Consider the following 56,652-nt stretch of genomic DNA (forward strand, 5'->3'; position numbering starts at 1 on the left):
GCGAAGAACTTCGCGGTCTGCTCCGAGGTGAACAGCGGATCCTGGCTCGGCCGGACCTACCACGGCCAAGGCATCGGAACGGAGATGCGGGCCGCAGTTCTGGAATTGGCCTTCGCTCATCTCGGGGCCGACTCGGCGGTATCGGGCGCGTTCGAGGACAACATGGGCTCGCACGGGGTCTCACACAAACTTGGGTACGAGCAGGACGGGCTCGAGGTGCACGCGGTCCGGGGAAAACCAGCCGTGATACGACGGCTGCGGCTGACCCGCGCTCGATGGGAAGCCCATCGGAGCGTGCCGGTGGAAGTGACCGGGCTGGCGGAGTGCCTGCCACTGTTCGGAGTCTCGACAGAACCGTGACGATACCGTGTAGGGCGTCGACCTGGCGATTTGGTGTCAGAACGCACATTCGCGCGGAATCCGGCGCTAACGATTTACCGCAGATAATGGGGCTTGTCGCGCTGCAACCGAGCACCTGACGCCTACGCTCGACGCGCCGCCTGGACCGTGCGGGTGAACAACAGCACGCCGAGCACGGCCAACCCCGCGCCGACCGTGGCCGGAGCGGTATAGCCGAGATCCGCCGCAACGGCGATGCCGATCGACATCGCCGCGATGGCCCAACGCCTCACAAATCGGGGTTTCTCGCCGCGGATTCCATGGACTATTTCCGCGACGGCCGGAACCTGTTGGTGGCTCACCTCCGGCGGGAGCCCATTCCGCACCGCGAGACCCTGACGCAGCGCATCGAGGACTACGCGGCCAAGGCCCCGGCCCTACCTATCCCTAGCTTCGCGCGAGTTCCCCGCATCCGAGACGTTCACGGCGTGGATCAACCCCCGGCGCATTCTGCTGAAGAACCCGGCAAACGGTCGTTCATCCATGACAACAGCAACGCCACCCGACGGATGAAGACCAACCCAGGACAGCCCGATAGCGGCCATGTCGAGCCGCTGGACGGACTTCCGGACTTCGCCGAACGAAATCGCCCAGGAACGAGGAGATCCCGCAGGGCTTGGGGAGCCGGACACCCGTGGTAAGACCAGAACTTCGCTGCGGTATCCCACGAAAAATGGGGCGTTGGAAATCATGGCGTTTCGATCCGGCCGATCGAGGCTACCGTCTACCAGGTCTCGATTCCGCGCTTGGCGCTGGACCGGACAGAGCCGCCTGTGCGACATGCAGCGCGGCCATGGACACCTGTTTGCGGAGAGGATCTGTGGGGTAGTGCGAATCATTGCGAACGTTGCTGTGCTGACTGCGATTTCAGCGGGGATGCTGGCGGGCGTCGGCGCTCCGGCGACGGCCATGGTCGTCGACCGGCCCGGCGAGGCCGCACTGGTGGCGGGGACGACGGGGTCCAGCTCGGGCTCTGCCGGACCCGCGCTGAATGCGCTGCTGTGTGCGCTGCTAGGTGGTGTCACCGGCTCGACCGAGACGACCCCACCTCAGTGTCACCTACCCACCGCCTAGGCCACAGGAAGGACAGTGCTGCCTGTCCCCTGCTCCATCATCATCGTCTGATGCGCTGTTGTTGTGCTGGTGATTTCATGTCGGCGTGACTGATGTGGGTGGGCCCGACTACGGGCGTTTCGGTGCGTTGTCCCGCATGGAACTCGAACGGTTCTGCTACCTCGATGACGAGGACCGAAGGTTGATCGCGGCGAGGCGCCGTGACTACATCGGAAGCCGAAGCTCAACGCGCGCTACTGATCCAGATGATCGAAACCTTCCAGGAAGTCGGCTGACCGTCCTGTGCTTCCGAGGCGAGGAACGGCGGCGCGCGTGATGAGTGACTCGGCGGCTACCGCGAGGCTGGGGGCAGGAGCCGGCCGCTGAGGACGGGACGTTCGTTGAGGTCATCCAGAGGCACCCCGACGCCGAGGTTCTCGGCAAGCCTGTAGAACATTCCGAGGGACCCCCAGGGACCGTATTCGTCTTCTTCGGGTCGGGCACCGAGGGCCTGCATCTCGGTGTCGAAGCGGTGCGGGTCACTGCCGGTCCGGTCGGCTGGGGCGAGGCTGGTAATGGTGTTGATTCCGGTGATGAGGCGGCCGTCCTCGGCGTACCGGAACACCACACCCGGTTTCTCGTTGGCGTTCAGCACCAATGCCGCGGTTCCGATCGAGGCGCGCAGCACCAGGCCGCGGTCTTCGACGCATTTCCAACTACCGTGCTCCCACGCCCAGGCCCAGCTTCCGTAATGCCCTGCGCTGACCACATATCCGCCGTCTGCGTAGAGAAGCCCGCCCAGCTCGGAGTGGAAGTCATCCGACTCGCGCACCGCCACCGTGTGTTGGTCGACGCCCATCCGCTCCAATAGCTCCCGGGCGTTGATCTGACGCGCGAAGGTGAGGCTGAGTAGCGGCAGATCCCTGTCGTACATCCACCCAAGTCCACCGGTCATGGTGTTCACGACGCCCCCGGTTCGTTGATCGCGATCAAGGTCAGGAAACACAGTCCATGATCATGAACCCAAGCGTCGTCATCAGCTGAAGCAGTCACAGCGGCTGACACTGCCACGAGCCACCGACATCCATGGCCGGGCCCGGATTCTGTTGGAGGCGACCGCCACCCCGATCACCACGGGCCCCGAACGCGGTCGGCTCTACGCCGCGATGGTGGCGGCCATGCCAGGACCAGTCGGGTGATTCCGCTCGTCGTGCTGCAACCGAGCACCTGACGCCTACGTTCGACGCGCCGCCCAGACCGTGAGAGTGAACAACAGCACGCCGAGGACAGCCAGCCCCGCGCCGACCGTGGCCGGAGCGGTATAGCCGAGATCCGCCGCGATCACGAGCCCACCCAGCCACGCGCCCGCGGCATTGGCGATATTGAGGGCGGCGTGATTGAGCGCCGCGGCAAGTGTCTGCGCGTCGGCGGCGACATCCATCAGCCGGGTCTGCAGAGCTGGCGCGAGCGCGGCGCCCGACGCGCCGATGAGGAAGGCGCCGACACCCGCGGTATACGGATTGTGCGCGGCGGCAACGAATCCCGCGAGAATGACCACCATGGCGATCATCGAGAGGTAGATCGCCCGGTCGACGCCGCGATCGGCGAGAATGCCGCCGACGATATTGCCTGCGACCATGCCCAGACCGAAGAGCATGAGCACAAACGGAACCAGACCCAGCCGCATGCCCGCCACATCGGTCAGCGTGGTGGCGATGTAGGTGTAGACGGCGAACATGCCGCCGAAGCCGATCGCACCGACCAGCAGGGTCAGCAGTACTTGCGGGCGACGGAGTGCGCCGAGTTCGGTCATCGGATTGGTGATCCGGATGCCGTGCAGTTCGGGAACGAACCGAATGAGGGCGGCGACCGTGACGATGCCGATCACCGCGACCACCACGAAGGCGTCGCGCCAGCCCAGATGCTGGCCCAGCCAGGTGGCGCTGGGAACGCCGACGACATTGGCGGCGCTCAATCCCAGCATAACCGCAGCAACCGCCTTTGCGCGCTGCCCGACCGGAGCCAATGTGGCGGCGGCCAGTGAGGCGACGCCGAAGTACGCGCCGTGCGGCAGGCCGGAAACGAATCGGGCGATGACGAGGGTTTCGAAGGAGGGCGCGCCAACGGTCGCCGCATTTCCGATGGTGAACGCCACCATCAGGGCAATGAGCAGACGTTTGCGCGGCACCCGCGCGGCCAGCGCGGCGATCACCGGAGCTCCGATGACCACGCCGAGCGCATAGGCCGATACCGCATGCCCCGCGGTCGGCTCGGATACCCTCATGGCGCTGGCGATATCGGGCAGCAAACCCATTGTGACGAATTCGGTTGTGCCGATTCCGAATCCGCCGAGGGCCAGTGCCAGCATCGCGGGAATATGCCAGTCCGTCCGTTCGGCCTCGGCGCGTGCTGGGGTCTGGGTGGCAACGGAACCGGTCACGTATTCATGTAACCGCCCGGCGACTCCTGTCGCTTCCCGGGTGGACGTGAGTTCCCCCACGTCAGCATTGAGAATTCGGACGAGCCACGGCCGCACCGTGCATATCGGGCAGCCCGACGGCAACATGTCGCCTGCGGGCACCCAGCAGGAAGATACGGATCACGTGAAGGGCCGCCGCACGCGCGGGTCGCGGAAACAGTGCGGGCACCCATACCACCGTCGTGGTGCAGGTGCCCGGCTCAACGCCGATGCTCCGCACAGTAGGTGGAGCCCGGCTTTCACATCAGCCTGTTCGAGCGACAACTAATTTCGCTCGAACACGGGTAACTCGTCGGGGACGCCCCGACCTCAGCCGCGCACTTACCGGCAGCCCGGTGCGAAGATCTGCACCGACGACCGGCAAGAGGCGCGGAGAGGCGGGGAAGCTCAGCGCAGGGCGCGGGCCAGGTTGGCGTCGAGCGCACCGAGGAATTCCTCGGTGGTCAGGTAGCCCTGGTCGCCGCCGACGAGCAGCGCGAGGTCCTTGGTCATCTGGCCGCCCTCGACGGTCTTGATGACGACGTCCTCGAGGGTCTGCGCGAAGCCGATCACCTCGGGGGTGTTGTCCAGCTTGCCGCGGTGCTCGAGGCCGCGGGTCCAGGCGAAGATCGACGCGATCGGGTTGGTCGAGGTCGGCTTGCCCTGCTGGTGCTGGCGGTAGTGCCGGGTGACGGTGCCGTGCGCGGCCTCGGCCTCACAGGTCCTGCCGTCCGGGGTGAGCAGCACCGAGGTCATCAGGCCGAGCGAACCGAAGCCCTGGGCCACGGTGTCGGACTGCACGTCGCCGTCGTAGTTCTTGCAGGCCCAGACGTAGCCGCCCTCCCACTTCATGGAGGAGGCGACCATATCGTCGATCAGGCGGTGCTCGTAGGTGAGGCCCGCGGCGTCGTACTGGGTCTTGAACTCGGTGTCGAAGACTTCCTGGAAGGTGTCCTTGAACATGCCGTCGTAGGCCTTGAGGATGGTGTTCTTCGTCGACATGTACACCGGGTAGTTCTGCTGCAGCCCGTAGTTGAGCGATGCGCGCGCGAAATCCTCGATGGACTTCTTGAAGTTGTACATGCCCATGACGACGCCGCCGTCCTCGGGCATCTTCACGACCTCGTGCACGATCGGCTCGCTGCCGTCTTCCGGGGTGAAGGTGAGGGTGACCGTGCCGCCCTGGAACACCTTGAAGTCGGTGGCGCGGTACTGGTCACCGAACGCGTGACGGCCGATGATGATCGGCTTGGTCCAACCGGGGACCAGACGCGGCACATTCGAGATGATGATCGGCGCGCGGAAAATGGTGCCGCCGAGAATATTGCGGATGGTGCCGTTGGGCGAGCGCCACATCTTCTTCAGGCCGAATTCCTCGACCCGGGCCTCATCGGGGGTGATGGTGGCACATTTGACACCGACGCCGTGCTCTTTGATGGCGTTCGCGGCGTCGATGGTGACCTGGTCGTCGGTCTTGTCCCGATACTCGATACCGAGGTCGTAGTACTCCAGGTTCACATCGAGATAGGGGTGGATCAGCTTGTCCTTGATGAACTGCCAGATGATCCGGGTCATCTCGTCGCCGTCGAGTTCGACGACTGTGCCTTCAACCTTGATCTTGGACATGGATCTTCGTGTCCTCCTAGGATGGTGCCCTCATTGCACGGCCAGGCGAACACGCTTGTGAGCGGACCCCAGCTGTTCCAACAGACAACGTATATGTCCCGCGTTGTCCGCGGGACATGTGGTGCAAACAAGACAAGCGTACTGCTGCCATTGACCGCACCGCGCGGGCAGCCCCCCATGTGAAGACGCTCGAAATTGTTACCGACAAGTAGGTCGGCAGTGACGTGCACCACCGCGAAATAGCAATGTCCGGGTATCCCGAAGGACACCCGGACCAGCTATTTCATGATCAGACCGCGAGCGGAATCCGCGCGCCCTCCTCGGATCCCTCGATCAGGTTTTCCGGCTTGTCCCGAATCATCAACGCGATCACCGGAATTGCGGCGAGGAAGAATCCGGCGCCGACATAGAACGCGACGTCGTAGCTGTGGATCGAGGCACGGGCCATCAGGTTGTCGACCGTCGGGTTGTTCTGCGCGAAGGTCTTGGCCGTCTGCACCGAGATCGTGGTGAGCAGCGCGGTACCGACCGCACCGCCGACCTGCTGGGCCGCGTTCAGCAGCGCACTGGCCACACCCGAATCCTCCTCCTCGACCTGATGCAGCGCGACGGTCTGCATGCCGACGAACAGCGGGCCCATGCCGAGGGCGATCAGTACCTCCGCGGGCAGCACAGTGGCCGCGTAGCTGTCGCCGAAGCTCAGCTGCGCCAGCCACACCAGCCCCAGCACACCGAGCGCGGCACCCGCCACCATCAGCGGACGCGGGCCGAGCTTCGGCAGCAGCGCACTGGTGACACCGGCGGAGATCGCGATGCCCGCCGGGAACGGCAGGAAGGCGAAGCCGGCCTTCAGCGACGAGTAGCCGAGGGTGATCTGGAAGTAGTAGCTCAGGAACAGGAACATCGCGAACATGGCGATCGGGATCAGCAATGCGGCGATGAAGGCGCCGCCGCGGTTGATCTCACCCGGAATATGCAGCGGCAGCAGCGGATTCGTCGAGCGACGCTCGATGACGACGAAGGCGATCAGCAGTGCGACACCGACGATGAGCAGCCCGAGGGTGCTCCCGGCCAGCCAGCCGTCCTCGGCGGCCCGGCTGAATCCGTACACGATGGCGATCAGACCGAGCGTCACGGTGACCGCACCCGGCACGTCATAGCCGCCGGTACGCGGGGTCGGCACATCCTTGACCACGAACGCCAGCGTGCCGAGCAGCGCGAGCAATGCGACGGGGGTGTTCACCAGCAGGCACCACCGCCAGGAGGCGTACTCGGTCAGTGCGCCACCGATGATCAGGCCGAGCGCCGCGCCACCCGCGGAGATTCCGGCGAAGACGCCGAAGGCGGTCGCACGCTCCTTCGCCTCGGTGAAGGTCACCGAGAGCAATGACAGCGCCGCCGGTGCGAGCAATGCCGCGAACGCACCCTGCAGCGCACGCCCGGCAAACAACTCGGCGCCGTTCTGCGCCAGACCGGCCACCGCGGATGCCCCGGCGAAGCCGACCATGCCGACGATGAAGACTCGCCGCCGCCCCATGTAGTCGGCCAGCCGTCCGCCGAGCAGCAGCAGACCGCCGAAGATCAGCGTGTATGCGGTGAGCATCCACTGCCTGTTGCCGTCGCTGATATCGAGATCCTGCTGCGCGAAGGGCAGCGAGATGGTCACGATGGTGGCGTCGAGAACCACCATGAGCTGGGCGAATGCAATCACCCCCAGCGCCAGCCAGCGCGTCGAGCTGGCCTGTCTTTCCGGAACTTCCACCACTGTCGCGGTCTCGCTCACTGTCTTCTCCTAGCCGTCCGATGTCGTGTCGCCATCCTGTCATCGACAGACATTTGTCGTCAAGAGAAAAATGTCGCACTCGGACATTTGACCGTAAAGGACACGAAATGTCCCGATTGCGATAGCATGGGGACATGCTCGAGTCATCAACGCCGATCGTCGCGAGCGCCGCGGCCAACGATGCTGTGCGCGCCACAGCAAACCAAAACCCAGGTTCATCTCCCGGCGGCGCGAGCGTGGGATTGCGCGAACGCAAGAAGCAGCAGACCCGGCTGCGCATCATCGAGGTCGCATTGGACCTGTGCGACGCACAGGGATTCGACGCGACGACGGTCGAGCAGATCGCGAACGGCGCGGACGTATCACCGCGCACCATCAACCGATACTTCGACAGCAAAGAGGACATCGTCCTCGGGCCGGTCAAGGATTTCGGCCTGGCCATCGCCGAATGCCTGCGCGGACTTCCGGTCACCGGCAATGAACTGCAATCGCTGCGCGAGGCATTCCTGCAGGTCGTCGATCACGCCGCGGAAAGCGTCGACGGCCCCATCTCGTTCCGGCGCTTCCAGCAGATGCAGCGGATCCTGCGCAGCAGCCCGACGGTCAGCGCGCAGAGTATGGAACTCGCCGACGATAAGCACGCCGCGATCGCCGATGTGATCGCCGAGCGACTCGACACCCAGCCCGACGCGCTGCCGGTGCGACTGGTGGTCGGCGCGTGGCAGCTGATCGGTCATCTCAGTATGGAATGCACGAACTCGATCTTCGACGATGCCGACGCCTCGGCCGCCGCTGCCGACGCCCGCAATGCGTTCACCACATCATTCGACGAGTTCATGCGGGTATGCACCGGGCGCACCGACGCCGCCGCGGCGGAAAACCGGTAACGGATTTCGGCCGACGACCGCACTCCGGTTACCATGTCGGTCAGGTCATGAGTGCCAGCGCGAAGCCCCGGCTTGCTGGACGGCAACCCTCCAGCTGCGGTGGGGTGCTCCGGGTGATGACCGGGCTCTCGAAAGCCGAGAGCAAGCGCGCACTTCAGGAGGTTCCCGCCATGTGTTGTTGTTGTACGTCACCCGCATCCCATTGAAACCTGCTGGCGAACAACCTCTTTGGAGCAAGTCATGAGTGACCCCAACGCGTCCGCGACCGATATCGATGCCGCCGGAACCGATCCGGCGCAGTGGTCCTTCGAGACCAAGCAGATCCACGCGGGCCAGACCCCCGACGAGATCACCGGCGCACGCGCACTCCCGATCTACCAGACCACTTCGTACGCCTTCCGTGACACCGATCACGCGGCCGCACTGTTCGGGCTGGCCGAGCCGGGCAATATCTACACCCGGATCATGAACCCGACCCAGGACGTGGTCGAGCAGCGCATCGCCGCCCTGGAGGGCGGTGTGGCCGCGCTGCTGCTGGCCTCCGGTCAGGCCGCGGAGACCTACGCGATCCTCAATCTCGCGGCCGCTGGCGATCACATCGTCTCCAGCCCGCACCTCTACGGCGGCACCTACAACCTGTTCCACTACTCGCTGCCCAAGCTCGGCATCGAGGTGTCCTTCGTCGAGGATCCGGACGACCTCGAGCAGTGGCGCGCGGCAATCCGGCCGAATACCATGGCCTTCTACGGCGAGACCATCGCCAACCCGAGCAGCGCGATCTTCGATATCCGCGGCATCTCCGCGATCGCACACGCGGCGGGCCTGCCGCTGATCGTCGACAATACGGTCGCGACCCCGTATCTGATCCGGCCGCTGGCCCACGGCGCGGACATCGTCGTGCATTCCGCAACCAAGTACCTGGGCGGGCACGGTTCGGCGGTCGCCGGCGTGATCGTCGACGGCGGCACCTTCGACTGGACCGTGCGCGACGCGCAGGGTGAATCCCGCTTCCCCGGTTTCACCACCCCGGACCCGAGCTACCACGGCGCGGTCTTCGCCGATCTCGGCGCTCCGGCCTTCGCACTCAAGGCACGGGTGCAACTGCTGCGTGACCTCGGTGCGGCGGTATCGCCGTTCAACGCGTTCCTGATCAGTCAGGGCATCGAAACACTGAGCCTGCGGCTGGAGCGTCACGTCGCCAACGCACAGGCGGTGGCCGAATTCCTGAGCACACATCCGGCCGTGGAATCGGTGTTCTACGCGGGCTTGCCATCCTCGCCGTGGCATCGACGCGCCGCCGAACTGGCGCCGAAGGGCGCGGGCGCGATCGTCGCGTTCGAGCTGCGCGGCGGCGTCGATGCGGGCAAGAAGTTCGTGGACGCGTTAGCCCTGCACAGCCATGTAGCTAACATCGGGGATGTGCGTTCTCTGGTAATCCACCCGGCGTCGACGACACACTCGCAGTTGACGCCCGCTGAGCAACTGGCCTCCGGCGTCACCCCTGGGCTGGTCCGGCTCGCCGTGGGTATCGAGGGGATCGATGACATCTTGGCCGATCTGCGAGCCGGTTTCGCGGCGGCCACGACGTGACTGTGAGTGCCGACCCGAGTACCGCCCGTTCGTCCGCGGTGGCCCTGCCACCGCCGGACGGGCGGCTCGGCATCATCGCCATCGGGGATGTGCGGCTGGAGAACGGCGCGGTCATCCCGGACGTCCATCTGGCCGTGCAGCGCTGGGGCGAGCTCTCCCCCACGCTGGACAATGTGGTGCTGGTCGAGCACGCGCTGACCGGTGACTCGCACGTAGTCGGGGTGCCCGACGATATCCACCCGCTGCCCGGCTGGTGGGACGGCATGGTCGGCCCCGGTGCGCCGGTGGATACCGACGAATGGTGCGTCATCGCGACGAATGTGCTCGGCGGCTGCAAGGGCAGCACCGGGCCGTCATCGCTGGCGCCGGACGGAAAGCCCTGGGGCGCAAGGTTTCCGGAGATCTCCATCCGCGATCAGGTGACCGCGGAAGCGGCGCTGCTCGATCTGCTCGGCATCGAGCGCCTTGCCGCCGTCGTCGGCGGTTCGATGGGCGGCATGCGCGTGCTGGAGTGGATGGTCGGCGCTCCGGAGCGGGTCGGATCCGCACTGGTGCTGGCCGTCGGCGCACGCGCCACCGCCGACCAGATCGGCACGCAGACAACGCAGATCGCCGCCATCAAGGCCGATCCGGACTGGCAGGGTGGCGATTACCACGACACCGACCGCGCCCCCATGACCGGCATGGGCATCGCTCGACGCATCGCGCACCTGACCTACCGGACCGAGGGCGAACTCGATCACCGCTTCGAGAACCACGCGCAGGGCGATGAGGATCCGTGGCACGGCGGCCGCTACGCGGTGCAGAGCTACCTGGACCACCAGGCCCAAAAGCTCTGTAGCCGTTTCGATCCCGCCACCTACGTGCTGCTCTCCGAGGCGATGAACCGGCACGATATCGGCCGCGACCGCGGCGGCGTATCGGCCGCGCTGGCCGCCACCCCGGTCCCGTGCGTGGTCGGCGGTGTCGATTCCGATCGCCTGTACCCATTGCGAACCCAGCAGGAATTGGCCGACGGCCTCCCCGGCTGCGAAGGTTTGGAGATCGTGCACTCCCGCGACGGACACGACGGCTTCCTGACCGAAGCGGCAGCGGTCTCGAAGCTGCTGACCGAAACCATGCGCCTGGCCCGAATCGGCCGCACCCACTGAACTCTCGCCGCGATAGTCGGCGGTTCGACATCGGTGCCGCCACGCGACTCCGGTCTGTCCGCGATCGGTTGGTCGGACAACAGCGCCCCGGGCCGGACTGCTGGGCCCGGGGGCTATTCGGCGTTCGGGTGGGTCAGCCGAAGCTGCCGGTGCTCGGCTTGCCGGTGACGTCGATGGTGATGATGTCGGTGGTGGAGGCGTAGTCGTGGTTGCCGGTTGGGCGCTCGAAGGCGCAGGCGCCGCGGACGTGTACCTGGCCGGTCGGGAGGTTGCCGTTGCCCAGGGAGGTCTGGACCATCTTGCCGTCGGCGATGGCGAAGGAGGTGGGGTTGTTGCCGCCGAAGATTTCGCCGGTGTCGGCGTTGTAGACCCAGCACACGCCACGGTCGTTCGGGTTGTGGAACTTCGCCGAGACGGTTCCCGTCAGCGCGAAGACCTCTTCCATCACCGGGGGCTCCAGCCCGCTGGCAGTGGCGGTGGCGCCCGAGCCGAAGGCGATTGCGAAGGCCGGAAGCGCGGTCAGCGCGAGTGCGGGAAGTCGTCGATTGGTCATGATCGAGATCATGCCATTTCCATCGGCGTGCCCATGTCTTCCGGGCTGGGAAACCTAATCGAGTTGGACCGCAACATTATTCAGCTCGCGGTGTGGCTGCGTCGGGCGCGCCGACGAGCAACTGCACGATGGAGCGGACGAAGCCTTCGAGTCGCTCGCGGGGGTATTCCTCGGGTGCGCTGACCGCGAGCCTGCCGAGCATTTCCGCAACGCTCAATAGCGAGTTCGTGAGCAGTCCGGAATCCATTCCCGCCCAGCGCGAATCGACCGCCATACCCATGCGCACCAGCGACTCGGCCTGATCGAAGACGCCGGTGCGCGAATCGACAAGTGCCGCACGGTATTCGTCGGGGGCAGTGCCCGGTCCGGCGAGGATAAGCCGCCAGCGCGTCGGATTCTCCAGTGCGACACCGACAAACGCCGCAACAGTCGCGGAGGCGACCACGACGGGATCCGCGCCGAGCAGATCGGTCGGCAGCGTCGCGGCCACCTGCTCCAGGCCGCGCTCGCGTTCGCGTTCCAGTAGTGCCGCAACGAGTTCGGCGCGCGTCTTGAACACGGTGTACAGCACCGGTTTTCCGACACCGGCCTCGTGCGCGACCGCCTCCATGCTCAGTTCGTGCAGTTCCATTCGGCTCAGCACCGCGTAGGCGGCGTCGAGCAGTTGGGCGCGACGCTCGTCGGGCGGCAGGCGGGGCGCGTATCGCCGTCGCGGGCGGTCCGATGCGGCCTGCTTCGGCACGGAACGCGATTCGGTCACTGTCGGTTCACCTCCATTCCGCGTCCATCCTGTCAGCACCGGCCAGGGATTCGGAATTCGTCCACAGATAAATGCTACGGGTCCGTTGTATTGTCCGATCACAATTGCTACGGTTGCGTTGCATTCGCCGCTCAGGGAAGGCGAGCAGGCAAAGGAGCAGCAGATGGCCTTCGATCCGACCACACTTCGCCGGGACGACTACGGTTTCTTCGGCCCGGATTCGCCCAGTTGGAAGATCTGGACCGCACCGACCGCCGTAATCGGCTTCCAGCGCGCGGTCGTCCTCGAGCATTTCGATCCATTTCTGACCGCGGCCGTCGCCGACTCGCAGGGCATCTACACCGATCCGCGCAGCCGCCTCGACCACACCTTTGCCTACTTCCTGCTCGTCGCGATCGCCGACGGCCGCACCGCCATCCAGGCCGCGGAACACCTGATGCAGGTGCACGCCGCGATGACCGGCATCGAACCGATCAGCGGTCAGCGCTACAGCGCGAACAGCCCGGAAACCCAGCTGTGGATCCACATCACCGGCTGGCATTCGGTACTCAAGGCTTACGAGGTCTTCGGACCAGGGCCGCTCGGCCCCGAGGAGGAGGCGCGCTACTGGCAGGAGTGCGCGATCGCCGCCGAGCTGCAGAGCTGCAAGCCGGAGGACGTGCCGCGCTCGCGCGAGGAGGTGCGCGCCTACTTCGCGAAGGTCCGCCCGCGCCTGTGCACCTCCGAGCGTGCCGAGGAGGGCATGCATCACCTGCTGTGGACCTCCCCGCACAATGGCGCCGGGATCAGCTATGCCCTCGGCAGTCGGTTGCTATCGCTGGCTTCGGTTGCCACGCTGCCGAAGTGGATGCGTAAGCTCGGTCGCTTCGATCGGCCGGAACTCGTGGATCTAGCGGTTCGCCCGGCCGCCAAGATCATCGTGTGGGGCACGAAGGCGTTCAACTCGTTCGGACTGATCGTCGCCGCGCCGTACATCGCGCCGATGGCGGGTCAAATTCTGGAACAGCATCTGAAGGGCGAATCGCCGACGCGACCGGAGACGGTTACGCCGAGCGAGGCGCGGCGGTTGTACGGCGGGCGTGGGCGACGTGCGGTCGGCGACGCGAGCTAGTGCTGCCCCCGAATTCCGTTCAGGGATAGTCGAACCGGCTGCCGAGATGGCCTGTGTGCGCGACGAATTCGCTGCGGAATTCGCCTGATGCAGCGCATCCATCCTCCGATGGTCCGACCGCATCGTCCGGTCCGGCCGCCAGGGCGCAACACGGTGGCGTCGACCGCCGCAGGGGCCACCTGGTAGCCGGGGTGGATGTCGTACAGCTACGAGATATGTTGCGCAGCTGGCGAATCCGCATTCCACCGGTCAGCCCGCAACGCGGCGGCGAGCTTCCTCGATGCGATTGATGTTGACCTCGATCCAATCACGCAGCGCGGCAATCGGAGTGCGCAGGCTGTGGCCGAGGTCGGTGAGGTCGTAGTCGACGCGCGGCGGAACCGTGGGATGCACTGTGCGCGTGACGAATCCGTCGGTCTCGAGTTGCCGCAGCGTTTGGGTGAGCATCTTCTGCGAGATGCCCTCGATGCGGCGGTGTAGATCGGTGTAGCGCATGGTGCCGTCGGCGAGGGCGTCCACGATCAGCACGGTCCATTTGCCCGCGACATGGTCGAGCACCTGTCGGGTGGGGCATTTCGCCGAGTAGACATCGGCAGGCAGCCCACTGGCCTCGATCACCGTACGCACCTTTCGGAGTGTAGCGCACTATCAAGTGCTGTCTTCCCAATAGTGCGCCACTCTCCAATAGTAAGAATCATGAACGCACAGACACTTTCGGTTCCCGCCGCGATCCGCACTCGCCGCACCACCCGCCACTACCGCCCGGAGCCGGTGCCACCCGAACTGCTCGAAGAACTGCTGGACCTGGCGGTGGAGGCGCCCACCGCCTGGAATATGCAGGACCGTTCGATCGTCGTGGTGACCAGCGCATCCGGTCGCCGCGAACTGTCGAACGCCGCCTTCGGCCAGCCGCAACCGCTGGAGGCGCCGGTGGTGCTGGTCTTCGTTGCCGAGACAGCAGCCTGGGCGGCGGAGAACGCCGATATCGCCGAACTGGCCGGTCGCAATGGCGCGTGGAATGCGGAGTTCACCGCGATGTTCGCCGCGCGCGCCGAATTCCACTCGCTGCGCGAGCGCGGACTGCTCCGGGAGAACGCCGTGAAGAATGCGATGATCGCCGCGACCTACGTCATGCTCGCCGCCACCAGTCTGGGCCTATCGTCCGCACCGATGAACGGCTGGGACCCGGATCTGGTCAAGCAGGCCATCGGCATCGATGACCGGCCCGACCTCGCCATCGCGGTCATGGTCGCGATCGGCTACAGCAACACCACCCCGCCGCACCCGGGCCGTCGCCCGCGCGAGCGCACGGTATTCACCGAGCGCTATCCGTCGAACTGACTCCGCATTCGGCCCCGACGCGTCGGGGCCGAATCCTTTCGGCGGCGGCCGGGGTCTACATGGTGGAAGGAGCGGCCCGCTGGACGGGCCGGTCTCGATCATGCACCGAGAAAAGGAAGCCGATCACGATGAGCATCCCCGCCACCATGCGCGCCCTGCAGCAAACCTCCTTCAACGGTCCGCAGGACATGCGTCTGATCACCGATGCGCCGGTGCCGGTCCCCGGCCGGGGCGAGGTCCTGATCCGGGTCGCCGCTGCGGGCGTCAACTTCGCCGACATCGCGAAGGCCTACGGCACGTTCCTGGGCGGCCCGCAGCCGCCGTACCTGACGGGTTTCGAGGCCGTCGGCGAGGTCGTCGCAGTGGGCGAGGCGGTCACCGCCCCGCAACCGGGGGCCCGTGTCGTCGGCGTCGGAGACGGCGCTTTCGCCGAGTACATGGTGCTGCCCGTGGCCGCGGCGGTGCCGGTGCCCGCGGGCTGGACGGCACCGCAGGCGCTGGGTCTGGTCGTGAACTGGCCCACCGCATTGGCCGCACTCAGGCCGCTGGGCGGCATTGCCGCAGGGCAGACCGTGCTGATTCAGGCCGCTGCGGGCGCGACCGGCCAGGCCGCGGTCCGGATGGCCGAGCACTACGGCGCGACGGTCATCGGCACCGCCTCGCCGGGCAAGCACGAGACAGTGCTGGCACTGGGCGCCGACCACGTGCTGAACTCCCGCAGCAGCGACCTCGCCGCCGAGGTGCTGCGGCTTACCGGCGGCGCCGGTGCCGATCTGGTGCTGGAGTCGGCGGGCGGCGCCACCTTCGCCGCCAGCCTGGCCGCCGCCAAGCGGGTCACCGGCCGGGTGGTCGTCTACGGCGTGGCGGGCGGCCAAGCCGGGATCACCAACTGGGAGTTGGTGTACAAGCACCAGGTCCACATCATCGGTCTCAATATCGGCGTGCTGATCCAGGCAGCACCGCAGATCTTCGGTGAACTCATGGGTGAGCTCTCCGCACTCATCGCCACCGGCGTGCTCACCCCCGGCCGACCCACCGCGTACGACCTGGCCGACGGCCCGAAGGCGCTCGCAGAACTGGGCGCCAGGGCCACCGTCGGCAAACTGGCTCTGCTGCCCTGAAACCCGGCCATCCCTCGAGCTGAGGAGTACAACAAGTGAGCACAGAGCTGGAGAACCAGCGGATCACCGGGCAGCTGGCGCGATTCGTGGTGATGTACGACAAGCCGTCCGATATCGAGGCGTTCGAACGTCACTATCGCGAGGTCCATATTCCGCTGGCCAAGCAGCTTCCCGGCCTGCGGCGATACACGGTCAGCCACGATGCGACGCCGGTGATCGGCGAGCCCTACTACTTGGTGGCAATGCTCGACTGGGACGACATGGAATCGCTTGGCGCGGCGCTGGGCTCCGATGCGGGCAACAGGACGGCCGACGACGCCATCACGAATCTGTCCCGATACAGCACGATTCGCGGCATGATCGTCCAACTCGACGACATGTGATCGCCCCGTGCCGATCGTCGGGGCACCCCGTAACGTCACGGGCGGTTGCCTCCGCCTGAATGCCGGCTGACCTGGGGTTCGATTCCTTCGCCGCGGCGTGGCGGTCGTAATGGGGGACGGTCCCGACCAGCGGGGCCGGTCGTGAGAAGGAGCAGCCCATGGTGTGCAAGCAGTCGATGGTGGTGCAGTTGTACCGGCGGTTGCCGGTTCCGGCGGCGGACCTGTGCTGGACGGCCCGACGCCGACCCGCAGACCGGCTCAGGCTCGCCGCATGACGTCGCACGCGCGGACGGCACCGAACCGAGATCACTTCGCCGCCGAGACCGAGCAGTTCCGCCGGGAGCTGTTGGCGCACTGCTACCGCCTGGTCGGCTCGGCGCACGATGCCGAGGATTTGGTGCAGGAGACCTATCTGCGGGCGTGGCGGTTCTACGGCGGCTTCGACGGCCGCGCGTCGATTCGGTCCTGGCTCTACAAGATCGCCACCAATGTCTGCCTGACGGCGTTGCAGCGGCAGCGGATCCGGGTGCTGCCCTCGGGGCTGTCCGGTCCCTGCGACGGACCCGACCGTCCGCCGAGTTCCGTTGCGCCGGACGAGGTCTCGTGGCTGGAACCGCTGCCGGACAGCTGGATCGCCCCGGCCGACGACGATCCGGCCGCAGTGGTGGTCGCACGCGAATCGCTGCGGCTGGCACTCATCGCAAGCCTGCAGCACCTGCCCGCCCGCCAGCGCGCGATCCTCATCCTGCGCGAGGTGCTGGCGTTCTCCGCGGCCGAGACCGCGGAGATCCTCGACACCACCACGGCCGCGGTCAAGAGCGGTCTACAGCGCGCCCGCGCTCGGCTCAATGAGCTGGAGCCGGAGCCCGAGGAACTGCTCGAGCCAACCGACCAGCGGGCACGCGCGCTACTCGACGGCTATATCGCGGCCTTCGAGCGCTCCGACGCCAACCTGTTGGAACAGGTGCTACGGACGGACGCCACGCTGGAAGCGACGCCATTCCGCGAATGGCAGGCGGGCCGGGCGATGTGCATCCAGATGCTCGACGCGTACGTGCTCGGCACGCCGGGCGACTGGCGGATGATCCCCACCACCGCCAACGGCCAACCGGCAGCCGTTGTGTACCGCCGGGACGGGGATGGCGAACTCCGGGCGAGCGGCACCGTGGTGCTGGCCCCGACCGCCGCCGGTGTGTCCCGGGTGATCGCGTTCGAGGATCCCGCACTGGTCGCGACGTTCGGATTCCCTGATGTGCTCGCGGACTGATCCTGGCTCGGCGTACCGACGGCACACCGGGGCGACCGCCAGCACGATCCAGCGCAGCGGTGGGATCTACTCGGTGGCGGCGTCTCGGGCGTGGCGGCGGCGCGGCTCCGCCCGCGGTGGACGCATCGCCGCGGCGCGACCGGCGTCGGTATTCGGCGGCGGGGTGTCCTCGGCCTGACCGGAGGCCGGACCCGCGACGCGGTGCATGCTCGGCGGCATGCCGCAAGAACGAGCCCGCGGGGCTGGTCGCCGGCGCAGCACCCGACGCAGGGCGTTCCGCCAGTGGGTTACGTCGGAGGGGTGGTGTCGCGAGGTGAAAGTCGTTGCGCCTCAGCCGACATCGCGGATTGGCGGTGACATATAGGCTGCACCTCGGCCTATGGATGCCGCCTTGACGGAGCGAGTCGCCGATGGGCAGACTGGGCCGATATCGCGCCCGGTCGAGTCGACGGGCATTCCGGTTCATGGACGAAATTGGGGGTAGACCATGGGTATTCACCGTGCCGTCATGATGTTCGCGCTGCTGGGCGCGGTATTCACCGGTGCGACGGCGTGCTCGGACGAGCCCGCCGCAACCAGCCCGGTAGCGGTGTCGACCACGGTGGCCCCGGCGCCGACCGCCCTCGGCCCGCTCGGCTTCGGCAAGCTGCGACTCGGGATGAGCCGCGCCGAGGCCGAGGCCACCGGGGAAATCGCCGCCTTCGCCGACACCAACGATCCGCCCGGCTGCGGCCGATACACCGCGCGCGCGGGCTGGCAGGGATTTACCAACAACGGCGAAATAGTCGCGATCATGCCCGGCAGACTTGCGGCCCACACCCCCGAGGGCATCGGCGTCGGCTCCACCGTCGACGAAGTCCGCGCCGCCTATCCGACGCTCGAGATCGGCTACAACTGGAGCTCCGCCGCGGTCCCTGACCACTCCGCACACTACGGCTTCCTCGGCATCTACCGGAATATGCCGGCCGATGCCAAGGTCACCCAGCTGATGCTCTACAACGACAGGGACACCTGCCACAACTAGTGTGTCGGCACCGCCGGATACGGCGAAAGTCGTTGCGTCTCAGCTGACGCCGAGGGTGTTGATGGTGGCGGCGATGAAGACGATGGCGGCGCCGAGAATGCTCAGCGCAGCAACATCGAAGGGCTTGCTACGCACCGCGAGCAGTCCGACCCGCGCGGTCGGCAGGCACAACCGGAATGTGGCCGCGAGCAGTGTCGCACCGCCGAAGAACAGCGCGCCACGACGCCACCGGTCCCAGGCCACGAAGACGACCGCGAGCAGAATGACCGCCGTCACAACCAGCATCGGCAGGTGGCAGCGCAGGAACTGCTCACCAGGGCTGTTCCTGTCGGACTGCCGCTCGCTGGCAGTCGAGTCCACGTCGGTCACGCCCCGATTCTTGCAGACGGCCCGCCGCCGCTCGCAGCAGTACGATGCGTCGGCGCATCCACGCACCGAGTGGCTGTTCATAGCTACTGTCCCGCAATAGGTTTCGTGGCGAGTCACACAGACATTGCCCTCACCTACTACGCGGCGTAGTTTCAACATGAAGAATCCATCCGGCACAAGGGGGTACGGACAATGCGAGCACTGACCCGGATTCGGCACTATGTACGGGCGCTTCGGCAGGCGAAACGGAACCGATCCGACCTGTTCGGCTGGCTCATCCGCCGTCCACAGATCCTGTTCGGCACGGTCGGTTACGAGACGGCAATGCTGTTCAGCAACCAATTGGATCCGAAGCTCAAGGAACTGGCCGAACTGAAGACCGCCGGGCTGGTGAACTGCGAGTTCTGCCTGGATATCGGCTCGGCACTGGCGCAATCGAGCGGTCTCACCGAACAAAAGCTCGTCGACCTGCCGCGCTACCGCACCAGCGATGCCTACACCGACCTGGAAAAGCTGGTCATCTCCTTCGCCGAGGCCATGACCGCCACCCCCGCCGTCGGCATCGACGACCTGCGCACCCAATTGCTGACCCACCTGTCCAAGGCACAGTTTGCCGAGTTGGCGGCCACCATCGCCTGGGAGAACCAGCGCGCCCGCCACAACCAGGGGCTCGGCGTCCGCCCAACCGGTATGGCCGAAGCCGGGGCATGCGCCCTGCCAGAGCGCCCGGCGAAGTAGACCACGCCGTTCCCGGCCAGCCCGGCCGACCTGGTTGACTGCACTGGTGTTCCGTCTGATGTTTCACGAGCCAGTCATCCCGGGTAATACCGGCAATGCGATTCGCCTGGTCGCCGGCACGGGGTGTGAGCTGCATCTGATCGAGCCATTGGGGTTCGATCTTTCGGAGGCGAAGTTGCGGCGGGCGGGATTGGATTACCACGATCTGGCTTCGGTGACGGTGCACAAGAATCTCGCGGCGGCATGGGATGCGGTGCGGCCCGAGCGGGTGTTCGCGTTCACGACGCAGGCCAGCAGGCGGTATACGGATGTGGCGTATCGCGAGGGTGATGTGCTGCTGTTCGGCACCGAACCGACGGGGTTGCCCGCGGAGGTGCTCGACGATCCGCACGTCACCGACCGACTGCGCATTCCGATGCTGCCTGGTCGCCGCTCGATGAACCTGTCCAATGCTGCCGCCGTCACCGTGTACGAGGCTTGGCGCCAGTCCGGTTTTCCGGGCGCGGTATAACGCCTGTGCCGGAATGAGTTTCAGCGGTCGACCTCGAAGCGTTTGAAGCGCGAGGTCGCGCCCGCGGCGAGGCGGACGGCCGATTTGGGAACGCCGTAGTGTTCGGCCAGGAGTTCGATGGCGGCCTTGTTCGCCTTGCCTTCCACGGCGGGAGCGCGGACGTACAGCTGCAGGGTGCCGTCGTCGAGGATTTCGACGAGTGGGCCCTTACGGCTGTTCGGTTTGATCGTCGCCCTGACCACCGTCGGCACCTGTATCTCCTATCGTCCCAGCGCTTTTCGCCGTCCCAGCACCCTTCGCTGTCCCAACGCCTTTCGCCGTCCCAACGCCTTTCGCCTTGTCAGTGCCCTTTCGCCGTGTCAGTGCCCTTCGCCTTGTCAGTGCCCTTCGCCGTGTCAGCGCCCGCACCCGTCCCGGCACTCATACCTGCGTCGGCACCCTCCGCTGCCGTTGCGCCAGCACGGACCAGCGCTGCGGAGGCATCGGACCCGCCGGTGGATTCCGGACTCGCGGCCCCACCCTTGCGCGCACGCCGTACGCCCCGCACCACACCCCACACCACCGCGCCGATCGCCACGACGAACCCGAGCCACGGAATCGCCTTCCCGGTGAATACGACCGCGTCCTTCAGCCAATCCACCAGCGAATGCCAGCCGGAGACGATGCCGTCCCAGAAATTGGACGGACCCGCATCGGACTTCTTGTCCTCGGTGGTGATTTCGATGGTGAGTGTGGACAGCGCGACCTGATCGTCGAGATGGCGCTTCTGCGCGGTGAGGCTGTCGAGTTCGCCTTGACGATTCGACAGCGCCTGTTCGGCGGCAATGAGATCCGCGGTATTGGTCGCCCCGGCGATGAGCGCGCGCAGCCGGTCGACCGAGGCCTGCAGCGCCTTGATCCTGGCGTCGAGGTCTTCCCACTGCATGGTGACGTCATCGCGGTTGGTACTGATCCGGGTGACCCGGCCGACGCCACTGAGGCCGTCGATGAATTTATCCGTCTTATCCGCGGGCACCCGAACGGTGAGCGTGGCCTCCGGATCGGTGTCATCGGTCCCCGGCTGCTCGGTGCGGCTGTCGACCCGCCCGCCGACCTCGCGCACCCGATCGGTCACCTGACCGGCCGCCTTGATCGGATCCCCCGCGGTGATATCGACGCTGCCGGTAATGACCTCCTTGCGCGACTCGACGGTGTTCCCGCCGGTATCGCCCTTCGCCGGGGATCCCTCGCGCAGGCTCGGCGGCGGCGCCATCGGCGCGATGGTCGCCATGTTCGACCGCCCCGAACCGGTACTGTCGCCGCCCTTCTCATCACCACAGCCGACCAGCAACGTCACACCCAGCAGGCCGATCACCAGCACAGCAAGCTTCCGCATGGACGCAGGGTAGCCGCTGTAGTGCATTCGGTCACGAAGCTCGTCGCGGGCCGTCCGCCGAGGTCGGGGCGATACCGACCAGTTCGACGAGGAATCGTTCGATCCGATCGGCGAGCGGCGGCCAGATCGGATATCTTCCGCCTCGACGAGGGCAAGTTGGTCGAACACTGGGATGTCATCCAGCCGGTCCCGGAGCAGGCCGTCGATGCAAACGGAATGTTCTGAGCATCAACGGAAGTCGCGCGACTTCGAGTCGATGCGGAGGTCCATGCGCTGTAGATGTTCGGCGACGACGCTGACCGCGCCCTCGGCGTTCTGGACCCGGCCGCGAATGAGCAGGGCGGTGGCGCTCTGGGCCAAGCGGCGGTAGCGGGTCCAGAGGCCGACGGAGCAGACGACGTTCACCATGCCGGTTTCGTCCTCCAGGTTGAGGAAGGTGACACCGGCGGCGGTGGCGGGGCGCTGGCGGTGCGTGACGGCGCCGCCGACCAGGACACGCGAGCCATCGGGCACATCGAGCAGTCCGGCGGCCGGGATGACGCCGAGCGCATCCAGTTGGGGGCGTAGGAATTCGGTGGGATAGCTGCCCGGAGAGACGCCGGTGGCCCAGACGTCGGCGGCGGCCAATTCGAGTTCGCTCATACCGGGCAGGGCCGGTGCGGTGGTGGCGGCGCCGGTGCCGGGGAGGCGGTCGGGGCGCTCGCCCGCCGCGGCGCCCGCCGTCCACAGCGCCTCGCGGCGGGTGCTGCCGAGACTGCCCAAAGCGCCTGCGGTGGCGATGGATTCGGCTTGGGCAACGGTGAGTTCCACCCGTCCGGTCAGGTCGAGAAATGAGGTGTACGGACCCGTCGAGCGGGCGGCGACAATGCGTTCGGCAAGGTCGGTGCCGATGTGCCGGATCGCCGCGAGACCGAGACGCACCTCCGTACCGCGGTTTTCGAGGGTGGGTTCGGCACGGCTGGCGTTGATATCGGGGCCGTGTACCAGAACGCCGTGCCTGCGGGCGTCGGCAACCAGCGACTGCGGGGAGTAGAAACCCATCGGCTGGGCGCGCAGCAGTCCGGCACAGAAGGCCGCCGGATGGTGCAGTTTGAACCATGCCGAGTAGAACACGATCGAGGCGAAGCTCTGCGAATGGCTTTCCGGGAAGCCGAAATTCGCGAAGGCGTAGAGCTTCTCGTAGATGCGGTCGGCGACATCGCCGGTAATGCCGTGCAGATCGCGCATGCCTTCATACAGCCTGCCCTTGAGGCGCTCCATGCGTTCCGGGGAGCGTTTGGAACCCATGGCACGGCGCAGCTGATCGGCCTCGGCGGCGGTGAAACCGGCGACATCGATGGCCATCTGCATGAGCTGTTCCTGGAACAGCGGCACGCCGAGCGTGCGTTCCAGCGAATTCTCCAGCGCCGGATGGTCATAGCGCACCTTCTCGAGGCCATTGCGGCGCCGGATGTAGGGGTGCACCGAGCCACCCTGGATCGGGCCGGGGCGGATCAGCGCCACCTCGACCACCAAGTCGTAGAACTTCCGCGGCCGCAGTCGGGGCAGGGTGGCCATCTGCGCCCGCGACTCCACCTGGAACACCCCGACCGAATCGGCGCGCGAAAGCATGTCGTAGACGGCGGCTTCCGTCAGGTCCAGCTTGTGCAGCTCAACCGTTTCCCCCTTGTGCTCGTGCACCATATCGATCATGTAGTGCAGCGCGGAGAGCATGCCGAGGCCGAGCAGGTCGAACTTCACCAGATCTATTGCGGCACAATCGTCTTTATCCCACTGCAGCACGCTGCGACCGGGCATGCGCGCCCACTCGACCGGGCAGACATCGGCGATGGGCCGGTCACAGATCACCATGCCACCGGAGTGGATGCCCAGATGCCTCGGCAGACCCTCGATTTCGGCGGCTAGCTCCAGCACTTCGGCGGGAATATCGGTGCCGTTCTCGGTGCCGACTCCCGACCAGCGGCTGACCTGTTTACTCCAGGCATCCTGCTGTCCAGGCGAAAAGCCCAGTGCGCGTGCGGCATCGCGGACCGCGGACTTACCGCGATAGGTGATCACATTCGCCACCTGAGCGGCATACTCCCGGCCATACCTGGTGTAGACGTGCTGGATCGCTTCTTCGCGGCGATCGGATTCGATATCGACGTCGATATCGGGTGGGCCGTCGCGCTCGGGCGCGAGGAATCGTTCGAACAGCAGGTCGGCGGCGACCGGATCGACATTGGTGATGCCGATCGCATAGCAGACGGCCGAATTGGCCGCCGAACCCCGGCCCTGGCACAGGATGTCATTGTTCTTGCAGAAGCTGACGATATCGTGCACCACCAGGAAGTAGCCCGGAAACTTCATCCGGTTGATGATCGCGAGTTCGTGCTCGATCTGCCGATACGCCTTGGGATTTCCCTCCGGCGGGCCGTAGCGCCGAGCGGCGCCCGCCAGCGTGAGTTCACGCAGCCACGACGCCTCGTCATGGCCATCGGGCACATCGAACGGCGGCAGCTTCGGCGCGATCAACTTCAGATCGAAGGCACATTCGCGGGCCAACGTCACCGCATTCGCCACCGCCTGCGGACAGGCGGCGAACAACTGCGTCATCTCCGCACCGGAGCGCAGATGCGCACCGCCGGTCGGCGCCAGCCAGCCAGCGATCTCGTCGAGGCTCCGGCGCGCCCGGATGGCCGCGAGCGCCATGGCGCGGCGACGCTGCGCGGGTGCGGCGAAATGGGCTCCGGTGGTGGCCAATACGGGCAGGCCGAGGCGGTCGGCGAGGGCGATCAGGAGGGCGTTGCGTTCGTCGTCCTCGGGGATGCCGTGGTGGGTGAGTTCCACGCTCACCCGGTTGCTGCCGAAACGCTCGGTCAGATCGCGCAGCGCGGCCTCCGCCCGCACGAGCCGGGTATCCCCCGCCCGCAGATCGTGGTCGAGGGCTTGGCGCACATGACCTTTGCGGCAGCCGGTCAGGATGTGCCAGTGCCCGTCCGCCGCCGCGGTGAGCGCGTCCAGGTCGTAGCGCAGGATGCCCTTCTCACCCGCGGCCATATGCGCTGCCGCGATCTCGCGGGACAGGCGACGGTAGCCCTCTTGGCCGCGGGCCAGGACCAATAGATGCGGACCTGCCGGATCCGGCGCACCGGTACGCGGCATCGAATCCGGGGCGCCCGCATGGCCCTCGGCCACCGGACCACGCACGGACCGACCGCGCCGCACGGACTCCGGGCCACCCTGCGATCCGAGCGACAACTCCGATCCGAAGACCGTCGGCATACCCAATTCCCTGGCCGCCTCGGCGAAGCGCACGGTTCCGTAGAAGCCGTCGTGGTCGGTGAGCGCAATCGCCTCCAGCCCCAGCCGCACCGCCTCCTCCACCAGTTCCTCCGGCTGACTCGCACCATCGAGAAAGCTGTAGGCCGAATGCGCGTGCAACTCGGCGTAGGGCACCACCGGTGCACCGGTTGGTTCGACCGGCTCGGCCCGATATTCCCCGCGCTTGCGCGACCACGCCGGACTGTCGCCACCGTCGCCCGGATACATCGCATCCGGATTCGTCCGGCCGGGACGCCCGGAGAGCACTCGCTCCATCTCCGCCCAGGTCGGCGGGCCGTTGCTCCAACCCATGACACATCACCTCCTCACATAGTCGAACATACATTCGAATTGCGAGGGAGGTGCGGACACCCGCCGAATCAGGCGACCGGGAGCGGCTCCGTCGACTTCCCGGCCAGCGCGGCCTCGACCTTGTCCAGGCTCGAGCGGATCACGGCGCCATAGGCGTCGTTGGCAAGGACATCGAGATGGCCCCGCGCGATGGTCAACTGCATATAGGCCACATCGAAGTCACCCACGCGACGATGACTGTCGGCGAGGTTCAGGTAGAGCGAGGGCAGGAATCCGCGTAGCCCCTCATCGAGCGGAACGCCGGGGCCGAATACCGCGGCCAGCGCGCGCTGATCCCAGCGCAGCGCATCTTCGGCCGCATTCTGCAGATCGGCAAGGTGATGCGCAATCACACAGCGCTGCAACGGATCTCCACCGTCGCCGAGCTCGTCCCACAATCCCTCCAGCATTCGCCGCGCCGCCTCCGGATCACTGCCGGAGAGCCGCACCGCGGCAAAGATTTCCGCCATCCGATCGTCCGCCATGCGCAGAGTATCGCACATATGTTCGATAGATTCGAGGCCGGCTCGAACACCTCGGCGCGCCCCCGGTTCGAACGCTCGACGTGACGAACCGCACTTGGCAGGTAAACTTACTTCAGAGTAAGTTCATGCCAACTCGACCTGCAAAGGAGCAGCGATGACCCGAGCTTCCGCTGACGACACCCACCTGCGCGGGCAGATCCGGCGCAACCGCGACCTCACGGGGCGGCATGTGCTCATCACCGGCGCATCCTCCGGCATCGGCCGGGCCGCCGCGCTGGCCGTCGCGGATAAGGGCGCCATCGTCTTCCTGCTCGCCCGGCGCGCCGACCAACTCGCGGCCGTGGTCGAGGAGATCCGGGCCGAGGGCGGCACCGCCTACGGATACCACTGTGACGTAACCGATTCCGATTCCGTCGACCGCACCGTCCAGACCATCCTGGACGAACACGGCCACGTCGACATGCTGGTGAACAATGCGGGCCGCTCCATCCGCCGCGCCATCCACCGCTCCACCGACCGGCTGCACGATTTCGAACGCACCATGGCGGTCAATTACTTCGGCGCACTGCGATTGACACTGGCGCTGCTGCCGCAGATGCGCGAGCGCAAGTTCGGCCACATCGTCAATATCAGCAGTGCCGGCGTGCAGGTGGCAACCCCGCGCTATTCCGCCTATCTCGCGAGCAAGGCGGCGCTGGACAAGTTCACCGAGGTCGCCGCGGTCGAAACCATGGCCGACGGCGTCACCTTCACCACCATCCACATGCCGCTGGTGCGCACCCCGATGATCGCACCGAGCGGTGATCAGGGACCATCGGAATCGCCCGAATGGGCGGCGGCCACCATCGTGCGCGCGCTGACCGAACGGCCCAAGCGCATCGACGTACCGCTGGGCACCTTCGCCGAATACGGCGCGCTGCTCACCCCGAAGATTCGCGACCGCATCCTGCACCGCTACTACCGCGCCCTCCCCGATTCACCCGCCGCCAAGGGCGAGCAGGTGGATGCCGCGGACGACGAACCCGCGCAGTCCCCTACTCCGCAGCGTGCACCGCGCCCGCTGTCGACCGCCCGCCGGGTTACCGGCACCGCCGTGCGCCGCGCCGCCCGCTGGGTCCCCGGCACCCACTGGTGATCCCGCGACCTTCATCCCGCAGGGGGCGATAAAGGTCGCCGCGAACGGGATATGGCCGCGGTGGCTTTCGAAGACCGCCGCGGCCATGTCCCGTTCGTCGTTCTCAACCGGAGACGCAGTCAGCCTGTGGTCAAAGGCTGGATCCGGTCGGCGACGAGCGCGGTGACCGGTTTCGGGGCGGCACCGCAACTGGCCTGGCGCGGCGGCAATCCGACGGTACGAACCGTCACGCGCCAACGGCGGCCGTCGCGATGGGTTACCACCGCGACCCCGGCGAGGGTGGGATCGGTTGCGGTGGAGTCGGTTTCGAGTCCCACGGTGAGATCACCGACGCCCGCCGAAACCTGTTCGCGTACTGCGATTTCGGCGACCTGCTCGACCGGCCCATGCCCGCTGCGACCGCGCAGACCGGCCAGCGAGACGGTGCCGCGGCGCGCGGCCTCGACCGCCGCGATGGCGGCCGCGGTATCGACACGGCCATAGGTCAGACCAGAGGGCAGCAGCACCATGGCCGGAGCGAAACGATGGCCGCCGGTATGCGAGCACTCCCAGACCTGGTCCGGATAGTCCGCGGCCAGATTCGCGGCGATCGGGCGGCCGAACAGCGCACAGCATTGATCGCGTTTCCCGTGCGCGCAGACCAGTATCAACGGATCACGCACGGGCGCGCCGATTCCCGGCGGCGGTCCGTTCAACAGTCGCAGGTCCAGCTCGAGCAGCTGCTTCAGATCGGTGATCTCGAAGCGCTCACACCAGGAGGCCTGTGCACCCGAACTGGCGAGCAAAACCGTTCGGGTGCCGGTGAATTCGCTGCGGCCGGGTCGCCGGATCAGCGTCGGGCGCACCTTCGCCGCGGACGTGCGGGCGGCGAGTTCGGCGGTGATCTCCCGGCCGAGCACCTCGTCACCGATCACATCCCGCCCCCACGCACCCGGCTGCTCGACGCACAGCCACCCCGTCACCCGAGTTGCCGTGCCGGGCAGGGGCACATCGACTGCGGCCGCCGCCGAGCACAACATTCCTTCGAATCCGGCCATCAGTCCAACGTCTGTCCGTCGGCGAACCGCAACTTCGCGATGCGCCGCGCCCTGGTCTCGGGTTTCCCGACGTCGGCGAGCAAATAGCCGACGTCGGCCCGCTGTTGGTTGCGTTCGGTGCCCTTTTTGGCGAAGCACAGCCAGACCCCGTCCACCGAGGCGTGGTTGTCGACGAGAAGGTCACGGAACGACTGCTCGTCGGCGAGAAACAGAACCGGACGGTCTAGCACGGACATCGCTTCACTCTAGAATCCGCCACCCCGGAACCGCGCCACGCACGGCGAAATCCACGTCGATTGTGAGTCGGAACGCCGGGACCAGGGTGCGGCTCAGTACGCGGCGAGGAATGGCAGAACGGTGGCCTCGAATTCGCGGTAGCGGTCGCGGTGAATGCTGTGACCGCAACTGAAGGCCGCCACCGCGCAGTTCTGGATGGCGGTGCGCATGGTCGCCAACTTTTCCGGATCGACCATGCCGCCGGGCCCGCCGCGCAGCACCAGGGTGGGCGCGGTGATATCGGAGAGCCGATCCCACCACTCCGGATTCGGTTTGCGGAACTGCTCGAGCGCGGTCCGCGTCATCGAGCGATCGAAGGCCAGCACCGCGCGCGGATGCCGGATCAGGCTGGTGGTGGCGTGCCAGAGTTCCGGAATCGTCGGAAAGCGACGGGTCAGCCTCACCTCTTCATCGCCCGAGCGCAGCGGCATCGGACACTCCTCGATGACCAGCCGCCGCACCAACTCGGGCCGCTCCTGCGCGACACAGGAGACCGCATAACCACCCAGCGAATGCCCGACCAGATCCACCGAATCCAATCCGAGCCGGTCACACAGGTTCAGCACGTCGGCGCCGAATTCGGCGAACAGATACGACTCGGTATGCGCACTACGCCCGTGTCCGCGCAGATCGGGAATGATGACCCGCCGCCCGGACCGCACCAATGTGTGCGCGAACCGATCCCAGGTATGCCCGTCCCCGCCCATGCCGTGCACCAACACGACCGGCGTGCCAGCGCCGACCGCGGAATCCCGATAGGCGATCTGCACGCCGTCGAACGCAGCCCTGGTCACCGTGAGATCCACGATTTCCGAGGTTACCGGCGTCGTCATGCGACCACCCCGGACTTGTCACACGCATCACTCCCCATCCGCCCCACCAGTCCCACCTGTTTCGCAATCACCGAGCACCCCACCGAAATCGCCTGGCGGATGCGGATGGATCACGGCAATACTGCGGACATGCCCTCCTTCGCGGACTTCGATCGCCGCAACTATCGCACCGTTGATGTCGCCGCGGGATATGACGGGTGGGCCCCGACGTATGAGCAGACCGTCATGGACGAGATGGATCTCGCACTGCTGGATCGGCTGCACCACCCGGACTGGAGCGGAGTGCGGCGCGCCGCCGATCTGGGCTGCGGGACCGGTCGCACCGGAGCTTGGTTGCGGGAGCGGGGAATTCAGCGGATCGATGGCGTCGACGTGAGTGCGGGGATGCTCGCGCGGGCCCGCGCGCGCGGGGTGCACACCACGCTCACCGAGGCGGATGTGCGCGATACCGGATTGGCCGGTGGCGCATACGATTTGGTGATCTCCTCGCTGATCGATGAGCACCTGGACGACCTCGCGCCCTATTACGCCGAGGCCTGGCGGCTGACCGCGCCGGGCGGCATGTGCGTGACAGTCAGCTATCACCCGCAATTCATGATGGTGACCGGTATGCCGACGCACTACACGCCCGAGGCGGGGGAACCGGTGGCGATCAGCACACATCTGCACTTGATCAGCGAGCAGATATCGGCGGCATCGGCGGCCGGGTGGGTGCTCACCGAAATGGCCGAGGCGCTGGTGGATGACGCGTGGATCGCGGCCAAGCCGAAATGGGCCGAGCTGCGCGGACATCCGTTCACGCTGGCGCTGGTGTGGTCGCGCCCGTAACTGCTGCGGGCAGCGCCGTCAGTCGTAGAGCCCCTCCGCACGCCAGGTCTGGTCGTTGTAGATGAGCAGTAGCACGCGGACATCGGCCGGTTCACCGGCGAGCTGAACCTGGATGCGGGCGGCGATTCCGGCGGAAAGGGTGTCGGATTCCGGCATCCACCAGTGTTCGTCCACCGGCCACGGACCCGCCCAGCCCGCGAGTCGCCATTGTTTGCTGCCCCAGCGCAGCAGGGCCGGGTCGGCGGTGAACAGGCCGCGTTCGGTGACCTGCACCGGGGCTCCATCGGCGGCCTCCAGATACACCACCGGGCGGTTCACCAGGATCACCGTGGGCGCGGGGCGGGGCAGGCGGCCGGGCCAGGGCAGGGCCGGATCGGCGGCCGGAACCGGCTCGTCGCCGAGTGCGACCATGGTGATGCGTTCAACGGGTCCGCGCCCGCCGCTGAGCACGCCGACCCGGACCGCCTCGCCGCCGAGCAGGCCCTGCACCCGGATCAGGGCGCGGCGGGCCCGCTCGTCCTCCTCGCCGACACCGCCCCACAGACCGAGCTGAAGTGCGCCCGCCGCAACGACTTCGACGGGTTCCAGCCGCAGCAGGGTGATCGGTGCGGTGGGGCGGTCGCGGCGGGTCAGCCAGCCGTCCAGCTGCCAGCGCACCCGATCCGCGGTGCCCTCCGGGGTCAGCGGTTCCGCGCACCGCCAGATGCGCGAAAGTTGTTCACCCGCCTCGGTTTCCGCGGATACCGATAACCGAGTGCAGGCCATCGAGGCACGCGACAGCGCCTCGTGCAATTGGGTGGCGAGCAGGCGGCCCGCGAAGGCGGCGGCATCGACCCGATCGATCGGCGGATCACAGCGGTACTGCACCGCCAGCTCCGGCGGCGGACGGCGCGCGGACGGCGGGCGCTCCGGCACGGCCCTGGCGCAGCGGTGCGCCAGCACGGCGTCCGCGCCGAAGCGCGAGGTGACCTCGGTCGAGGTCAGCGCCGCGAAATCACCGATGCGCCGCAATCCCAAGCGGTGCAGCAGATCCACCAGATCACTGCGCTCCGGTGCGGCCAGGCTGGGTTCGAGCGCGAGTTCCCGCACCGACAGCGGCGCCAGGAACCGCGCACCCGCACCGGTCGGCACAATCACGGCGAACCGCGCCGCGATCACCGCCGTCGACAACTCATCGGCAATGCCGATCTGCGCCTCCACCCCCACCGCGGCCGCCGCGTCGACGAGCCGCTCGGCCGCCGCCTCCTCGGACCCGAAATATCGGGCCGCACCCCGCGCCCCGAGCACGAGCAGCCCCGGACGCAGCACCTCCACCCCCGGCACCGTCGCATCGATGGCTGCGACCACCGGCTCGAACAGCCGCGCATCCCGATCCGGGTCCGCCTGCGCGACATATACATTCGGACACCGCGACTGCGCCTCCCGCCTGGTCAGCCCGCACCGCACCCCCTCGGCCCTGGCAATGGCCGAACACTCCACGACCTTATTGCCGAACAGCACCGCCACCGGCCGCGTCGCGGGCACCCGCGCCACCGCCGCCGCCGTAACCGCCCCCCAGTCCTGGCACCACAGCGCCAGCACCCGCGCACCACCGCGCACCCGACTCGGCTGAATCACCGCCCTACTCCCGCGAGCACCGCGCCGATACCGATCGGCATCGCGCAGCCATCCGAATCACGGTGCCGCACCGCATGCAGCGGATGCCACCTCGTTCATGAGGCCGCACCGCGCGCCTCTACCGCTTCTTCGCGCACCGATGCGACCGTTTCCAGCGACACCCACTCCACGCGACTCGCATTGGGCCGCAGTTCGATTCGGCCATGGCATGGCGGTCCCGCCTTGCCGCGGACCGCGACCTCCAGGCGCACCGAGCGGAGCCGACCGCGACCGGCGCCGAGGCCGCCGTATCCGGCGACGCGGGTGTCCAGGCGCAGGGACGGGTTGGGCCAGCGCCCGTCGGTGACCACCAGGGTGGCGCCCTTGCTGCGGGCGCGGGCGGCGATGACACGGGTGCGCGACGGGGCCACGGCGGCACCGCCGAGACCGAGCACCACCAGATCGAGACCGTCGAGCAGTACCGCGGCCACCTCCACCGGATCCGGGCCGGGATCGGCGACGACGGCGAGGCGTTGCAGCTGCGCGCCCATCTCGACCGCGGCGAGCAGCCCGAGCCGGGGTACCCCGACCACCGCGGCATGTCCACCGCCCTCGGTCACCGCGGCCAGCAGCCCCACCAGCAGTGAATTCGCACCCGAGTAGGCCACGACCGAACCCTTGGCCAGACCGCCTTCGGGCAACAGCTCGGCAAGGGCGGCCGGCACGGCCAGCGCTTCCCGGCGCAATTCGACGGCACGAGGCATCCGCTCGGCCGCCGCTTCCCCGCGCCCGGGTATCGCCGCCATCCGTCGGCGCAGCTCATCCAATGTCGGTCTATCCCTCGGCGGCATAACTTCCCGCCGTCTCCCCGCCCCTGAATCCTCATCCGAACCCATCACAACCACCTACTTCCACGATGGACCCGAGGCGAAGCACACGGAGCGAACCTTCACGATCAAGGAGTCAGCACCGATCCAGCTATCGATCGATATCGAATATACGTTCGATACCCGCTCAGTAGAAACCCACCCCCGAATTCCGTCAAGTCCGCGCACCGACCCCGACCGGTTCGCAACGATGCCGTTGTTTTTGAGTTGAACTCAACTTACTATCGGAGATATGAGCGAGCGACCATCAATACAGCCGACATGTCGGTCATGACGGAGCCGAGCGCCAGCGAGGCGGAGTCATGACCGACCAAGAATTGTCGCGACGGGGGGCGACCGCACGCAGACGACTGCTGGAGGCGGCGCATGCGGAGCTGAGCGAAACCGGGGAACTCGAGGTGGCGGCCGTCGCCCGCCGCGCCGGGGTCAGCGTCGGGCTGCCCTACCGATACTTCGGCTCACGCAGCGGCCTGCTCACCGCCGTTATCACCGACTTCTACGACCGCCTCGGCGAGCACGTCACCTATGCGGAGTTCGCCGGAAAGGATTGGCGCGAACGCGAACACGCGCGCGTCGTGGCCTGGGTGAACTTCCTCTATGACGATCCGCTCGCCCCCGTAGCACTCGGCCGCTTCGGCGATGCCGAAGCGGCGGGTGTGGAACGCCAGCGATTGCAGCAGGCGATCGAGGTCGGCATCCGGAATATGGCTCAGGGCCAGCGCCAGGGCGCGGTGCCCGCGGATCGCGACCCGGAGTTGCTCGTCGCGGCCGTTCTCGGCGGCGTGCACATGGCCGTGGCGGTGGCGCTCACCCGCAGCCCGCGACCGGACCGTGCCGTCGTCGCCGATCAAGTCTGGGAATTCGTGGCCGGAGCAACCGGCGCGGGAAGGGAAGAACAGCGATGAGCAATATCCAGCCCGAGGTCGAACGACTCGAGGATCTGACCGGCGACCTGTCCCGAACCCATCGCGCGGTGCACGCACTGCGCGATATCCCCGCCGCACAGGTGGACGCCGATCTCGCCGCCCTCGACCGTGACGGCTACGTCATCCTCGAGGGGCTGCTCGACCCGACGCAATGTGCCGCCCTGCGGACCGAACTGCTGCCCCTCCTGGGCCCGAACGGGCGAAATGCGTTCGAGGGACACCACACTCAGCGGCTCTACAGTGTGCTCGGCAAGACGCGCATGATCGATCGGCTGGTCGACCATCCCCGCGTACTGGCTCTCCTGGATCGACTCCTACTGCCCAATTACCTGCTGTCACAGTTACAGATCATCAATATCGCCCCCGGCGAGAATGCCCAACTCCTGCATCCCGACGACGGCTTCTATCCGGTGCCGCGACCGCGAAAGGCATTGTCGGCAGCCACCATCTGGGCGATCGATGAATTCACCGCCGAGAACGGCGCGACCATGCTGATCCCGGGCAGCCACCGCTGGCCGGACGGTCGGACACCGCAGCAGGACGACCTGCGCGTGCCCGGCGTCATGCCCGCCGGATCGTGTGTCTTCTTCCTCGGCACCCTCTGGCACGGCGGTGGCGCGAACCGCTCGGCGCGCTCGCGCCTGGCCGCCACCGCGCAGTACTGCGAGCCGTGGTTGCGCACGCAGGAGGCGTTCACCCTCTCGACGAGTCGCGATACGGTGCGCGCGGTATCCCCGGAAATCCGGCGCATGCTCGGCTACAGCATCCACCCACCCTTCATCGGCATGGTGGACGGCATGCACCCGGATCGGCTACTTGCGCAATAGGGTGTCGGTCTCGAATCAGGCCAGTTAACCCCATTTTCCGATACCCTGCACCCGTGACCGAACGCGCTCGTCCCATAGTCGGCCCCGAATATCTTGTCGCTGGCCGCTACCGTCTGCAGTCGAAGCTGGGTGGCGGCGGCATGGGTGCGGTCTGGCTCGCACACGATCGCCTGCTCAACCGGGACGTCGCGATCAAACAGGTGCTCTCCACCGCCGAACTCCCCGAGGCCGAGGCCACCGAGATCCGCAATCGGATCATGCACGAGGGCCGGGTCGCGGCCAAGCTCTCACATGAGCACGCCATCGCGGTGTACGACGTGGTGCTGGAGGCGGGCGAGCCGTGGCTGGTGATGGAACATCTGCCATCACGAAGTGTCGCAAGGGCATTGGCGCTGGCGGGCACCCTGCCGCCGGTCGAGGTCGCACAGATCGGGGCGCAGGTCGCCGACGCGTTGGCGGCCGCGCACGCCGCGGGCATCGTGCACCGCGATATCAAACCGGGCAATATTCTCGTCGCCGACCGCGGCCCCGGCGTCGGCTTGGCCAAGCTCAGCGACTTCGGCATCTCCCGCGGTGCGACCGACAACTCCGATGAACCGGACGGCATGATCACCGGCACACCCGCCTACCTGCCTCCCGAGGTGGCGCGCGGCGCACAGCCGACCACGGCGAGCGATGTGTTCTCCCTCGGCGCAACGCTGTACACCGCGATCGAGGGGCAACCGCCGTTCGGTATGGACGATGACACCGATGCCGTGGTCTACCGCGCGGCCATGGCCCAGATCATCCCGCCCAGCCGCAGCGGCATGCTCACCAATGCGCTGCTGCACATGATGGAACCTGCACCGCAGCGCAGGCCGACAATGGCCGAGGCGCGCGACGAAATCCTCACCGCCGCATTCGGTCCCGGCACCGGCCCCTATATTCTCGGCGCCCCCGTACGCACCGAGGACGGCACCATCCCGGCCTGGGCCGCCCGCAATTCGGCCTCGGGCCTCCGCAGCCCCCACTCGACCCCCCTCCCCCGCCCACACCGCAACACCCCCGCCCCCACCGCGCCCACCCCCCAGCGCCCCAAACCAAAAGAGCCGAGCAACGCCCCCCTGGCCATCGCCATCGGCCTCCTGATCGGCTTGGTCCTCATCATCGCCGTCATCATCGCCCTGATGTAACCGCCCCGCCCCGTGCGGGACGCGGCTGAGAATGCGCTGGTGCAGATGTTCACCGGGGTGAGCGCATGGTGCTTGTCCGAGAGGCAGGGCTGGTCAGTCGATGCGGCGGCGGTGGGCCCAGCGGGTCAGGGCGTTGCGGTTGGACTGCTGGGTTTTGCGCAGGACGTTCGAGGCGTGGGTTTCCACGGTTTTCACCGAGATGTAGAGGTTTTCGGCGATTTCCCGGTAGGTGTAGCCGCGGGCCAGCAGGCGCAGCACCTCCAGTTCGCGCGGGGTGAGCGAATCCAGTTCGGGATCCAGCGGCGGCTCCGGCACCGGTGACTTTCCGGTGAACGAGTCCAGCACGAATCCGGCCAGCCGCGGGCTGAATACCGCATCGCCACCCGCAACCCGCCGAATGCCATCGGCCAGTTCGGATCCCGAGATGGTCTTGGTGACATAGCCGCGCGCGCCCGCCCGGATCACCGCGATCACATCCTCGGCGGCGTCGGAGACGCTCAGTGCCAAGCACACCGGACCGTCATCGATACCGGACAGCACCGCGACCCCACCACCGTCGGGCATGTGCACATCGAGCAGCACCACATCCGGCCGCGCCGCATTGATCCCGGCGACCGCCTCGGCCACCCCACCGGCCTCCCCGACCACCTCCATATCGGTTTCCCGGCTCAGCTCCGCCCGCACACCCGAGCGGAATACGGCGTGATCATCGACGAGAAAGACCCGCACGGCCACCTACTTCTCCTCATCCTCGGTGGATCGACCACCCTGACGCACGAACCGCCCGCAGGCCGTCCGCACTTCATCGGTACCACAACTGCGATCGCATCTGTCGCCATCCGGGCCACTACCACCCCAGCGCCCGAATGCAGTGCCTCGAATGCGCTGCCCGCCAACCGGACCGGACGCGCTGTGCCGGCACCCGAATATCCGAATCGCCGCCGGTCCCGAGTTCCGCCGATGCGACATCATCGGCTCACAACAGATCTGAAACCCGCGCAGCAACCGAACGTCATCAGTACGCAGCGCCGTTCGACAGCCACGATCATCGACCGTTGTGAACCGTCTGTCGTGCCCCGTCACGCTGTTCGTCGCCGACCGGCGCCTGCGCATCGTCGATCCGATCCTGATCACCGGAATCGGTGCGCGGCATGATGATCCGCACCTCGGTGCCTCGGCCCGGCGTGGAAAGAATTTCCACCGAACCGCCGCGCCGCTCGATCCTCGCGCGGATGGATTTCGCGACGCCCTGCCGATCCTGCGGCACCGCCGCGATATCGAATCCGGCCCCGCGATCGCGCACGAAGACGCTCACCTGATGTGGTTCCGCCTCGGCGAACAGATCGATCTCCGGAACGCCCGCGTGTTTGGCGGCATTCACCAGCGCCTCGCGGCTCGCGCCGAGCAGTGCGGTGAAATGCTCCTTCGGCAGACCGGATCCACTGTCGTCACCGGCCATCGTGACATCACCGACGGTCACCGGGGTCACCTTCACGCCGTGCTGGTCCTCCACCTCGCCCGCGATCGTACGCAGCGCGGCGGCCAGACTCGACTGTGCCGGACCGGAATCCTCGAAGAGCCAGCGGCGCAGTTCCCGCTCCTGACTGCGCGCCAGCCGGGCCACCTCTTGCGGGTCGTCGGCCTGACGCTGGATCAGCGCCAGCGTCTGCAACACCGAATCATGCAGGTGGGACGCGATTTCCTCGCGTTCCTCATTGCGGATGCGGGCGGAGCGCTCGGCGTTCAGCGCCCGCATCATGCGCAGCCACAGCGGCACCGTCAACAGACCGGCACCGATCAAGGTGACCGCCACCGCGAGCAGCGCAGAACCGAGTGAGCTCAGATCGATCCTGGCCAGCACGACCACACCGAGGCCGAGCACGATCATCGTGATACCGGCGACGATGCGCGACCAGGTCACCACCGAGGGACGCGCGGGCAGCCCGAGCAGCGACCGCGGGCCGTCGGTGTCGTACTCGCGCCACACCAGCGCCGCACCGACCGCCACCACGACGATCGGCACGATCACCTTCGCCGCGGTTCCGCTCAGCAACCACGACACCCCGACCGCGAGCCCGATGCCGAGCAGGGCCAGCCCGATCGCCTGCCGGCGCTCCCGACCGGTCGGCTTCGCCGCATCGTGGCCGCCCGGGGTGAAGATCCACAGCATCCCGTAGCCGACGATCCCGGCCCCCGCCAGCGCGGACAGCAGGACGAACGCTATCCGCACCTTGAAGACGTCGAGCCCGAGGTGATCGGCGATACCACCGGCCACACCGCCCACGATCCGGCCACCCGAGCGCCGCACCATCCTGGGATACGGCGGCTCGGTGTACAGCAGCACCGGCGCGGGGCCGAAGCCGCGCCCGGACCCCGGGGCAAACCCGGGCGCGACGCCCGAACCCGGCCCACCGCCCCACGCGGCACTGCGGGGGTCATCCCCTCGGGCAGCATCGAACGCGGGCATGGACGGGTACATGTCTTCGATACTGGCACGGCCACCGACACCCGACCATCAGGAATCACCCTGATCTATCGGTGGACCGTAGCGGTCGATCAGGCCGAGTAGTCGATAGCGGGGCCGAAGGTGCCGTCGCCGTTGCCGTAGCGCAGGGTGATATTGCCCGTGCCGGTGTTGCCGATGACCGTGTCGATCTTTCCGTCGCCGTTGAAGTCGGCGAGGATCGGGGTGGACAGGGGCACCAGCCCGCCGGAGGGGTACGTGTGCGGCGGACCGAAGGTGCCGTTGCCGGTGCCGAGCAGCACGCTGATGCTGGAGGTGCCGCCGTTGGCAACCACCATGTCGAGCAAGCCGTCGCCGTTGAGGTCGGCGAGGTCGAAGCACTGTGGGAGCAGACCGCCGGTTTGATATGCCGTGGGCGCGCCGAAGGTGCCGTCACCATTGTTGAACAGTGTGGATACGGTGCCTGCGACCAGGTTGGAGAAGAGGATGTCGGGCTTGCCGTCGGCGTTGATGTCGCGCGTCATGCCGTACCAGGCGGTCAGGGCACCCTCGCTGAACGTGGTCGGGGCGGCGAAGGTGCCGTCACCGCGGCCGCGGTAGATCTGGATGGTGCTGTTGACGTAGTTGCCGCGCAGCAGGTCGAGGTTGCCATCCCCATCGAAGTCCGCGACGTCGGCGGACCCGGAGCCGACGCCCAGGTTGCTGGAGAGGGTGTATGCCGCACGGAAAGTGCCATCGCCATTGCCCATGAGCACCGACCATGACGGGGCCTGGTTGGAGGTGGCCAAGTCCGGGTTGCCGTCGTGGTCGAAGTCGCCGACGACGACCGCCCCGGGAGCCAGATCCGTCGCATAGTTGACGGCCTTGGCGAAAGTGCCGTCGCCATTGCCCATCAGTACGGAGACGTCGCTGGTGGTGAAGTTGGTGACGGCCATATCGAGCTTGCCGTCGTGGTCGAAGTCCGCGATGGCGACGTAGTCCGCCTGACCGCCGGTGGCGTAGCGGACGGCGGGCTCGAAGCCTCCGCCGGGCCTTCCCAGGAAAACAGACACTCCGAACCCGAGCACGAAATCGCTGAATACGACATCGGTGTAGCCGTCGCCGTTGAGGTCGGCAATCGCTGGAACCGCGGGGCCGGTCAGGTTGGGGAGCACATCAGCGGATGCCGAAGTGCTGGTGAAGGCGCTACTCGCCAATGCCGTGGCGACGCAAGCGCTGAGGACGAACCTGGTGCGTGTCACTTGTTTCTCCCGAGTTGTTCGATGTCAGCAGAACGCTACGGCGTTCTCAGACGTGGTGAGGCCGCCCGATTCCTGTCCGGTCCGGACAGGAAAGCCACGCTGAACTGCCGTTCTTATGTCGAGCTCAGGCATCTTGCGACGCACTGGGCCGGCAACCGACGGATCCGCCGCCGACCCGTGCACCGCCGGACCGGAGAATTGCCACCAGGCATGTCTACCAGCGCTTTTGGGCTCGCCCACCGATCAATGGCCGCGGCAGCGCACAGCCCAGCGCCATACGTTTCTTCCGGGCCGGAAAACGTCCCACTCAACACCGCGGCGCTACCTCCCCCAACTCCCCTATCGCCCACCCGCAACTGAACAACAGACCGCTTGGTACAAAGAGATCAGAGTTTTTCTCAGGGTTCCCCCCGATGCGCCGAAGTGCTGGTCAGCCCCACCATGGGAAATATGACGAAAACGACCTTCGGCGATCAGCTTCACCAGATGTGGCAGACGCGGCCCGTCCGGTTGCCGCGGCAAGGTCCGATCGCAGGCGTCGCGGCCGGATTCGGGCAGCGGTACGGCATCGATCCAGTGCTCATCCGGGTCGCGCTGGTGGTGTCGACGATCTTCGGCGGTGCGGGCATCGTGTTGTACCTGCTCGCCTGGCTGCTGCTGAGCGAGGCGGGTGATCAGTCGTCCGCGGCCGAATCGCTGTTCGGCAAGGGGCACAGCTCCCAGTCGCAGACCAAGACCATCGTCTTGCTTGTGGCGCTCGCCATTGCGGTCAGCACCATGGGACCGGTCGGCGTCGGACTCGCGGGCTCGGGCCTGATCAGCATGGCGCTGATGCTGGCCGGTTGGTGGATGCTGCATATGCGCAATCCGCAGCCGCCGCCCGGCACCAGTTCGCTCGGCGCCTTCGATGGCGGTCTCACCGCGACCGGTTATCCCGGGGCCGTATTCCCGCAGCGCACGGGGCCCGGCGACTTCTACTCGCCCGATGTCCCGCCGACCAGCATGTACACGCCGTACACGAAGTTGCCGGACGCCTATGTTCCGGACCATCCGGTCCAGGAGGCACCGCCGCAGCAGGCAGATCCGGACACGCTCCTATTGCACGACGCCGATGAAGATGATGCCGTAACCGAACTGATCGAAAAGGGCAGTACGCCGACCGATGCTGGCGCTGCGCCCTCTGATGCCGAGACCGTCTTGCTGAGCAAAGACGCGGTGTTACTCGATAGCGGCGACACGGAAACCACGTCCCGAAGCGACATCGAGACCACTCGGCCCGACAACGGCACAACACCGATCGGAACCGCCGCCTCCGCAGCGCCGGGCACGACGTCCAACGCGCCAGGAGACAGCCTGCCTCTCGATAAGGCTGTCGCCACGCCGAACGCAAGCAATACCGACACCCCCACCATGAGTACCGGCGGCGGCTCGTCGCAATCCGAATCCGCTTCCGGCACAAGCACATCCCGGCCCCCGGTCGCGGCTGTCGCGAAGCCGACAACGACCGCCGTAACCCCACCTTCCTGGGATCCGCTCGGCGTCGCCCCACTCGCTTGGGACCTCCCCGAACCCACCCCGACCACCACTGTCGTCGCACTCCCGCCCAAGCGCCCCCGCTCCCGACTGACCGCGGTGGTGCTCGGCCTGGCCATCCTGGCCGCGGCAGGTGCGGGCGCACTGGCCGCCTCGGGTGCGGACTGGATGACACCGGGGCGCATCGGCGCGGTGGCGCTGGCGGTGATCGGCCTCGGTCTGGTGGTCGGCGCCTTCCTGCGCCGCGGTTACGGCCTGCTGGTACTGACCGCGCCGCTCGCCGGATTCGTGGTGTTGGCCTCGATGATCGGCCCGATCGAATTCGACAGCGCCACCATCGGCGATCGCACCTGGACGCCGACCTCGATGACCGACCTGGCCCCGAGGTACGAGTTGACCGTGGGGACAGGCGTTTTGGATCTGCGATCGCTGAAGCTGACCGAGAACCGCGCCGTCGAGGTCGCGGTCCAGCTCGGCGATGCCAAGATCCTGCTGCCCGAGGGTATGGCGGTGCACACCGACTGCACCGTCAATCTGGGAGATGTCCACTGCCCGACCGGGATCACCGGCCCGCACGCCGACGGCACACCGGTGCTCGACCTGAAGGTCCATGTCCGGACCGGCAATGCGGAGGTGCACCGTGGCTGACCCGACCGATAACAACACGACCAAGCGTGGGCCGTCGGTCTCGCTGCTGATCGTCGGCCTGCTCGCCCTCGGCGTCAGCATCTGGGCCTTCACCGGCCCGACCACGACCGCCAGCGGCGTCGTCTCGCTCGGCTGGGTCGTCGTGATCTCCGCCATCGTGGTCGGCATCCTGCTGGTCATCTCCCCACGCAAACCGCGCTGATCGACAACCGAATGAACCGACACAAATGGCCCGTCTCCCGACGGGCCATTTTCTTTCCGGCGCAGGAGCACGCCAATGCCCATGGAACAGTTCGACATCGACGATCAACCGACCGATCATCTCGGAATTCCGCTGGGCCGGTTCATGCCACTGACACCGAGCCGCAGTTACCTCGGCGGCGGTTTGCTACTCGGGCAGTTCATCCTCGGCGGCACCGCCAGCCGACCGGGACCGAACAGCGCTGCGCGGCACGACGCCAGCGATGCGCCTACTCCAAATAGGCCGAGCAGCTCAGATGTTCGCTGATCCGGTCCAGCAACCGCTGCATACTCAGCCGCTGCTTCCCCTCGACACCGCGCGCGATCATCGGCACCATCCACCGCCCGGTGGTGGCGACATTGAACACCTGCTGGATCATCCGAGATCCCTTCGGATGCGGCAACACTCGGCATTCGGCGCGAAACCACCACTGCCCCTCGACCGCGAGCATGGCCTGTGCCCGATCCACCTCGACCCGAATCCCATTGGGATCACCCGCGATCGCGGCCCGGAATTCGTTCGGGCCGCCGCGCAGCCGCATCTCGGAATCCGGACCATCAGCGAGGAAGAAGGCGTTGTCCAGACCGACCGGACCCGCGCTGACCGAGGTGAGCAGCGCGGCCACCACCCCACACGGGGCCTCGACGACCGCGTTGAGTGTGCAGAGCGGCTTCTTCGCTGCCATCCGGACCCCCTGAAAACTGGTCTACCCGGCTGACGGTACTCCCGAAATCCCCTCGATCAGCCCAGATCGCGGGTCACTCCCATTCGATGGTGCCCGGCGGCTTGCTCGTCACGTCCAGGACCACCCGGTTGACCTCCGCCACCTCATTGGTGATGCGGGTGGAGATCCGCTCGAGCACGTCGTAGGGCAGACGGGTCCAGTCCGCGGTCATGGCGTCCTCGCTGGAGACCGGGCGCAGCACGATCGGATGACCGTAGGTGCGGCCGTCACCCTGCACGCCGACGCTGCGCACATCCGCGAGCAACACCACCGGGCACTGCCAGATCTGGCCGTCCAGACCGGCGGCGGTCAGTTCCTCGCGCGCGATGGCATCGGCCTGCCGCAGCGTGTCCAGCCGGTCCGCGGTGACCTCGCCGACGATGCGGATGGCCAGGCCAGGGCCCGGGAACGGCTGGCGGGCAATGATTTCCTCGGGCAGCCCGAGTTCGCGACCGACCGCGCGCACCTCGTCCTTGAACAGCAGCCGCAGCGGCTCGACGAGTTCGAACTCCAGGTCGTCGGGCAGACCGCCGACATTGTGGTGGCTCTTGATATTCGCGGTACCCGAGCCGCCGCCGGACTCGACGACATCCGGGTACAGCGTGCCCTGCACGAGAAACTCGACGGCCGGACCGGAATCCGATGCCGCGCCGTCGGCGACGACTACCTCGGAGACCGCATCCTCGAACGACCGGATGAACTCCCGCCCGATGATCTTGCGCTTCTCCTCCGGATCGGTGATGCCCTTCAGCTCACCGAGGAATTTGTCGACCGCGTCGACGGTCACCAGTTTGGCGCCGGTCGCGGCGACGAAGTCCTGCTGCACCTGCTCGCGCTCCCCGGCGCGCAACAGGCCGTGATCGACGAACACACAGGTCAACCGGTCACCGATGGCACGCTGCACCAGCGCGGCGGCGACCGCGCTGTCCACACCGCCCGACAGCGCACAGATGGCATGACCGTCGCCGATCTGCTCGCGCACCGTGGCGATCAGCGAATCGGCGATATTGGCCGGGGTCCAGGTGGCCGGGATTCCGGCGAGGTCGTGCAGGAAGCGGCTGAGCACCTGCTGGCCGTGCGGCGAGTGCAGCACCTCGGGGTGGTACTGCACGCCGGCCAGCTTGCGGGCCCGATCCTCGAACGCGGCGACCGGTGCACCCGCGCTGGTACCGGTGACCTCGAAGCCCTCGGGCGCATCGGTGACCGCGTCGCCGTGGCTCATCCACACCGGCTGTTTGGTCGGCAGGCCACCGTGCAGCACACCGCCGTCGATACTGAGCTCGGTGCGGCCGTATTCGCGGGTGCCGGTGTGCGCGACGGTGCCGCCGAGCGCCTGCGCCATGGCCTGGAAGCCGTAGCAGATGCCGAATACCGGAATGCCCAGATCGAACAGCCGCGCATCCAATTGCGGCGCGCCCTCGGCATACACACTGGACGGTCCGCCGGACAGAATCACCGCGAGCGGCTGCTTCTCGGCGATCTCGTCCACCGTGGTGCTATGCGGGATCACCTCCGAGAACACACTCGATTCACGGACCCGCCGGGCGATCAGCTGGGCGTACTGGGCGCCGAAGTCGACGACGAGGACCGGTCTCTGGGTTTCTGCCACCCATTCAGTTTAGTAAGGGTGCGTAGCGAGCGAACCATCGGCACAGCAGCATCGCAGCCGAGTGCCAGCGAGGCGTAGATGTCAGCGGCTGAATCATCGCGCGCACCCCCGCACCGCTCGTTATCCTCATGCCGTGCCCTTCGCCCGCGCGATAGATGCCAACATCCACTACGAGGACAGCGGCGGCGACGGTCCGGTGGTCTTGCTCGCACACGAATTCTTTATGGACCGAACGATGTTCGCATCCCAGATGGCCGCGCTCGCACCGGAATTCCGCATCGTGTCCTGGGATGCGCGTGGACATGGCCGCACCAGGGACGAGGGGCTGCCGTTCACCTATTGGACCGCTGCGCGCGACGCCCTCACCGTGCTGGACCATCTCGGCGCCGAACGCGCGGTATTCGGCGGTACCGCGCAAGGGGGGTTCACCGCGCTGCGCACCGCGCTCATCGCACCCGAGCGGGTTTCCGCGCTGATCTTGATCAGCACCGAGGCACACGGCCCGACACCCGAACAGTCCACCGCGACCCAGAAATTCCTGGATGAGTGGTACGACGACTGCTCCCGGCAGGAGGCCGTCGAACAACTCGCGTACTGGCTGATCGGCGATGACGAGTGGTACCGCTCGATCTGGACCAAACGCTGGCTGGCCCGCGACCGCCGCGGTATCGAGGTCGCCGCGGGCTGTCTGCTCGGCCGCGACTCGGTGCTGGACCGCTTATCCGAAATCACCTGCCCCGCCTTGGTGATTCACGCCACCGACAGCGGCATCACCCGCGACCGCGCCAAACAACTGGCCAGGAGGCTGGCCGTATCCACCTACGTCGAGATCGCGGGCGCGCGCTTGGCCGTCACGATGACGCACCCCGAACCCGTCAACGCCGTCATCCGGCAGTTCCTGCGCGAACACACCGTGCCGACCCGCGTTCGCTGAACGCCGCCCCGGCATCGGCTCGGCTCATCGAATACCGTGCTGCGCGAAAACGGTGTGGTCAGGCACGCACGCTCAGCCCGACCCGCTGGAATTCCTTGAGGTCGGAGTAGCCCGCCTTGGCCATCGAACGGCGTAGGCCGCCAACGAGATTCAGCGAGCCGAACGGATCGTCGGAGGGCCCGAACAGCACTCGTTCCAGACTCGGGCGCACGGTTTCACCGGTATCGCCGGACAGTTCGCCGCCCAGATCCCATGGATCCTCCACGTGCAGCAGCGAACCGCGCGGCACCGACGGGTGCGCGGCCGAGGACGGCCAGAACCAGCCGCGACCGGGCGCCTCGGCGGCCAGGGCCAGCGGCACGCCGAGCATGGCCGCATCGGCACCGCAGGCAATGGCCTTGGCCAGCTGACCCGAGGTTGCGATATCACCGTCGGCGATCACGTGCACATAGCGTCCACCGGTCTCATCCAGGTAGTCACGGCGCGCGGCGGCGGCGTCGGCGATCGCGGTCGCCATCGGAACCCCGATGCCGAGCACCTCGCCGGTGGTGGTGGCGCCCGGGTAGGAGCCGTAGCCCACGATCACGCCCGCGGCGCCGGTGCGCATCAGATGCAGCGCGGTCTTGTGGTCGCTGACACCACCGGCGACCACCGGCACATCGAGTTCGGCGATGAAGGTCTTGAGGTTCAACGGCTCACCGTCGCCGACATGTTCGGCGGAGATGATGGTGCCGTGCACCACGAGCAGGTCGATACCGGCCTGCACCAGCGCGGGGGTCAGCGCGCGCGCATTCTGCGGGCTGACCCGCACCGCGACCGTCACACCGGCGGCGCGCACCTGCGCGACCGCGGCGGCCAGCAGATCCGGCTGCATCGGTGCGGCGTGCAGCTCCTGCAACAGCCCGACCGCACGCTCGTACCCGCCCTTGGCGACGAGCTCGAGCAGCTGATCGATCTTCGCGGCGACATCGGCGTGCCGGGCCCACAGCCCCTCACCATTGATGACACCGAGTCCGCCGAGCCTGCCCAGTTCGATAGCGAACTCCGGCGAGACCAGCGCGTCGGTCGGGTGCGCCAGGAACGGGATCTCGAACCGGTAGGCGTCCAGCTGCCACGCCAGCGATACCTGCTTCGACGAACGGGTCCGCCGCGACGGGACGATATCGACATCGTCCAGTTCATAGGTACGCCGGGCGGTCCGGCCCATGCCGATCTCGACCATGTCGCGCACGCGTCTTCTCCTTCATTTCGGCCGCGCAGGCGCGGCGTGTTCACGGCCCCTGATGTCTCGCGTCCGAGCCATCGAGACTCGCACCGGTGGCGCACACGTTTCGACGACTCCATGCGAGGCGGGCCGCGAACGGGTCGCTCGTAAGACTCGCTCCGTTGTGGTCGACAGAGCGGAAACCTGGCCATCGGGACTCGTAATCCCCGACCACTCGCTTCGCTCGATCGTCGCGGCTCGGGACCGCAACGACCTGCGAACAACCTCAATCATGCACGGACCGGACGGTCCCGTACACCACCGCCGAGCAGGCTAGCCGCGACCAGTGTAGTTGGGCGCCTCGACGGTCATCGTGATGTCGTGCGGGTGGCTCTCCTTGAGCCCCGCCGCCGTGATCTGCACGAACTGCGCCTCTTGCAGATCGGCGATGGACTGCGATCCGGTGTAGCCCATGGCCGCCCGCAGCCCGCCGACGAGCTGGTGGATCACCTGGTTGACCGGTCCGCGGAACGGCACCCGGCCCTCGATGCCCTCGGGCACCAGCTTGTCCTCGGCGAGCACATCGTCCTGGAAGTAGCGGTCCTTGGAGTAGGACTTGGCCTGGCCGCGGCCCTGCATCGCGCCCAGCGAGCCCATACCGCGGTAGCTCTTGAACTGCTTGCCGCCCACCAGGATCAGCTCACCCGGCGATTCGGCGGTACCGGCCAGCAGCGAGCCGAGCATTACCGTGGACGCGCCCGCCGCGATGGCCTTGGCGATATCACCGGAGAACTGGATGCCGCCGTCGGCGATTACCGGAACGCCGTGCGGCTTGCATGCGGCGACGGCCTCGAGGATCGCGGTGATCTGCGGCGCGCCGACACCGGCGACCACGCGGGTGGTGCAGATGGAGCCGGGGCCGACACCGACCTTCACCGCGTCCGCGCCCGCCTCGACCAGTGCGGCCGCACCGGCCCGGGTGGCCACATTGCCGCCGACGATCTGGATGCGATCGCCGACCTCGGCCTTGACCTTGGTCACCATCTGCAGCACACCGGCCTGGTGGCCGTGCGCGGTATCGACGATGAGCACGTCCACCCCGGCGTCGGCCAGGGTCATCGCGCGCGACCAGGAGTCCTCACCGACGCCGATCGCGGCGCCGACGAGCAGGCGACCGTCGCGGTCCTTGGTGGCGTTCGGGTACTGATCGGTCTTGACGAAGTCCTTGACGGTGATGAGTCCGCGCAGGCGGCCGTTGCCATCGACGATCGGCAGCTTCTCGATCTTGTGGCGGCGCAGCAGGCCGAGCGCGGCCTCGGCGGTGACGCCCTCCTGCGCGGTGATCAGCGGCACCTTGGTCATCACATCGGCGACCCGGCGGTTCTGATCCACCTCGAAGCGCATATCGCGGTTGGTGATAATGCCCACAAGCGCACCGGTCTCGTCCACCACCGGCAGACCGGAGATGCGGAAGCGCGCACACATGGCGTCGACCTCGGCCAGGGTATCGGTGGGACGACAGGTCACCGGATCGGTGACCATGCCCGCCTCGGACCGCTTGACGGTCTCGACCTGCGCGGCCTGATCGGCGACGGCCAGATTGCGGTGCAGCACACCCATACCACCGGCGCGCGCCATGGAGATGGCCATCCGCGCCTCGGTCACGGTGTCCATCGCGGAACTGCACAGCGGGGTGCGCAGCCGAATCTCGCGGGTCAGCTGGCTGGAGGTCTCCACCGAGCTGGGGATGAGATCCGAAGCGGCCGGTAGCAACAGCACATCGTCGAACGTAAGGCCGAGCATGGCGATCTTGTTCGGATCGTCACCACCCGTAGGAGGGCGGACCGCGATTCGTTCGCCCGATACGGGATTACTCATTCGGATCGACCCCTCCTGGACGTCGAAAGCAACGAACGCCGGATGACCGGCGTCGTGGACTGGTGGAATGGACGGTGGCGGCTCCGCCAGCAATGTCGGGTGCCGGCCGGGCCTGCAAACCATGGTATCTGCCCCGCAAACACACCGATGAACTGAGCCCACCGCCGAAACTGGCGCGCCGCATAGCTGGCGAAGAGCACCCTGTTCTGCGTACCGTGGGGGTGTGCGTGACCATCTACCACCTGGCTTGCCGCCGGATCCGTTCGCCGGAGACCCCTCCGACCCGTCCGCCGCGCTCGACGCAATCGAGCCCGGCGAGCCGCTGGATCCCCACGAGCGCCTTGCGGTCGAGGAGGATCTCGCCGACCTTGCGGTGTATGAGGCGCTACTAGCGCATCGTGGCATCCGCGGACTTGTGGTCAGCTGCGAGGACTGCAGACAAGACCACTACCACGACTGGGACATGCTGCGCGCCAACCTGCTTCAGCTGCTGGTCGACGGCACGGTGCGCCCGCACGAGCCCGCCTACGATCCGATGCCGGAGGCGTATGTCACCTGGGACTACTGCCGGGGATACGCCGACGCCTCGATGAACGAGGCCTTCCACGGCGATGGGTTCGACGGGTTCGACAGCTGATATCGCGCGCCGAGTAACAGGCGCGGTGACACGCGGGCGCGATGTGAAATAGCTAACAGACAAAGAGCCGACCGCCGGTCGGCAATCGGTTCATGCACAGCAATTCGGAGATCGAGCCACGCACACGCTGGGGCGTCCGAATATGCGTACGCCCCAGCGCGGCTGCGGGTTCAGCGCTTTCCTAGAAGCCAAAGCGCTTGTGGAGTACCAACTCCGATTATGTGGCGGGTCTCGATCCGGGCAAGCCGGGCAGCGTAGGCAAACCACTGGGAATCACAAAGGTGTTGCCACCAACGGTCGGCGGCTGCGCGGGCACACCGGTGTCCGCAGTCGGCTGGACCACCGGCGGGGGCTGAGTTCCCACGACGGTGGACGGCGGTCCCTGGGGCGGGTGCGTCTGACTCGGCTGCTGTGGCTGCGTCGGCGGTTCGGTGGTCACCGGCGTCGTCGGCACAGTCGGCTTACCAGGCGTACCCGTTGTACCCGGCACCGTCGGCTCGATCGTCGTCGGCGTCTTCGTATCGACCGGCGGCACCACCGCGGAAGTCGACCCACCATCGCCGGATGGCTTGGTGGTCGGTGCGGTGATGGTGCTGCCATCGGTCACCGAACTCGGCGTCGTCGAAGACGTGCTCGGCGCGAGCGACCTCGCGATCTCCGGGGCGATCTTGCTCAACTGCGCGAGCAACGCATCGAATTCACTGATCCGCTTGTCGCGCTTGGCCGGATCGTCGATCAGCTCCGCATTTGCCTTGGCGCCCTCCAACTTCTGCCTGGCCATATCCGGATTGCCCTGATCGAGCATCACTTTCGCGTTCGCCAGATCATTGTCGGCACGTTGCACCACGGTGCTCTGCGCCTGCTCGCTGAACACGACTTCCTTGACCCGCCACAGCGGATCACCCGGGGCGGCACCATAGGAAAACGCCGAAAGTCCGCCGATGACCAGAGCCAGCGCGGCCGCTGTCCCGAGGATCGGACGAACAAGCCGTAGTCGCGTACCCGACTGCGCACCGATGCGAACCTGCCGGGCACCGATCTCCTGGTTGACCGTAGCAACGATCTCATCGAGACTCGGTTCGCTGGGTAGCGGTGGGGAAATCAACTCCGCCCGCCAGTCCGCCAGCAGCGTCGCGAGCTGATACTCCTCCGCGGAGTCGGTCTGCACCGGCCCGTTGCTAGCAATGGCATCGATCAGCGCATCGTCTCGGCGCACCGCCGCGATGTCCACCGGTCCGGTGTCACCGCTCCCGGCGTAGGGACCGCTGTTCCGCGATCCACGTCGCGCCTTCCAGTCGCCCCGACCGCGCTCGCCATCCCTAGCCATACATTTCACCTGCCCTCGCCACTTGTGACTTCAGTTTCGCGAGCGCCCGGTGTTGAGCGACGCGTATCGCACCCGCCGTACTGCCCACGGCGACTGCGGTTTCTTCTGCTGACAAACCCATGACCAAACGCAGGATCAGAATCTCGCGATGCTTCTCCGGAAGCGTCGCGAGCAGGCTGTTCATCTGCCTGCTCGTTTCGGATTCCAGTGCTCGCTGTTCCGGGCCTTGGTCGGTGGATATGACATCTGGTACTTCGGCCATTGCCTCCGCCTTGTTACGGGCGGCATTGCGATGTGCGTCGGCGACCTTGTGCGAAGCGATTCCGTATACAAAGGCCATGAAGGGCCTGCCCTGGTCCTGATACCGGGGCAAGGCTGTCATCACAGCCAGACATACCTCCTGCGCAACGTCGTCCGCGGAGAGCTGTCCACGCTCCGCAGCGCCGATCCGCGCGCGGCAATAGCGCACCACCAACGGGCGGACCATTTCGAGTACCTGAGCTAAAGCGGATCTGTCGCCCTGCGCAGCGGCAGCGACGGCGAGGTCCAACTCTTCGCCCGTGTTCGTCATCGTCAGAGAATTTCCTGGCGTTACAAGTGGCACCGTCGGTGATGAACAGTGCTTCCGCCGAAGGGGCGGAACGGATCTAACAATAGCGATACAACCCGCGGGTACGGGCAACACGGTCGTCTCTAGATCAGACTCGGGAATCACTCATGGGACGAAAGCGCCCGCCACGACGGCCGATGGTCTTGGCGCACCGCCGCGCGTCGGCCTCGGCCGCACTCGCGCGAGTCCCGGCGGACACCCCGGCGCGCAACATCGAGCTGGCCCAACGCAATGGCAGCAATTCGTGCTCGCGGCACTGTTCGGCGACCTCATCGGCCAGCACGCGCGCGCGCTCACTGTCGCCGGACGCAGCCGCGGTCGCGGCGACCAGAAGCCTGGACTTCACGCGGTGCCGAACCGAGGGTCCCTGCTCGGCGAGCGCGAGGGCCGTCGCGGCGTGCGGCGCCGCGGTGTCGGCAGCCCCGGAGGCGAGTGCGGTCTCCGCACAGACCCAATGCCAGCGGATCAGCGCCCGCCAGCCCGCCGAGGTCCCCGCACGGGTCAGTTCGTCATGACTGCGCCGCAGCAGCCGGGTGGCCAGCGCGAGACGGCCGGTGCCGAGCGCATCGGCCGCGAGACCGGTCAGCGCATCGCATATCGCGTCGACGCGATTCGGCCCGAACTCGTCGCGATCGGCGGATCCGGTCGGCAGGATCAACGCGGCCGCGCGACCGTCGAAGGCCGCGGCGCGGGCATGCCAGCCGAGCTGGCGCAGCAGCGAACCCGCGGTGCTCGCGGCCAGCGAGAGCAATACCGGATCGGTGGTGCTGGCCGATAGCGAGCGCAACTCCTCGCGTGCCGCGGCGTAGCGCCCCTGGCCCCCCAGAATCACCGCCCGATACCAGGAATCGAGGGGGTGCGCGGCAGCTGGCAACTCGGTAGCGGCACGTTCGGGGCAGGTGCCGAAGGCCGCATCGGCAAGCATGGCGGACTCGATATATATAGGGGAAGCTGACGCGAGCACGGCCGAACTCTATCCTGCGCGGCGCGACCGGCGGCCCGCCGAGAAGCCGCCAGCGGGGTCGACCCGGCTACTATTCAGCATTTCTGTCGCCGATGTCGTGTTTCCATCAAGTAAAAGTGTCCCGGCAATCCCGTAGCGCGTGTGACTGGAATTCACATGCGTTTCGCGCAATTAACCTCAGCGTCCCGTTTCTGCCATCTGCGATCGACCGTACGCCGGAGCCGCCGACCGACACTGTGACAGGACCCACGTCTACGAGGACCGCCCGATCATCGGGGCGCAACCACCAAACCCGTTCCCACCTGCGGGAATGCGGAATACTGGCATCATGCCAAGAGATCCCCGTCACTGGTCAACCGATCAGTATTACTGGAAAGGCGTTAAAAGTAAACAGCCCGGAGGTTAAATTTCGCAGCTAAAGATTTCGAAAACTGCTGCATCGAACTATTGACGGAATTTCGCGGCTGGACCTAACGTAGCTCATCGCCACGGTCGGCGCCGCGCGAAATTGCAGCGACCGCAATAGGCGAGCCCAGGGCACGCCGCGCCGATCCAGCGCCGTGGCCACAACTGTTGCAGAACAACTGCTCGACAACGCTGACGAGCTCGCACCACGAGGAGTTCACCATGCCCATGCCTACCCACCTCCCCGGACCGAACGCGGACGTCTGGGATTGGCAGATGCGAGGATCCTGCCGAGGCCAGGACTCCGCGGTGTTTTTCCACCCGGACGGTGAACGCGGTCGCGCCCGCACCGCACGCGAGATGCGCGCCAAGGAGATCTGCCGGGCCTGCCCGGTGCTCATGCAGTGCCGCAGCCACGCCCTCAAAGTCAGCGAGCCGTATGGCATCTGGGGCGGTATGTCCGAAACCGAGCGCGAGATGCACGCCCGGCGCAACCGCCGTCGTATGGCCGTATAAACGAACTTCTTCCCATCCGTGCGGCGCGGCGCGCCGAATCCCTAGCAAACAACCGGCGATGGCCACAAGCCGAAGTCGGTTGCACATCCGGCGTTTCGCGATAACTATCGGCGCGTCACGGCGTGTCTCTTCCGGAAACACCTGGCGTGTTGAAGTTTTCCAGAAAGTTGCCAGGCAACAGGCGGTTTGCCTGCACCCCACCGAATCGGGTGCCATAGCGACCCGCTACGGTAGTGACCGATGACACAGAATGGAGCGTTGTGACAACGCGGCCGCCGGCCGCAGAGGGCGACTCGTTCCGAAGAGAAGCCATCCCACCCGGCATTCGGGTGGATTCTGCGGTTACGGCACGCGCCGCCGAAAGTATCGAGCTCGCCGCACTTCTCGAACGCTGCGGCCGGTCCGACCAGGAGGCATTCGCTGAGCTGTACGACCGAACGTGCGCGCGCGTCTTCGGTCTGGTGCTACGCGTACTGCACGACCCCGGATACGCGGAGGAGACCACACAGGAGGTCTTTCTGCAGATCTGGCGGACCGCGGCAAGTTTCGACGCCGCCAAAGGATCCGCGGTGACTTGGTTGATGACTCTCGCCCACCGACGAGCCGTCGACCGGGTCCGCGCCGAACAGGCCCATACCCTGCGTGAAGTTGCTTACGGGATAAGGGTTCTCGGCAACGAATTCGATGAGGTCACCGAAGAAGTGGAGCGACGACTCGAACAGCAGGCCGTCCTGGAAGGTCTAGGAACATTGACAGACACCCAACGGGAGGCCATATCGCTCGCCTACTACGGCGGGCGAACCTACGCGGAAGTCGCGACCCACCTCGGCGTAGGGTTACCGACCGTTAAGTCCCGCATACGGGACGGATTGACACGACTGAAGAAAAGTTTGGGGGTGCCGTGAGATGAACGAAGCGCAGATCGATCTCGCGCACGCCGTCGCGCTCGGATCGATCGACGACGAAGACCACAATGCGATACAGGAAGTGCTCGACGGTGAGGACCCAGCGCTACGCGCGGAATTCATGACCGAAGTGCAGCAGACCAAGGAGGTCCTCTCCGCCCTCGCGGTGGCGACGGCGGCCCAGCCGCCCGCCGCCCTGCGTGGCCGGTTGCTCGCCGCTATCGCCGCGGAACAACCGCCCGTCGCATCCTGAGTCAGCGCCGCCTCTCGAGGCGAAATCCGTTACCGCGATTGATATTTTTCGACTTGTTGTGCGGTACTTGCGTTCATATTGTTCACAACGAAGGCCCCCGGGACCGGATGGTCCCGGGGGCCTTTGCCACTGGGCCGTCAGCTGAGGGGTGAACTCAGTGCGCGTGGCCGTGGTGGCTGTGGTCGTGCTCCTGTTCCTCGGGCTTGTCGACCACGGCGCTTTCGGTGGTCAGGATCATCCGAGCCACCGACGCCGCATTCACGACGGCCGAACGGGTCACCTTCACCGGGTCCACCACACCGTCGGTGAGCAGATCACCGTAGGTGAGGGTGGCGGCATTGAAGCCGTCCTTACCGTCGGCGACCTTGCTGACCACCACGGCACCGTCGACACCCGCATTGGTGGCGATCCAGAACAGCGGCGCCTGCAGTGCGGTGCGCACCACCTCGACGCCGACGGCCTCATCGCCGGACAGCGAGTCGCGCAGTTCGACGAGCTTGGCGGCGGCCTGCACCAGGGCGGTGCCACCACCGGGCACGATGCCCTCGTCAACGGCGGCCTTGGCCGCGCTCACCGCGTCCTCGACCCGGTACTTGCGCTCCTTGAGGGCGGTCTCGGTGGCCGCGCCGACCTTGATCACCGCGACGCCACCGGCCAGCTTGGCCAGTCGCTCCTCGAGCTTCTCCCGATCCCAATCCGAATCGGTCGCCTCGATCTCGCGACGCAGCTGCGCGCCACGGGCCGCGATGTCCTCGGCTGTGCCGGCACCGTCGATGATCGTGGTGTCGTCCTTGGTGACGACGATCCGACGCGCATTGCCGAGCACCTCGATGCCCGCCTCGCGCAGCGAGATACCCAGATCCGGGTTGACCACGGTGCCCGCGGTGACGACGGCCAGATCGTCGAGGAACGCCTTGCGACGGTCACCGAAGAACGGGGCCTTCACCGCAACGGCCCTGAGGGTCTTGCGGATCGAGTTGACGACCAGGGTGGACAGCGCCTCACCCTCGACGTCCTCGGCGATGATCAGCACCGGCTTACCGGATTCGGCGATCTTCTCCAGCAGCGGGAGCAGATCGGGCAGCGAGCTGATCTTCTCCCGGTTCAGCAGGATGTAGGCGTCCTCGAGGACGGCCTGCTGGCTGTCGGCATCGGTAACGAAGTAGGGCGAGAGGTAGCCCTTGTCGAACTGCACGCCCTCGGTGACGACGAGTTCGGTCTGCAGCGTCGAGGACTCCTCGACGGTGACAACGCCGTCCTTGCCGACGGTGGTCAGTGCCTTGCCGACCATCTCGCCGATCTCCTCATCGCGCGAGGAGACGGTGGCGACCTGCGCGATGGCCTGCTCGCCGGAGACCGGGGTGGCCTGCGCCAGCAGCGCCTCGGACACCAGGTCCGCGGCCTTGGCGATGCCCGAACCGACCGAGATCGGGTTCGCGCCAGCGGCAACGTTCTTCAGGCCGGTGCGCACCAGCGCCTGGGCCAGCACGGTGGCGGTGGTGGTGCCGTCACCCGCAACGTCGTTGGTCTTGGTGGCGACGCTCTTGACGAGCTGGGCGCCGAGGTTCTCGAAGGGGTCGTCGAGGTCGATATCGCGCGCGATGGTGACACCGTCATTGGTGACGGTGGGGCCACCGAAGGCCTTCGCGAGCACGACGTGGCGACCACGCGGCCCGAGGGTGACCTTCACCGCGTCGGCGAGCTTGTCGACGCCGCGCTCGAGAGCACGACGAGCCTTCTCGTCGAACTCGATCTGCTTTGCCATGTGTTGTCAGCTCCTGTGTGTTCTGGGCCGAACGCACTCCGCCCCGGGTCGCGAAAGACACCGGGGCGGAACGCATGTGCCTTATCGGCTACTTGGTGACGACGGCCAGGATGTCGCGCGCCGACAGGATGAGGTACTCCTCGCCCTGGTACTTGATCTCGGTGCCGCCGTACTTGCTGTAGATGACGACGTCGCCTTCCTTGACGTCGACCGGGATGCGGTCACCCTTGTCGGTGACGCGGCCCTCGCCGACGGCGATGACGGTGCCCTCCTGCGGCTTCTCCTTTGCCGTGTCGGGGATGACCAGGCCGGAGGCCGTCGTCGTCTCGGCCTCGTTGGCCTGGACGAGGATCTTGTCCTCGAGCGGCTTGATGTTCACGCTCGCCACGTTGAGCCCTCCACTTTCAGGGGATTTGCGGTCGTCCGGAACTGTTGTCCCGGACCATCGGTATCGGTGTTGTTTCGAGCGGCCCGCAAGCAGTCACCACTGGCCACCCGGACTCGACCCTGCGCATCAGCCCCGTCGTCGCGGGTGCCGGGACCCTGCTCAGTAGTCGAACTGGCACACGCACATCACACAGTGCCGACTAGCACTCTATACATGAGAGTGCCAGCGCTCAAGGTTGGACTGTGCCAAACCGTTGGTTGCGCCGTGTCGGCGTCGCCGACAGCGCCGTGGCCGTGTCGTCGACCGCGCCGCGCGTGTCACAGACCACGCCACGCCCAGGGGTCTGAGGGCTTCCCAAGACTTCGTCAAATCTGTAACGTTCGGATAACGGATTGTGACAGTATTGACGACGATCGTGCTTCGCTTGCCGTGTTCGTCATGGACCGGCGTCGTGGGGGGAGCACCAAGCGTCAGGAAATACCCTGCGGCACACAGCAATACCCTGTTTCGCCAGAGCAACGTCAGCGTCAGCACCAGTCCGAACCAACGTCACAGTACAAACGTTCTTCAGAAGAAGCTTCACCAGAGGGCAAGACCACACGTGATCCATGGCCGTCCCAGCGACCCATCCGGACAACGGGTCGGCCGGGTCCCGCGTCCGAATCGTTCGCCATCCACGCGGGCGTCTCGGCTGTCCATTCGAGATGGTCGGCACCACCATGACCATCCGCTCGAAGGGAGGTGACATGCGAACATCCCTCGGCATCTCGGCCGGTAACGAGGTCGTGTGCTCGGCGCTGGTCGCAACCGCGTCCAATGGCGCGCAGAGTTTCGACTATCGGGTGGTCTCTGCGGACGCGGCCCACTCCGATCTCGGCGATCTCGTCGCGTCCTCGATCGAGTTGATGACGACCCAGCTCCCGACTACGCAGCTCTCCTATGACGTGGCCTTCCCCGCGCAGCCGGTCGGCGCACGCTTCGCGGGCGGCAAACCGATCGGTGTCGACTCCGCCGCCGGTCGCCCACCGACCACTGTCGCCGTGGCCTACCGCAGCAAGGAGCAGGCGCAGGTAATCCGTTCGGCCACCGGCAAACAGCGCGATCTGCGGCTGGTTCCGGAAGGCACCGCGGCGCTCACCTATCTGCGCCACACCGGATTGGTCGACCGCTACGACACCGTCGCCATTGTCGATCTCGGTGCGACCGGCCTCAGCATCACCGTCGCCGACCAGGCGGACGCCGACATTCTG

At 66.8% G+C, this 56,652-nt stretch carries 57 protein-coding genes and 1 riboswitch (1 of these 58 only partly in view); of the genes, 26 read left to right on the forward strand and 31 right to left on the reverse strand.

The window, feature by feature from the left end:
- The coding region (locus ABZ293_RS27715) for a GNAT family protein (RefSeq protein WP_355185337.1) at positions 1-360 on the forward strand (360 nt) is incomplete at its 5' end.
- Between the two features lie 122 nt (positions 361-482).
- Here ABZ293_RS27715 and ABZ293_RS27720 read toward each other — a convergent pair.
- Entirely contained in the window at positions 483-608 is a 126-nt protein-coding gene (locus tag ABZ293_RS27720; RefSeq protein WP_355185339.1) for a hypothetical protein, read from the reverse strand.
- A 619-nt stretch (positions 609-1,227) separates the two neighbouring features.
- On the opposite strand from ABZ293_RS27720, the gene ABZ293_RS27725 reads away from it, so the two are divergent.
- Positions 1,228-1,473, forward strand: a complete 246-nt coding sequence (locus tag ABZ293_RS27725; RefSeq protein WP_355185341.1) for a hypothetical protein — start codon at positions 1,228-1,230, stop codon at positions 1,471-1,473.
- A gap of 331 nt (positions 1,474-1,804) precedes the next feature.
- Here the strand turns inward: ABZ293_RS27725 and ABZ293_RS27730 are convergent, their stop codons facing one another.
- From ABZ293_RS27730 to ABZ293_RS27745, 4 genes are all read right to left on the reverse strand, one after another.
- On the reverse strand, positions 1,805-2,386 hold the full coding sequence (locus ABZ293_RS27730; protein ID WP_355185342.1) for a DUF6461 domain-containing protein: 582 nt from the start codon (positions 2,384-2,386) through the stop codon (positions 1,805-1,807).
- A 300-nt stretch (positions 2,387-2,686) separates the two neighbouring features.
- Entirely contained in the window at positions 2,687-3,820 is a 1,134-nt protein-coding gene (locus ABZ293_RS27735) for an MFS transporter (protein ID WP_355185514.1), read from the reverse strand.
- A 498-nt stretch (positions 3,821-4,318) separates the two neighbouring features.
- Entirely contained in the window at positions 4,319-5,536 is a 1,218-nt protein-coding gene (locus ABZ293_RS27740) for an NADP-dependent isocitrate dehydrogenase (protein ID WP_355185344.1), read from the reverse strand.
- A gap of 289 nt (positions 5,537-5,825) precedes the next feature.
- Complete coding sequence (locus ABZ293_RS27745) at positions 5,826-7,319, reverse strand: MFS transporter (protein ID WP_355185346.1); 1,494 nt, start codon at positions 7,317-7,319, stop codon at positions 5,826-5,828.
- A gap of 134 nt (positions 7,320-7,453) precedes the next feature.
- Between ABZ293_RS27745 and ABZ293_RS27750 the strand changes: the two genes are divergently transcribed.
- The 3 genes from ABZ293_RS27750 (at position 7,454) to ABZ293_RS27760 (ending at position 10,947) form a co-directional block, all read left to right on the forward strand.
- Complete coding sequence (locus ABZ293_RS27750) at positions 7,454-8,206, forward strand: TetR family transcriptional regulator (protein WP_355185348.1); 753 nt, start codon at positions 7,454-7,456, stop codon at positions 8,204-8,206.
- A 43-nt stretch (positions 8,207-8,249) separates the two neighbouring features.
- Positions 8,250-8,360: riboswitch (SAM riboswitch) on the forward strand.
- A gap of 86 nt (positions 8,361-8,446) precedes the next feature.
- The gene (locus ABZ293_RS27755) at positions 8,447-9,796 is read left to right on the forward strand and encodes a bifunctional o-acetylhomoserine/o-acetylserine sulfhydrylase (RefSeq protein ID WP_355185349.1); all 1,350 of its coding nucleotides are present in this window, start codon (positions 8,447-8,449) and stop codon (positions 9,794-9,796) included.
- A 38-nt stretch (positions 9,797-9,834) separates the two neighbouring features.
- Positions 9,835-10,947 (forward strand): homoserine O-acetyltransferase, encoded by a 1,113-nt coding sequence (locus ABZ293_RS27760; protein ID WP_355185516.1) that lies wholly within the window; start codon positions 9,835-9,837, stop codon positions 10,945-10,947.
- A gap of 133 nt (positions 10,948-11,080) precedes the next feature.
- Here ABZ293_RS27760 and ABZ293_RS27765 read toward each other — a convergent pair whose 3' ends face one another.
- On the reverse strand, positions 11,081-11,500 hold the full coding sequence (locus tag ABZ293_RS27765; protein ID WP_355185351.1) for a hypothetical protein: 420 nt from the start codon (positions 11,498-11,500) through the stop codon (positions 11,081-11,083).
- Positions 11,501-11,576: 76 nt separating this feature from the next.
- Positions 11,577-12,260, reverse strand: a complete 684-nt coding sequence (locus ABZ293_RS27770; protein WP_355185353.1) for a helix-turn-helix domain-containing protein — start codon at positions 12,258-12,260, stop codon at positions 11,577-11,579.
- 163 nt (positions 12,261-12,423) lie between these two features.
- Here ABZ293_RS27770 and ABZ293_RS27775 point away from each other — a divergent pair, with 163 nt between their 5' ends.
- On the forward strand, positions 12,424-13,371 hold the full coding sequence (locus ABZ293_RS27775) for an oxygenase MpaB family protein (protein WP_355185355.1): 948 nt from the start codon (positions 12,424-12,426) through the stop codon (positions 13,369-13,371).
- A gap of 249 nt (positions 13,372-13,620) precedes the next feature.
- On the opposite strand, the gene ABZ293_RS27780 is transcribed toward ABZ293_RS27775, so the two are convergent.
- The gene (locus ABZ293_RS27780; RefSeq protein WP_354960166.1) at positions 13,621-13,998 is read right to left on the reverse strand and encodes a helix-turn-helix domain-containing protein; all 378 of its coding nucleotides are present in this window, start codon (positions 13,996-13,998) and stop codon (positions 13,621-13,623) included.
- A 69-nt stretch (positions 13,999-14,067) separates the two neighbouring features.
- Between ABZ293_RS27780 and ABZ293_RS27785 the strand changes: the two genes are divergently transcribed.
- From ABZ293_RS27785 to ABZ293_RS27800, 4 genes are all read left to right on the forward strand, one after another.
- Entirely contained in the window at positions 14,068-14,712 is a 645-nt protein-coding gene (locus ABZ293_RS27785) for a nitroreductase family protein (protein WP_355185357.1), read from the forward strand.
- 128 nt (positions 14,713-14,840) lie between these two features.
- Positions 14,841-15,833 (forward strand): zinc-binding dehydrogenase, encoded by a 993-nt coding sequence (locus ABZ293_RS27790; protein WP_355185359.1) that lies wholly within the window; start codon positions 14,841-14,843, stop codon positions 15,831-15,833.
- A 35-nt stretch (positions 15,834-15,868) separates the two neighbouring features.
- Complete coding sequence (locus ABZ293_RS27795) at positions 15,869-16,216, forward strand: EthD family reductase (protein WP_355185360.1); 348 nt, start codon at positions 15,869-15,871, stop codon at positions 16,214-16,216.
- Between the two features lie 223 nt (positions 16,217-16,439).
- The gene (locus tag ABZ293_RS27800) at positions 16,440-17,483 is read left to right on the forward strand and encodes an RNA polymerase subunit sigma-70 (protein ID WP_355185518.1); all 1,044 of its coding nucleotides are present in this window, start codon (positions 16,440-16,442) and stop codon (positions 17,481-17,483) included.
- A gap of 66 nt (positions 17,484-17,549) precedes the next feature.
- On the opposite strand, the gene ABZ293_RS27805 is transcribed toward ABZ293_RS27800, so the two are convergent.
- The gene (locus tag ABZ293_RS27805) at positions 17,550-17,702 is read right to left on the reverse strand and encodes a hypothetical protein (RefSeq protein WP_355185362.1); all 153 of its coding nucleotides are present in this window, start codon (positions 17,700-17,702) and stop codon (positions 17,550-17,552) included.
- 268 nt (positions 17,703-17,970) lie between these two features.
- On the opposite strand from ABZ293_RS27805, the gene ABZ293_RS27810 reads away from it, so the two are divergent.
- A complete protein-coding gene (locus ABZ293_RS27810) occupies positions 17,971-18,507 on the forward strand; it encodes a hypothetical protein (protein ID WP_355185364.1) in 537 nt (178 codons plus the stop codon).
- Between the two features lie 39 nt (positions 18,508-18,546).
- Here the strand turns inward: ABZ293_RS27810 and ABZ293_RS27815 are convergent, their stop codons facing one another.
- A complete protein-coding gene (locus ABZ293_RS27815; RefSeq protein ID WP_354960176.1) occupies positions 18,547-18,792 on the reverse strand; it encodes a DUF3017 domain-containing protein in 246 nt (81 codons plus the stop codon).
- 276 nt (positions 18,793-19,068) lie between these two features.
- Here ABZ293_RS27815 and ABZ293_RS27820 point away from each other — a divergent pair, with 276 nt between their 5' ends.
- Together ABZ293_RS27820 and ABZ293_RS27825 are read left to right on the forward strand one after the other, a co-directional pair.
- Positions 19,069-19,614 carry a carboxymuconolactone decarboxylase family protein gene (locus ABZ293_RS27820; protein ID WP_355185366.1) on the forward strand — a complete coding sequence of 182 codons (546 nt, stop codon included), beginning with the start codon at positions 19,069-19,071 and terminating at the stop codon, positions 19,612-19,614.
- Positions 19,615-19,660: 46 nt separating this feature from the next.
- On the forward strand, positions 19,661-20,125 hold the full coding sequence (locus ABZ293_RS27825; protein WP_354960157.1) for a tRNA (cytidine(34)-2'-O)-methyltransferase: 465 nt from the start codon (positions 19,661-19,663) through the stop codon (positions 20,123-20,125).
- A gap of 20 nt (positions 20,126-20,145) precedes the next feature.
- Here the strand turns inward: ABZ293_RS27825 and ABZ293_RS27830 are convergent, their stop codons facing one another.
- The 4 genes from ABZ293_RS27830 to ABZ293_RS27845 form a co-directional block, all read right to left on the reverse strand.
- Positions 20,146-20,376, reverse strand: a complete 231-nt coding sequence (locus tag ABZ293_RS27830; protein WP_354960156.1) for a DUF167 domain-containing protein — start codon at positions 20,374-20,376, stop codon at positions 20,146-20,148.
- 89 nt (positions 20,377-20,465) lie between these two features.
- Positions 20,466-21,500, reverse strand: coding sequence for a DUF4349 domain-containing protein (locus tag ABZ293_RS27835; RefSeq protein WP_355185368.1), 1,035 nt, complete (start codon positions 21,498-21,500; stop codon positions 20,466-20,468).
- A gap of 228 nt (positions 21,501-21,728) precedes the next feature.
- Complete coding sequence (locus ABZ293_RS27840; RefSeq protein WP_355185370.1) at positions 21,729-25,115, reverse strand: error-prone DNA polymerase; 3,387 nt, start codon at positions 25,113-25,115, stop codon at positions 21,729-21,731.
- Between the two features lie 68 nt (positions 25,116-25,183).
- Positions 25,184-25,639: a hypothetical protein gene (locus ABZ293_RS27845; RefSeq protein ID WP_355185372.1), complete on the reverse strand. Its 456-nt coding sequence runs from the start codon at positions 25,637-25,639 to the stop codon at positions 25,184-25,186.
- 154 nt (positions 25,640-25,793) lie between these two features.
- On the opposite strand from ABZ293_RS27845, the gene ABZ293_RS27850 reads away from it, so the two are divergent.
- Positions 25,794-26,774: an SDR family NAD(P)-dependent oxidoreductase gene (locus ABZ293_RS27850; RefSeq protein WP_355185373.1), complete on the forward strand. Its 981-nt coding sequence runs from the start codon at positions 25,794-25,796 to the stop codon at positions 26,772-26,774.
- A gap of 119 nt (positions 26,775-26,893) precedes the next feature.
- On the opposite strand, the gene ABZ293_RS27855 is transcribed toward ABZ293_RS27850, so the two are convergent.
- The 3 genes from ABZ293_RS27855 to ABZ293_RS27865 form a co-directional block, all read right to left on the reverse strand.
- On the reverse strand, positions 26,894-27,811 hold the full coding sequence (locus ABZ293_RS27855; RefSeq protein WP_355185375.1) for a sucrase ferredoxin: 918 nt from the start codon (positions 27,809-27,811) through the stop codon (positions 26,894-26,896).
- Entirely contained in the window at positions 27,811-28,047 is a 237-nt protein-coding gene (locus ABZ293_RS27860; RefSeq protein ID WP_355185377.1) for a hypothetical protein, read from the reverse strand. The genes ABZ293_RS27855 and ABZ293_RS27860 overlap by 1 nt, the downstream gene beginning before the upstream one ends.
- Before the next feature lie 93 nt (positions 28,048-28,140).
- The gene (locus ABZ293_RS27865) at positions 28,141-28,920 is read right to left on the reverse strand and encodes an alpha/beta hydrolase (protein WP_355185379.1); all 780 of its coding nucleotides are present in this window, start codon (positions 28,918-28,920) and stop codon (positions 28,141-28,143) included.
- Positions 28,921-29,049: 129 nt separating this feature from the next.
- Between ABZ293_RS27865 and ABZ293_RS27870 the strand changes: the two genes are divergently transcribed.
- Positions 29,050-29,748 carry a class I SAM-dependent methyltransferase gene (locus tag ABZ293_RS27870; RefSeq protein WP_355185381.1) on the forward strand — a complete coding sequence of 233 codons (699 nt, stop codon included), beginning with the start codon at positions 29,050-29,052 and terminating at the stop codon, positions 29,746-29,748.
- An 18-nt stretch (positions 29,749-29,766) separates the two neighbouring features.
- Here the strand turns inward: ABZ293_RS27870 and ABZ293_RS27875 are convergent, their stop codons facing one another.
- On the reverse strand, positions 29,767-31,365 hold the full coding sequence (locus tag ABZ293_RS27875; RefSeq protein WP_355185382.1) for a DNA polymerase Y family protein: 1,599 nt from the start codon (positions 31,363-31,365) through the stop codon (positions 29,767-29,769).
- A 95-nt stretch (positions 31,366-31,460) separates the two neighbouring features.
- Positions 31,461-32,195: a hypothetical protein gene (locus tag ABZ293_RS27880; protein WP_355185384.1), complete on the reverse strand. Its 735-nt coding sequence runs from the start codon at positions 32,193-32,195 to the stop codon at positions 31,461-31,463.
- A 338-nt stretch (positions 32,196-32,533) separates the two neighbouring features.
- On the opposite strand from ABZ293_RS27880, the gene ABZ293_RS27885 reads away from it, so the two are divergent.
- Genes ABZ293_RS27885 through ABZ293_RS27895 form a run of 3 tightly spaced genes read left to right on the forward strand, consistent with a single transcriptional unit; the run spans position 32,534 to position 35,156 of the window.
- Positions 32,534-33,136 (forward strand): TetR/AcrR family transcriptional regulator, encoded by a 603-nt coding sequence (locus ABZ293_RS27885; protein ID WP_354951627.1) that lies wholly within the window; start codon positions 32,534-32,536, stop codon positions 33,134-33,136.
- On the forward strand, positions 33,133-33,984 hold the full coding sequence (locus tag ABZ293_RS27890; protein WP_355185386.1) for a phytanoyl-CoA dioxygenase family protein: 852 nt from the start codon (positions 33,133-33,135) through the stop codon (positions 33,982-33,984). The genes ABZ293_RS27885 and ABZ293_RS27890 overlap by 4 nt, the downstream gene beginning before the upstream one ends.
- A gap of 53 nt (positions 33,985-34,037) precedes the next feature.
- On the forward strand, positions 34,038-35,156 hold the full coding sequence (locus ABZ293_RS27895; protein WP_354951631.1) for a serine/threonine-protein kinase: 1,119 nt from the start codon (positions 34,038-34,040) through the stop codon (positions 35,154-35,156).
- A 93-nt stretch (positions 35,157-35,249) separates the two neighbouring features.
- Here ABZ293_RS27895 and ABZ293_RS27900 read toward each other — a convergent pair whose 3' ends face one another.
- The 3 genes from ABZ293_RS27900 to ABZ293_RS27910 all read right to left on the reverse strand — a co-directional run bounded on the left by ABZ293_RS27900 (position 35,250) and on the right by ABZ293_RS27910 (position 38,861).
- Positions 35,250-35,885, reverse strand: coding sequence for a response regulator transcription factor (locus tag ABZ293_RS27900; RefSeq protein WP_354951859.1), 636 nt, complete (start codon positions 35,883-35,885; stop codon positions 35,250-35,252).
- 316 nt (positions 35,886-36,201) lie between these two features.
- Positions 36,202-37,467, reverse strand: coding sequence for a PspC domain-containing protein (locus ABZ293_RS27905; RefSeq protein WP_355185520.1), 1,266 nt, complete (start codon positions 37,465-37,467; stop codon positions 36,202-36,204).
- A gap of 245 nt (positions 37,468-37,712) precedes the next feature.
- Positions 37,713-38,861, reverse strand: a complete 1,149-nt coding sequence (locus tag ABZ293_RS27910) for a VCBS repeat-containing protein (RefSeq protein ID WP_355185388.1) — start codon at positions 38,859-38,861, stop codon at positions 37,713-37,715.
- A gap of 441 nt (positions 38,862-39,302) precedes the next feature.
- Here ABZ293_RS27910 and ABZ293_RS27915 point away from each other — a divergent pair, with 441 nt between their 5' ends.
- Positions 39,303-41,042, forward strand: a complete 1,740-nt coding sequence (locus ABZ293_RS27915) for a PspC domain-containing protein (RefSeq protein ID WP_355185522.1) — start codon at positions 39,303-39,305, stop codon at positions 41,040-41,042.
- Entirely contained in the window at positions 41,035-41,244 is a 210-nt protein-coding gene (locus ABZ293_RS27920; protein ID WP_354951666.1) for a hypothetical protein, read from the forward strand. Before ABZ293_RS27915 ends, ABZ293_RS27920 begins: the two co-directional genes overlap by 8 nt.
- Before the next feature lie 268 nt (positions 41,245-41,512).
- Here ABZ293_RS27920 and ABZ293_RS27925 read toward each other — a convergent pair whose 3' ends face one another.
- Positions 41,513-41,968: a hypothetical protein gene (locus tag ABZ293_RS27925; protein ID WP_355185390.1), complete on the reverse strand. Its 456-nt coding sequence runs from the start codon at positions 41,966-41,968 to the stop codon at positions 41,513-41,515.
- A 73-nt stretch (positions 41,969-42,041) separates the two neighbouring features.
- A complete protein-coding gene (gene guaA, locus ABZ293_RS27930) occupies positions 42,042-43,616 on the reverse strand; it encodes a glutamine-hydrolyzing GMP synthase (RefSeq protein WP_355185392.1) in 1,575 nt (524 codons plus the stop codon).
- A gap of 133 nt (positions 43,617-43,749) precedes the next feature.
- Between guaA and ABZ293_RS27935 the strand changes: the two genes are divergently transcribed.
- On the forward strand, positions 43,750-44,550 hold the full coding sequence (locus tag ABZ293_RS27935; RefSeq protein ID WP_355185394.1) for an alpha/beta fold hydrolase: 801 nt from the start codon (positions 43,750-43,752) through the stop codon (positions 44,548-44,550).
- 58 nt (positions 44,551-44,608) lie between these two features.
- Here the strand turns inward: ABZ293_RS27935 and ABZ293_RS27940 are convergent, their stop codons facing one another.
- Together ABZ293_RS27940 and guaB are read right to left on the reverse strand one after the other, a co-directional pair.
- Positions 44,609-45,781: a GuaB3 family IMP dehydrogenase-related protein gene (locus ABZ293_RS27940; protein WP_355185396.1), complete on the reverse strand. Its 1,173-nt coding sequence runs from the start codon at positions 45,779-45,781 to the stop codon at positions 44,609-44,611.
- Positions 45,782-46,087: 306 nt separating this feature from the next.
- Positions 46,088-47,632, reverse strand: a complete 1,545-nt coding sequence (gene guaB / locus ABZ293_RS27945; protein ID WP_355185398.1) for an IMP dehydrogenase — start codon at positions 47,630-47,632, stop codon at positions 46,088-46,090.
- A gap of 223 nt (positions 47,633-47,855) precedes the next feature.
- On the opposite strand from guaB, the gene ABZ293_RS27950 reads away from it, so the two are divergent.
- The gene (locus ABZ293_RS27950; protein ID WP_040686729.1) at positions 47,856-48,269 is read left to right on the forward strand and encodes a DUF5319 domain-containing protein; all 414 of its coding nucleotides are present in this window, start codon (positions 47,856-47,858) and stop codon (positions 48,267-48,269) included.
- A gap of 217 nt (positions 48,270-48,486) precedes the next feature.
- On the opposite strand, the gene ABZ293_RS27955 is transcribed toward ABZ293_RS27950, so the two are convergent.
- The 3 genes from ABZ293_RS27955 to ABZ293_RS27965 form a co-directional block, all read right to left on the reverse strand.
- On the reverse strand, positions 48,487-49,596 hold the full coding sequence (locus tag ABZ293_RS27955; RefSeq protein ID WP_355185400.1) for an anti-sigma-D factor RsdA: 1,110 nt from the start codon (positions 49,594-49,596) through the stop codon (positions 48,487-48,489).
- Positions 49,589-50,167, reverse strand: a complete 579-nt coding sequence (locus ABZ293_RS27960; protein WP_354951867.1) for a sigma-70 family RNA polymerase sigma factor — start codon at positions 50,165-50,167, stop codon at positions 49,589-49,591. The genes ABZ293_RS27955 and ABZ293_RS27960 overlap by 8 nt, the downstream gene beginning before the upstream one ends.
- 127 nt (positions 50,168-50,294) lie before the next feature.
- The gene (locus tag ABZ293_RS27965) at positions 50,295-51,170 is read right to left on the reverse strand and encodes a hypothetical protein (protein WP_355185402.1); all 876 of its coding nucleotides are present in this window, start codon (positions 51,168-51,170) and stop codon (positions 50,295-50,297) included.
- A 627-nt stretch (positions 51,171-51,797) separates the two neighbouring features.
- On the opposite strand from ABZ293_RS27965, the gene ABZ293_RS27970 reads away from it, so the two are divergent.
- The 3 genes from ABZ293_RS27970 (at position 51,798) to ABZ293_RS27980 (ending at position 53,249) form a co-directional block, all read left to right on the forward strand.
- Positions 51,798-52,091, forward strand: coding sequence for a WhiB family transcriptional regulator (locus tag ABZ293_RS27970; RefSeq protein WP_014981828.1), 294 nt, complete (start codon positions 51,798-51,800; stop codon positions 52,089-52,091).
- Positions 52,092-52,420: 329 nt separating this feature from the next.
- Positions 52,421-52,996, forward strand: coding sequence for a sigma-70 family RNA polymerase sigma factor (locus ABZ293_RS27975; RefSeq protein ID WP_354951869.1), 576 nt, complete (start codon positions 52,421-52,423; stop codon positions 52,994-52,996).
- Between the two features lies 1 nt (position 52,997).
- On the forward strand, positions 52,998-53,249 hold the full coding sequence (locus tag ABZ293_RS27980) for a hypothetical protein (RefSeq protein WP_355185404.1): 252 nt from the start codon (positions 52,998-53,000) through the stop codon (positions 53,247-53,249).
- A gap of 154 nt (positions 53,250-53,403) precedes the next feature.
- On the opposite strand, the gene groL is transcribed toward ABZ293_RS27980, so the two are convergent.
- The gene (groL, locus tag ABZ293_RS27985; protein ID WP_355185406.1) at positions 53,404-55,014 is read right to left on the reverse strand and encodes a chaperonin GroEL; all 1,611 of its coding nucleotides are present in this window, start codon (positions 55,012-55,014) and stop codon (positions 53,404-53,406) included.
- Positions 55,015-55,102: 88 nt separating this feature from the next.
- Positions 55,103-55,402, reverse strand: coding sequence for a co-chaperone GroES (gene groES / locus ABZ293_RS27990; RefSeq protein WP_040686722.1), 300 nt, complete (start codon positions 55,400-55,402; stop codon positions 55,103-55,105).
- Between the two features lie 746 nt (positions 55,403-56,148).
- Between groES and ABZ293_RS27995 the strand changes: the two genes are divergently transcribed.
- Positions 56,149-56,652, forward strand: the 5' portion of a protein-coding gene (locus ABZ293_RS27995; protein ID WP_355185408.1) for an Hsp70 family protein. The gene runs 1,065 nt beyond the window's last position; only the first 504 of its 1,569 coding nucleotides appear in the window; it begins with the start codon at positions 56,149-56,151; its stop codon lies off the right edge, out of view.

The sequence above is a fragment of the Nocardia sp. NPDC005998 genome, assembly GCF_040614395.1.
In the GTDB taxonomy this organism is placed as follows: Bacteria; Actinomycetota; Actinomycetes; order Mycobacteriales; family Mycobacteriaceae; genus Nocardia.

Bases quoted from the DNA above. Each gene is read 5' to 3' on its own strand.
- ABZ293_RS27720 (WP_355185339.1), bottom strand. From the start codon at position 608: ATGTCGATCGGCATCGCCGTTGCGGCGGATCTCGGCTATACCGCTCCG.
- ABZ293_RS27730 (WP_355185342.1), bottom strand. From the start codon at position 2,386: ATGTACGACAGGGATCTGCCGCTACTCAGCCTCACCTTCGCGCGTCAG.
- ABZ293_RS27735 (WP_355185514.1), bottom strand. From the start codon at position 3,820: ATGCTGGCACTGGCCCTCGGCGGATTCGGAATCGGCACAACCGAATTC.
- ABZ293_RS27740 (WP_355185344.1), bottom strand. From the start codon at position 5,536: ATGTCCAAGATCAAGGTTGAAGGCACAGTCGTCGAACTCGACGGCGAC.
- ABZ293_RS27750 (WP_355185348.1), top strand. From the start codon at position 7,454: ATGCTCGAGTCATCAACGCCGATCGTCGCGAGCGCCGCGGCCAACGAT.
- ABZ293_RS27755 (WP_355185349.1), top strand. From the start codon at position 8,447: ATGAGTGACCCCAACGCGTCCGCGACCGATATCGATGCCGCCGGAACC.
- ABZ293_RS27765 (WP_355185351.1), bottom strand. From the start codon at position 11,500: ATGACCAATCGACGACTTCCCGCACTCGCGCTGACCGCGCTTCCGGCC.
- ABZ293_RS27775 (WP_355185355.1), top strand. From the start codon at position 12,424: ATGGCCTTCGATCCGACCACACTTCGCCGGGACGACTACGGTTTCTTC.
- ABZ293_RS27785 (WP_355185357.1), top strand. From the start codon at position 14,068: ATGAACGCACAGACACTTTCGGTTCCCGCCGCGATCCGCACTCGCCGC.
- ABZ293_RS27790 (WP_355185359.1), top strand. From the start codon at position 14,841: ATGAGCATCCCCGCCACCATGCGCGCCCTGCAGCAAACCTCCTTCAAC.
- ABZ293_RS27805 (WP_355185362.1), bottom strand. From the start codon at position 17,702: ATGCCGCCGAGCATGCACCGCGTCGCGGGTCCGGCCTCCGGTCAGGCC.
- ABZ293_RS27810 (WP_355185364.1), top strand. From the start codon at position 17,971: ATGGGTATTCACCGTGCCGTCATGATGTTCGCGCTGCTGGGCGCGGTA.
- ABZ293_RS27815 (WP_354960176.1), bottom strand. From the start codon at position 18,792: ATGCTGGTTGTGACGGCGGTCATTCTGCTCGCGGTCGTCTTCGTGGCC.
- ABZ293_RS27820 (WP_355185366.1), top strand. From the start codon at position 19,069: ATGCGAGCACTGACCCGGATTCGGCACTATGTACGGGCGCTTCGGCAG.
- ABZ293_RS27835 (WP_355185368.1), bottom strand. From the start codon at position 21,500: ATGCGGAAGCTTGCTGTGCTGGTGATCGGCCTGCTGGGTGTGACGTTG.
- ABZ293_RS27840 (WP_355185370.1), bottom strand. From the start codon at position 25,115: ATGGGTTGGAGCAACGGCCCGCCGACCTGGGCGGAGATGGAGCGAGTG.
- ABZ293_RS27845 (WP_355185372.1), bottom strand. From the start codon at position 25,639: ATGGCGGACGATCGGATGGCGGAAATCTTTGCCGCGGTGCGGCTCTCC.
- ABZ293_RS27850 (WP_355185373.1), top strand. From the start codon at position 25,794: ATGACCCGAGCTTCCGCTGACGACACCCACCTGCGCGGGCAGATCCGG.
- ABZ293_RS27855 (WP_355185375.1), bottom strand. From the start codon at position 27,811: ATGGCCGGATTCGAAGGAATGTTGTGCTCGGCGGCGGCCGCAGTCGAT.
- ABZ293_RS27860 (WP_355185377.1), bottom strand. From the start codon at position 28,047: ATGTCCGTGCTAGACCGTCCGGTTCTGTTTCTCGCCGACGAGCAGTCG.
- ABZ293_RS27865 (WP_355185379.1), bottom strand. From the start codon at position 28,920: ATGACGACGCCGGTAACCTCGGAAATCGTGGATCTCACGGTGACCAGG.
- ABZ293_RS27870 (WP_355185381.1), top strand. From the start codon at position 29,050: ATGCCCTCCTTCGCGGACTTCGATCGCCGCAACTATCGCACCGTTGAT.
- ABZ293_RS27880 (WP_355185384.1), bottom strand. From the start codon at position 32,195: ATGCCGCCGAGGGATAGACCGACATTGGATGAGCTGCGCCGACGGATG.
- ABZ293_RS27885 (WP_354951627.1), top strand. From the start codon at position 32,534: ATGACCGACCAAGAATTGTCGCGACGGGGGGCGACCGCACGCAGACGA.
- ABZ293_RS27890 (WP_355185386.1), top strand. From the start codon at position 33,133: ATGAGCAATATCCAGCCCGAGGTCGAACGACTCGAGGATCTGACCGGC.
- ABZ293_RS27905 (WP_355185520.1), bottom strand. From the start codon at position 37,467: ATGGTGCGGCGCTCGGGTGGCCGGATCGTGGGCGGTGTGGCCGGTGGT.
- ABZ293_RS27915 (WP_355185522.1), top strand. From the start codon at position 39,303: ATGGGAAATATGACGAAAACGACCTTCGGCGATCAGCTTCACCAGATG.
- ABZ293_RS27925 (WP_355185390.1), bottom strand. From the start codon at position 41,968: ATGGCAGCGAAGAAGCCGCTCTGCACACTCAACGCGGTCGTCGAGGCC.
- guaB (WP_355185398.1), bottom strand. From the start codon at position 47,632: ATGAGTAATCCCGTATCGGGCGAACGAATCGCGGTCCGCCCTCCTACG.
- ABZ293_RS27955 (WP_355185400.1), bottom strand. From the start codon at position 49,596: ATGGCTAGGGATGGCGAGCGCGGTCGGGGCGACTGGAAGGCGCGACGT.
- ABZ293_RS27960 (WP_354951867.1), bottom strand. From the start codon at position 50,167: ATGACGAACACGGGCGAAGAGTTGGACCTCGCCGTCGCTGCCGCTGCG.
- ABZ293_RS27970 (WP_014981828.1), top strand. From the start codon at position 51,798: ATGCCCATGCCTACCCACCTCCCCGGACCGAACGCGGACGTCTGGGAT.
- ABZ293_RS27980 (WP_355185404.1), top strand. From the start codon at position 52,998: ATGAACGAAGCGCAGATCGATCTCGCGCACGCCGTCGCGCTCGGATCG.
- groL (WP_355185406.1), bottom strand. From the start codon at position 55,014: ATGGCAAAGCAGATCGAGTTCGACGAGAAGGCTCGTCGTGCTCTCGAG.